Annotated in this window: 48 protein-coding genes (1 of these 48 running past the window's edge); 6 read left to right on the top strand and 42 right to left on the bottom strand. The window is 42.4% G+C overall.

Annotated elements, in window-relative coordinates:
* The 39 genes from spoIID to spoIIR form a co-directional block, all read right to left on the bottom strand.
* A protein-coding gene (gene spoIID, locus F7731_RS09150) for a stage II sporulation protein D (protein ID WP_151534485.1) crosses the window boundary here: on the bottom strand, positions 1 to 1,001 show its 5' portion. Its footprint begins 31 nt before the window's first position; 1,001 of the gene's 1,032 nt are visible here — the first part of the coding sequence; the start codon lies at positions 999 to 1,001; the stop codon falls past the left edge of the window.
* A 1,547-nt stretch (positions 1,002 to 2,548) separates the two neighbouring features.
* Positions 2,549 to 3,859: a UDP-N-acetylglucosamine 1-carboxyvinyltransferase gene (murA, locus tag F7731_RS09145; RefSeq protein ID WP_151534484.1), complete on the bottom strand. Its 1,311-nt coding sequence runs from the start codon at positions 3,857 to 3,859 to the stop codon at positions 2,549 to 2,551.
* Positions 3,860 to 3,892: 33 nt separating this feature from the next.
* On the bottom strand, positions 3,893 to 4,636 hold the full coding sequence (locus F7731_RS09140) for a YwmB family TATA-box binding protein (RefSeq protein ID WP_151534483.1): 744 nt from the start codon (positions 4,634 to 4,636) through the stop codon (positions 3,893 to 3,895).
* Between the two features lie 429 nt (positions 4,637 to 5,065).
* The gene (locus F7731_RS09135; protein WP_151534482.1) at positions 5,066 to 5,311 is read right to left on the bottom strand and encodes a DUF1146 family protein; all 246 of its coding nucleotides are present in this window, start codon (positions 5,309 to 5,311) and stop codon (positions 5,066 to 5,068) included.
* A gap of 281 nt (positions 5,312 to 5,592) precedes the next feature.
* Positions 5,593 to 7,110 (bottom strand): NADH-quinone oxidoreductase subunit NuoN, encoded by a 1,518-nt coding sequence (nuoN, locus tag F7731_RS09130; protein ID WP_151534481.1) that lies wholly within the window; start codon positions 7,108 to 7,110, stop codon positions 5,593 to 5,595.
* Between the two features lie 6 nt (positions 7,111 to 7,116).
* Positions 7,117 to 8,628: a complex I subunit 4 family protein gene (locus F7731_RS09125; RefSeq protein WP_151534480.1), complete on the bottom strand. Its 1,512-nt coding sequence runs from the start codon at positions 8,626 to 8,628 to the stop codon at positions 7,117 to 7,119.
* Positions 8,625 to 10,487 carry an NADH-quinone oxidoreductase subunit L gene (nuoL, locus tag F7731_RS09120; protein ID WP_151534479.1) on the bottom strand — a complete coding sequence of 621 codons (1,863 nt, stop codon included), beginning with the start codon at positions 10,485 to 10,487 and terminating at the stop codon, positions 8,625 to 8,627. Before nuoL ends, F7731_RS09125 begins: the two co-directional genes overlap by 4 nt.
* A gap of 161 nt (positions 10,488 to 10,648) precedes the next feature.
* On the bottom strand, positions 10,649 to 10,963 hold the full coding sequence (gene nuoK / locus F7731_RS09115; RefSeq protein WP_151534478.1) for an NADH-quinone oxidoreductase subunit NuoK: 315 nt from the start codon (positions 10,961 to 10,963) through the stop codon (positions 10,649 to 10,651).
* The gene (locus F7731_RS09110) at positions 10,960 to 11,481 is read right to left on the bottom strand and encodes an NADH-quinone oxidoreductase subunit J (protein WP_151534477.1); all 522 of its coding nucleotides are present in this window, start codon (positions 11,479 to 11,481) and stop codon (positions 10,960 to 10,962) included. The genes nuoK and F7731_RS09110 overlap by 4 nt, the downstream gene beginning before the upstream one ends.
* Positions 11,478 to 11,897 carry an NADH-quinone oxidoreductase subunit NuoI gene (gene nuoI, locus F7731_RS09105; protein ID WP_151534476.1) on the bottom strand — a complete coding sequence of 140 codons (420 nt, stop codon included), beginning with the start codon at positions 11,895 to 11,897 and terminating at the stop codon, positions 11,478 to 11,480. Before nuoI ends, F7731_RS09110 begins: the two co-directional genes overlap by 4 nt.
* 139 nt (positions 11,898 to 12,036) lie before the next feature.
* Positions 12,037 to 13,044 (bottom strand): NADH-quinone oxidoreductase subunit NuoH, encoded by a 1,008-nt coding sequence (nuoH, locus tag F7731_RS09100; protein WP_151534475.1) that lies wholly within the window; start codon positions 13,042 to 13,044, stop codon positions 12,037 to 12,039.
* On the bottom strand, positions 13,044 to 14,144 hold the full coding sequence (locus F7731_RS09095) for an NADH-quinone oxidoreductase subunit D (RefSeq protein ID WP_151534474.1): 1,101 nt from the start codon (positions 14,142 to 14,144) through the stop codon (positions 13,044 to 13,046). Before F7731_RS09095 ends, nuoH begins: the two co-directional genes overlap by 1 nt.
* A 3-nt stretch (positions 14,145 to 14,147) precedes the next feature.
* Positions 14,148 to 15,458 carry an NADH-quinone oxidoreductase subunit C gene (locus F7731_RS09090; protein ID WP_151534473.1) on the bottom strand — a complete coding sequence of 437 codons (1,311 nt, stop codon included), beginning with the start codon at positions 15,456 to 15,458 and terminating at the stop codon, positions 14,148 to 14,150.
* 3 nt (positions 15,459 to 15,461) lie between these two features.
* Positions 15,462 to 15,974, bottom strand: coding sequence for a NuoB/complex I 20 kDa subunit family protein (locus F7731_RS09085; protein WP_066296822.1), 513 nt, complete (start codon positions 15,972 to 15,974; stop codon positions 15,462 to 15,464).
* Entirely contained in the window at positions 15,965 to 16,339 is a 375-nt protein-coding gene (locus F7731_RS09080) for an NADH-quinone oxidoreductase subunit A (RefSeq protein WP_151534472.1), read from the bottom strand. The genes F7731_RS09085 and F7731_RS09080 overlap by 10 nt, the downstream gene beginning before the upstream one ends.
* Before the next feature lie 1,521 nt (positions 16,340 to 17,860).
* Positions 17,861 to 18,736: a nuclease-related domain-containing protein gene (locus F7731_RS09075; RefSeq protein WP_281352270.1), complete on the bottom strand. Its 876-nt coding sequence runs from the start codon at positions 18,734 to 18,736 to the stop codon at positions 17,861 to 17,863.
* A gap of 401 nt (positions 18,737 to 19,137) precedes the next feature.
* Entirely contained in the window at positions 19,138 to 19,845 is a 708-nt protein-coding gene (locus tag F7731_RS09070) for a DNA alkylation repair protein (RefSeq protein ID WP_151534470.1), read from the bottom strand.
* Between the two features lie 763 nt (positions 19,846 to 20,608).
* Positions 20,609 to 21,016 carry a F0F1 ATP synthase subunit epsilon gene (locus F7731_RS09065; protein WP_151534469.1) on the bottom strand — a complete coding sequence of 136 codons (408 nt, stop codon included), beginning with the start codon at positions 21,014 to 21,016 and terminating at the stop codon, positions 20,609 to 20,611.
* A gap of 21 nt (positions 21,017 to 21,037) precedes the next feature.
* A complete protein-coding gene (gene atpD, locus F7731_RS09060) occupies positions 21,038 to 22,459 on the bottom strand; it encodes a F0F1 ATP synthase subunit beta (protein ID WP_151534468.1) in 1,422 nt (473 codons plus the stop codon).
* Positions 22,460 to 22,689: 230 nt separating this feature from the next.
* Positions 22,690 to 23,547: a F0F1 ATP synthase subunit gamma gene (locus tag F7731_RS09055; RefSeq protein ID WP_151534467.1), complete on the bottom strand. Its 858-nt coding sequence runs from the start codon at positions 23,545 to 23,547 to the stop codon at positions 22,690 to 22,692.
* A gap of 138 nt (positions 23,548 to 23,685) precedes the next feature.
* Positions 23,686 to 25,194 (bottom strand): F0F1 ATP synthase subunit alpha, encoded by a 1,509-nt coding sequence (atpA, locus tag F7731_RS09050; RefSeq protein WP_151534466.1) that lies wholly within the window; start codon positions 25,192 to 25,194, stop codon positions 23,686 to 23,688.
* Positions 25,195 to 25,218: 24 nt separating this feature from the next.
* Positions 25,219 to 25,755: a F0F1 ATP synthase subunit delta gene (locus F7731_RS09045; protein WP_151534465.1), complete on the bottom strand. Its 537-nt coding sequence runs from the start codon at positions 25,753 to 25,755 to the stop codon at positions 25,219 to 25,221.
* The gene (gene atpF, locus F7731_RS09040; protein WP_151534464.1) at positions 25,752 to 26,264 is read right to left on the bottom strand and encodes a F0F1 ATP synthase subunit B; all 513 of its coding nucleotides are present in this window, start codon (positions 26,262 to 26,264) and stop codon (positions 25,752 to 25,754) included. The genes F7731_RS09045 and atpF overlap by 4 nt, the downstream gene beginning before the upstream one ends.
* Before the next feature lie 214 nt (positions 26,265 to 26,478).
* Positions 26,479 to 26,691, bottom strand: a complete 213-nt coding sequence (atpE, locus tag F7731_RS09035) for a F0F1 ATP synthase subunit C (protein ID WP_023613579.1) — start codon at positions 26,689 to 26,691, stop codon at positions 26,479 to 26,481.
* A 76-nt stretch (positions 26,692 to 26,767) separates the two neighbouring features.
* The gene (gene atpB, locus F7731_RS09030) at positions 26,768 to 27,478 is read right to left on the bottom strand and encodes a F0F1 ATP synthase subunit A (protein ID WP_151534463.1); all 711 of its coding nucleotides are present in this window, start codon (positions 27,476 to 27,478) and stop codon (positions 26,768 to 26,770) included.
* Positions 27,479 to 27,499: 21 nt separating this feature from the next.
* Positions 27,500 to 27,874, bottom strand: a complete 375-nt coding sequence (locus F7731_RS09025; protein WP_151534462.1) for an ATP synthase subunit I — start codon at positions 27,872 to 27,874, stop codon at positions 27,500 to 27,502.
* Between the two features lie 4 nt (positions 27,875 to 27,878).
* Positions 27,879 to 28,100 (bottom strand): AtpZ/AtpI family protein, encoded by a 222-nt coding sequence (locus tag F7731_RS09020; protein ID WP_151534461.1) that lies wholly within the window; start codon positions 28,098 to 28,100, stop codon positions 27,879 to 27,881.
* Between the two features lie 270 nt (positions 28,101 to 28,370).
* Positions 28,371 to 30,605, bottom strand: a complete 2,235-nt coding sequence (locus F7731_RS09015; RefSeq protein WP_151534460.1) for a S8 family serine peptidase — start codon at positions 30,603 to 30,605, stop codon at positions 28,371 to 28,373.
* A 461-nt stretch (positions 30,606 to 31,066) separates the two neighbouring features.
* The gene (gene wecB, locus F7731_RS09010; RefSeq protein ID WP_151534459.1) at positions 31,067 to 32,215 is read right to left on the bottom strand and encodes a non-hydrolyzing UDP-N-acetylglucosamine 2-epimerase; all 1,149 of its coding nucleotides are present in this window, start codon (positions 32,213 to 32,215) and stop codon (positions 31,067 to 31,069) included.
* Between the two features lie 292 nt (positions 32,216 to 32,507).
* Positions 32,508 to 33,137: a uracil phosphoribosyltransferase gene (gene upp / locus F7731_RS09005; protein WP_151534458.1), complete on the bottom strand. Its 630-nt coding sequence runs from the start codon at positions 33,135 to 33,137 to the stop codon at positions 32,508 to 32,510.
* A gap of 370 nt (positions 33,138 to 33,507) precedes the next feature.
* Positions 33,508 to 34,749 (bottom strand): serine hydroxymethyltransferase, encoded by a 1,242-nt coding sequence (locus F7731_RS09000; protein WP_151534457.1) that lies wholly within the window; start codon positions 34,747 to 34,749, stop codon positions 33,508 to 33,510.
* Between the two features lie 336 nt (positions 34,750 to 35,085).
* Positions 35,086 to 35,658 (bottom strand): TIGR01440 family protein, encoded by a 573-nt coding sequence (locus tag F7731_RS08995; RefSeq protein ID WP_151534456.1) that lies wholly within the window; start codon positions 35,656 to 35,658, stop codon positions 35,086 to 35,088.
* A 66-nt stretch (positions 35,659 to 35,724) separates the two neighbouring features.
* Positions 35,725 to 36,165: a ribose 5-phosphate isomerase B gene (gene rpiB / locus F7731_RS08990; protein WP_151534455.1), complete on the bottom strand. Its 441-nt coding sequence runs from the start codon at positions 36,163 to 36,165 to the stop codon at positions 35,725 to 35,727.
* Between the two features lie 285 nt (positions 36,166 to 36,450).
* Positions 36,451 to 37,746 (bottom strand): methyl-accepting chemotaxis protein, encoded by a 1,296-nt coding sequence (locus tag F7731_RS08985; protein WP_151534454.1) that lies wholly within the window; start codon positions 37,744 to 37,746, stop codon positions 36,451 to 36,453.
* 49 nt (positions 37,747 to 37,795) lie between these two features.
* Entirely contained in the window at positions 37,796 to 38,230 is a 435-nt protein-coding gene (locus tag F7731_RS08980) for a low molecular weight protein arginine phosphatase (RefSeq protein ID WP_170289665.1), read from the bottom strand.
* A gap of 135 nt (positions 38,231 to 38,365) precedes the next feature.
* Positions 38,366 to 38,917, bottom strand: a complete 552-nt coding sequence (locus F7731_RS08975) for a manganese efflux pump MntP (protein WP_151534453.1) — start codon at positions 38,915 to 38,917, stop codon at positions 38,366 to 38,368.
* 657 nt (positions 38,918 to 39,574) lie between these two features.
* A complete protein-coding gene (locus F7731_RS08970) occupies positions 39,575 to 40,618 on the bottom strand; it encodes an L-threonylcarbamoyladenylate synthase (RefSeq protein WP_151534452.1) in 1,044 nt (347 codons plus the stop codon).
* A 167-nt stretch (positions 40,619 to 40,785) separates the two neighbouring features.
* Entirely contained in the window at positions 40,786 to 41,229 is a 444-nt protein-coding gene (locus tag F7731_RS08965; protein ID WP_151534451.1) for a GNAT family N-acetyltransferase, read from the bottom strand.
* Between the two features lie 74 nt (positions 41,230 to 41,303).
* Positions 41,304 to 41,963 carry a stage II sporulation protein R gene (gene spoIIR, locus F7731_RS08960; protein WP_151534450.1) on the bottom strand — a complete coding sequence of 220 codons (660 nt, stop codon included), beginning with the start codon at positions 41,961 to 41,963 and terminating at the stop codon, positions 41,304 to 41,306.
* Between the two features lie 375 nt (positions 41,964 to 42,338).
* Here spoIIR and F7731_RS08955 point away from each other — a divergent pair, with 375 nt between their 5' ends.
* From F7731_RS08955 to F7731_RS08930, 6 genes are read left to right on the top strand one after another with little or no spacing between them, the layout of a single operon-like run.
* Positions 42,339 to 43,958 carry a diguanylate cyclase domain-containing protein gene (locus F7731_RS08955; protein WP_151534449.1) on the top strand — a complete coding sequence of 540 codons (1,620 nt, stop codon included), beginning with the start codon at positions 42,339 to 42,341 and terminating at the stop codon, positions 43,956 to 43,958.
* A gap of 1 nt (position 43,959) precedes the next feature.
* Entirely contained in the window at positions 43,960 to 44,988 is a 1,029-nt protein-coding gene (locus F7731_RS08950) for a HEAT repeat domain-containing protein (RefSeq protein WP_151534448.1), read from the top strand.
* Between the two features lie 21 nt (positions 44,989 to 45,009).
* The gene (locus F7731_RS08945) at positions 45,010 to 46,410 is read left to right on the top strand and encodes a glycosyltransferase family 2 protein (protein ID WP_151534447.1); all 1,401 of its coding nucleotides are present in this window, start codon (positions 45,010 to 45,012) and stop codon (positions 46,408 to 46,410) included.
* Positions 46,407 to 49,484 (top strand): hypothetical protein, encoded by a 3,078-nt coding sequence (locus F7731_RS08940; RefSeq protein ID WP_151534446.1) that lies wholly within the window; start codon positions 46,407 to 46,409, stop codon positions 49,482 to 49,484. The genes F7731_RS08945 and F7731_RS08940 overlap by 4 nt, the downstream gene beginning before the upstream one ends.
* A gap of 30 nt (positions 49,485 to 49,514) precedes the next feature.
* On the top strand, positions 49,515 to 49,883 hold the full coding sequence (locus F7731_RS08935) for a response regulator transcription factor (protein ID WP_151534445.1): 369 nt from the start codon (positions 49,515 to 49,517) through the stop codon (positions 49,881 to 49,883).
* Entirely contained in the window at positions 49,873 to 52,740 is a 2,868-nt protein-coding gene (locus tag F7731_RS08930) for an ATP-binding protein (RefSeq protein ID WP_151534444.1), read from the top strand. Before F7731_RS08935 ends, F7731_RS08930 begins: the two co-directional genes overlap by 11 nt.
* A gap of 539 nt (positions 52,741 to 53,279) precedes the next feature.
* Here F7731_RS08930 and prmC read toward each other — a convergent pair.
* The 3 genes from prmC to F7731_RS08915 form a co-directional block, all read right to left on the bottom strand.
* Positions 53,280 to 54,137, bottom strand: a complete 858-nt coding sequence (gene prmC, locus F7731_RS08925; protein WP_151534443.1) for a peptide chain release factor N(5)-glutamine methyltransferase — start codon at positions 54,135 to 54,137, stop codon at positions 53,280 to 53,282.
* Positions 54,138 to 54,144: 7 nt separating this feature from the next.
* On the bottom strand, positions 54,145 to 55,218 hold the full coding sequence (prfA, locus tag F7731_RS08920) for a peptide chain release factor 1 (protein WP_151534442.1): 1,074 nt from the start codon (positions 55,216 to 55,218) through the stop codon (positions 54,145 to 54,147).
* A 444-nt stretch (positions 55,219 to 55,662) separates the two neighbouring features.
* Positions 55,663 to 57,006: a serine hydroxymethyltransferase gene (locus F7731_RS08915; RefSeq protein ID WP_151534441.1), complete on the bottom strand. Its 1,344-nt coding sequence runs from the start codon at positions 57,004 to 57,006 to the stop codon at positions 55,663 to 55,665.
* Positions 57,007 to 57,671: the final 665 nt, after the last annotated feature.

Genomic DNA, 57,671 nt, shown 5'->3' with positions numbered 1-57,671 from the left:
TTTTGGGAGTCGGCGATTTCGACGCCTTTGTAGTAGTAGGAAATGATGTCTTTATAGTTTTTTCCTTCTGCTGCCATACCATTGGCTCCATATTGGCTCATGCCAATTCCGTGGCCGTATCCTCTTGTATTAATAATGATATTTTCACCCTTGCGCTCCCATGTGAAATCTGTAGATTTTAGCCCCAGAAGCTCTCTAATGTCTTTTCCTTCAATCGATTTGCCGTTAATTTCTACCTTGCCTACGCGCTTTCCTGCTGTCCTTTCGGTAATGGTGCCAATTGTATTATTATTCGAGAGCTTTACTCCTAGCTTTTTCTCAAATTCTGAAATCGTAAAAACCTTTTGATCGCTAAACTTAGGGGACTTTAGATCCCATGGGCTTTCAACGCTTTTTAAATAAGGAAGTGCACTTAACCATATAGACTCTGAGTTTTCTGTATATCCATTACTTGTCGAAAAGAAACTTGCTGTTATAGGAGATCCATCGTACACAATAATTTGGCCTGCTGTTTCATTAACAGCTTCGGTAATTTTTTTGATACCCCACTCATAGTCCGAACCATAGGATTTCTTGATTTCATTTATATCTTTATAAACCTGATGATGTATGGTATCCGTGACAAGCGCTCCTCCTGGAAGCTCAGAATGCTTTCCATTTATCATTTCATTCACAATATATGTTCTTGCAGCTAAGCTTTGCGCCTTTAAAGCTTCTTTTTCAAAATCCCTTGGCATTTCCGATGCAACAACACCGACAACATATTCTTCGAGGGGAAGCTTCTCCACCTGCTTTTTTCCCATTCGGAATACAGCCACCTCGACTGAAGGTCCAGTTGACGTTTCTGCTGTATGGATTGGAGCTCCTTCCTTTTTCAAATGCTCTCCAAGCCTTCCAGTGACCTTTTCTTCTTTAAAAGGGAGAACGAGCAAGGAAGGGATCAAAAGCGTAATGAAAAATAGCAGTGCGGCTAGTGCGATGAAAGGTTTGAATTTTGTCATGAATATGCCTCCATAAAAATGTAATCTAATTTGTCTAGCTTCGGCGCCTAGCCCCGACATACAGGACGTACTAGTGTCGACAATGCAACAGGACAAGGAAAGCTTCGTCAGCGAAACATCGCACGACCAAAAGTGTAGCTTTTGGGAGGACGTCGCGTTTCTGTCGACCTCTTAGGTCTAAGTCAGTCAGGTTAAAGTACAACCTTCCCGCCGGACTGTCTTATGCTTGTCGGGGCTGACCACTAAGGAAAACTCCTTAGAATAATCATTTGCAGGAACAATCCGTTCTTTGATTGTTTCGAAGACGCTTCCGCATTTCTGTGACTAGATGAGCCCTGTCTCTTTTCATTCTTATGGTATTGGACAGGCTATTATGACAAGAAATTACCTGTAGTTTTAGTGAAGGCTTTAGTGATAACAAGTACTATAAAGTTGTCATGGATTGCGTTTTGATGAGGATCCAGTGAAAACGTGCACTATGAACCGGACATGGATCACGTTTTGATGAGGTTCTAGTGAAAACGAGCACTATAAACCGGTCATGACTCGCGTTTTGATGAGCATCCAGCAAAAACGTACACTATGAGCCGGTCATGGATTGCGTTTTGGTGAGAATCCAGTGAAAACGTGCACTATGAGCCGGTCATGACTCGCGTTTGGATGAGGATCTACTTAAAACGTGCACTATGAAGCGTTCATGGATCCCGTTTTGATGAGCATCCAGCAAAAACGTACACTATGAGCCGGTCATGGATTGCGTTTTGGTGAGAATCCAGTGAAAACGTGCACTATGAACCGCTCATGACTCGCGTTTTGATGAGGATCCAGCGAAAACGTGCACTATGAGCCGGTCATGACTCGCGTTTTGATGAGACTCCTGTGAAAACGTGCACTATGAGCCGCTCATGACTCGCGTTTTGATGAGGATCTACTTAAAACGTGCACTATGAAGCGGTCATGGATCCCGTTTTGATGAGACTCCAGTGAAAACGTGCACTATGAGCCGGTCATGACTCGCGTTTTGATGAGGATCTACTTAAAACGTGCACTATGAAGCGTTCATGGATCCCGTTTTGATGAGGATCCAGCGAAAACGTGCACTATGAGCCGGTCATGACTCGCGTTTTGGTGAGGATCCAGTGAAAACGTGCACTATGAACCGCTCATGACTCGCGTTTTGATAAGGATCTAACGAAAACGTGCACTATGAACCGGTCATGATTCGCATTTTGATGGGGATTTACCAAAAACAAGCACTATAAACCGCTCATGACTCGCGTTTTGGTGAGACTTCAGCAAAAACGAGCACTATAAACGGGTCATGACTCGCGTTTGGATGAGGACCTACTTAAAACGAGCACTATGAACCATTCATGACTCGCGTTTTGGTGAGGCCCCATCGAAAACAAGCATTATGAAGTAATCATCGCTTGCGTTTTTTAAAAGCTCTCTTTCAAAACAATCGCTTTGAGCAAAAAAACTATAAAAAAACACAAAATCCACCTGTCAGATATCTGACAGGTGGATCCCACGCTTTTCGCAAAAAATTATGCATTCATATCTTTAATGTATGTTTCTATTAAAGTTGTTTCATCAACTTCACTTATTCGTTCAATATCTGCACCTAGAGCGGCTAGCTTCTCGTGGAAGTTCACATATCCGCGATCTAAATGCTTTAATTCCGTTACTCTTGTGACTCCATCTGCAACCAAACCAGATAAAATGAGAGCTGCAGCAGCTCGCAGATCAGTTGCGGCTACTTCGGCGCCTTGTAGATTGGATGGACCATTCATAATAACAGAACGACCTTCAATCTTAAGGTCTGCGTTCATTCGGCGGAATTCCTCAGCATGCATGAAACGATTTTCGAAAACTGTCTCTGTGATCACACTTGTACCGTTCGCATGAAGTAATAAAGCCATCATTTGGGATTGCATATCTGTTGGGAAGCCAGGATGAGGCATCGTTTTAATGTCAACAGCCTTCAACTGCTCAGGACCAATGACGCGAATTCCATCGGCTTCTTCCATAAAAGTAACGCCCATTTCTTCCATTTTTGCAATTAACGATGTAGAATGCTCAGGCACAGCACCTTTTACAAGTACGTTTCCACCCGTAATGGCGGCAGCAACCATAAATGTGCCCGCTTCAATTCGGTCTGGAATTATTTGATGCTCCGTTCCAAATAATTGATCGACGCCTTCAATTTTAATCGTACCTGTACCGGCACCTCTAACCTTTGCACCCATTTTATTTAGGAAATTCGCTAAGTCCACAATTTCTGGTTCTTTAGCAACGTTTTCTAGTATCGTTGTTCCTTTAGCAAGGGTTGCAGCCATCATAATGTTCTCTGTTGCTCCCACGCTTGGGAAATCGAGATAGATTTTGGCGCCATGTAAACGGCCGTTTGCTGCTTCTGCTTCTACAAACCCATTGCCTACCTTCACAGTTGCACCCATCGCTTCAAAGCCCTTTAAATGCTGGTCAATCGGGCGTGAGCCAATCGCACAGCCGCCAGGTAAAGCTACGCGCGCACGACCATTTCGTGCAAGAAGTGATCCCATTACTAAAGAAGAAGCACGCATTTTACGAACATATTCAAAAGGTGCCTCATCCCTTAACTCTCGTGATGCATGCACAGTGACCTCATTATTATTAAACTCCACTTCGGCGTTTAAATAGCGTAATACTTCATTGATGGTGTATACATCGGAGAGTGTCGGTACATCACGAATTACGCTTTTGCCATCACTTGCTAATAGTGTTGCGGCGATAACCGGTAAAACAGCGTTTTTTGCTCCTTCTACTTTGACAATACCGCTTAACCTATTTCCGCCGCGGACGATGATTTTTTCCAAAGTGTATTCCCCTCCGCGTCCAATTTCTCTATATTAATATTCAATCGTGATGATGGGTGTGCCAACTACAAGGGTAGTCTTTTCGCCCAATCCTTGATTTCTAATACCGATTTGCAAATTCATATCCTTTCCATTCGTTTCGACAGGATTGTCGAACATTGTCGAATAGGCTGATGTAGATATAAAATTTTGCTCTTTTAAACCTTCCACTTCTTTTGCATGAAAAACAGCTAATAAATGGCTTATTTCTTCAGACAAAGACTCTTCAATCTTATCATTGAATTCACCCTTCAAACAAGAGAAAATTGTGGAATTTTTGTGGAATATGTCGGAAGTTCTGCTTACCAAAAGATGATTAAGGTCTTTTTCTAATTCGCTTTTCCAACCATTCCCTTTCACTTCATAAATGACATACGTTTGGACTTGCTGTTTTGTGGGGGTCGAAAGGATTTTTATTGTCTCTTTTTGTGCATTTCTTTTTAAAACCGCCACTGTTTCCTGATGTTGTTCTGAGGAAGTACTCGTCCAGTACCAATTTGGGTATTGTTTCTTGAGGACTTCGATGTATGTGTTAACATCTTCGAGGGTTCGAAGATTTTCCATATTTTCTCTTGCATATAAAGACCATTCTGTGATAAAAATATTTTCGTCTTGTAAAATTGAGGCTATCTTCGTTAAGTCGAGTTCTGAATTGGCTACAGTCGTTTTATTCCCAAGGTTTAAAACAATAAAACTAAAAATCCCAATAATTGCTAAAATAGATTGTATATATTTCATGTCTGCTTCCTCTCCCTTACTACCATTGTTACCAAGGAGAAGAAGAGCATACTTGGGAAATCTCGTCACTTTTTGACATGATAGAAAAGCCGAAGGCGCCTGCTTAAATGAACGCAGACTAAAACCGCCACGTCCTGTGGCAACGTCTGCATGACCCACATCCTGTGGGCCGCAAGCATAAGACAAGGCGTCAGGAAGGTTGTTCTTTAACCTTCTTGGCGGCTTGACTTATGACCTCGAGCCGATGGCGCCTGTAGCTAGACATTAGAAAAGCGGAGATTTTGCCCAATTTTTACTATCCTATTCAAGTTTACAAAATTCGGGATTCAAATTTATAAAAATTAGTGCACAACAAATAGAATTGTACTTAAAAGCGCTGAAAATGAAAACATGTACGAAGACCCATTTAACCTATTTTAAACCAATTTTTTAAAAAGCCATTTGTATAATTTGTGGCAGTTGTCTCGACCATGAAAGATAATCAAGAAAAAAGTTACTTACTGATGACCCAATCGCAATCGATAACAGTATGTATAGTACTCTTGCTTGCAGAACATGATTGGGGCGCAAAATTTGATCAATGCGGATGGCCTGAAGTGCCCACCAAGCGACCGCGATAAAAACTAAATGCGAGACAATGCTAAGCAAGGCCTGTGGCCCAAATCCTGGAATCATAATTCAACTCCCTTCTCAATTGCCAGCTAGAAGAATGAGACCTTGCTGTGGCGAAGGCTCGATTTCGCTGTTTTTAGTATTTATGGATATTAAGCGGTTCATTTGTTCGATGTTGTGAAAAAACACACAATCCGCCTATAATCATAGCATCTTTTCCTATTATATAATAGGAAATTGCCCCTTTATTTTGAAAGTACCCCTAGATGCTCAAAAAAAAGAAAGGGGACAGAATCCCCCTTCCATTTTAAACCTTTATTTAACCCCAAATAATTCGGTAATCCTTATTGAAAAAAGTCATTAAACTGATTAAAGCTTCCGTGCAAGAAGTCAAAGGCAATACCCGGTGCGACTCCGAACAACACTGTTGCAAAGACGCAGACGCCGATGACGATTCCGAGGGCAGCTGGCAGCTTGATTTTCCCTTCTTCTGCTGCTGGGCGGAAGAACATTTGTACAAGAACACCAAAGTAATAAAAGTAAGATACGACTGTAGTCGCAATCATAATGGAAACTAATACATAACGGGCTGGCTCAATGGCGAGCGCCCCCATAAAGATGTTTAGTTTTCCGATAAAGCCCGCGGTTCCAGGAATTCCGGCTAAGCTTAAAATAAAGATAGCCATCGCTACTGCTAAAATTGGTGCTTTGCGGTATAATCCGGCAAATTCGGAGACATCCTCTGATCCCGTTTTTTGCGTGATTAGCTGAATAATCGCGAATGCACCTAAGTTCATGAACAGGTAAGCCCCTAGATAAAACCACAGTGTGTCAAAAATAAAGACTGATAAGGAGGCTATTACGACAAGGAGATAGCCCGCCTGAGCAATACTTGAGTAAGCGAAAAGTCGCTTGATGTTTTTTTGTCTTAATGCGACGACGTTTCCGACAATCATGGTGACTGCCGCCAGAACAGCGATGTAATCCTGTACCTTTATTAACAGCGGCATCGAATTTGGCATGTATGAAGACGGAGTGCTTAAGAACACAACCATCATAATTCGCACAAGAATGATGAACCCAGCTGTTTTGGAAACGACGCTCAAGAAAGCCGTAACTGGTGTTGGTGCCCCTTGGTACACGTCAGGCGCCCACATATGGAATGGAGCGGTCGCCAATTTAAAGGACAAGCCGACAAAAACCATGAATAAAGCGAGACCCATTAAATAAATATGCTGAGGTTCGGTAAGGGAAACTAACCCGCGAGCCATCTCAAGCAAATTCGTTGTTCCCGTCAAGCCGTACACATAGCTCATCCCGAAGAGCGTAATCGCAGTTGAAATTCCGCCGTTAATCACGTATTTCATCGCAGATTCATTCGATTGAATATTTTGCTTGCGGATGCCTGCTAAAATATACGACGAAATTGACAGTAATTCCAGACCGACAAATAGCGTAATTAAGTCTCCACTCGAAGACATCATCATCGCGCCGAGCAAGGCAGCAAGGAAAAGATAGAAAAACTCGCCTCTATACTCCTGCAGGCCGTCCTTTGACTCATAGCTCGTTGCAAGAAGCATCACGAGCGCCGCTCCCATCAACAATAATAGCTTGAAAGCTTTTGCAAATGCATCGAACCTAAATGTATCGTAAAGAATTGATTCTGCCCCTTGGCCTAGCAAACTGATTAATGAAGCTAATGCCGCCAGCACCCCGGCAAACCCGAGCCAGCCTAGAAGCTTTCGGTTTACCGTCTTCGGCATAAATAAATCTAATAATGATAGTAACGTAGCTACACCTAGGATGATGAACTCAGGTGTCATGATGCTCCATTTATACGATAATAGTTCTGCAAGATCCATCCTTCATCACCCTCCTATCTTAAAGCTGATCATTTCAAGTGTGGATGTTAGCGGTTCGCTTAGTACACTTGGGTACACACCAATTAACACAATAATTCCTAGTAAAACTAACGCCGGAACCCACTCAATTTTCCGCAGATCGAGCACGCCGTCAAATTCACGATGGGCTTTTCCATACGTAATGCCAAGAACAGCGCGCAGCAGGTAAACAGCAGTTAAAATGATGCCAAGTGCCCCGACCGCTGCTAAAACTGGCATTTCTTTAAATAATCCAAGGAACGCCATAAATTCACTGACGAATCCGGACATACCCGGCATACCGAGTGAAGCCATTGCGCCTGCTAAAAGGAAGCCTGCGGTAATCGGCATTCCTTTGGCCAATCCGCCAAGATTGCGAATATTGGATGTGTCCAGTCGCTCGTAAAATACGCCGACAAGGAAGAATAGCAGCGCAGCGATCAGACCGTGTGATACGACTTGGAAAATCGCTCCTTGAATTCCCGCCTCATTCATTGCGCCCAATCCGATTAGGACAATTCCCATATGGGAAATCGATGAATAAGCAAGTACCATTTTGAAATCGGTTTGAATCAGCGCCAAGAAAGCTCCGTAAAGCAAATTCACGACGCCAAGAACGGCAATTAATCCAGCTAAGCTACCGAATTGCTCTGGGAAAAGGCCCATTCCGAAACGAATGATCCCGTATGCCCCAATTTTTAGGAGGATCCCTGCGTGCAACATGACAACAGACGGAGACGCCTGCACGTGAACGCGAACCATCCAGCTATGCAATGGGAAAATCGGCAGCTTGACGCCAAACGCAATTAATAATGCAATGAGCAGGCCCATTTTCGTCCCTGCCGAGAAGGCTATATTATTTGTGTCTGCCGCTAAAATCGCCGTTAGTGCAGCAATATTAGACGTTCCTGTGCGGGCAAACAGCACCATAATTACAATCAGCAGGACAGCCGATCCTAATCCGTTATAAATTAAGAAGCTAAATGCAGCCTTCTCTTTTTCAAAATACCCCCATTTTCCGATGAGGAAGAACGTTGGAATTAAGGTAATTTCGAAAAAGACGAAGAATAAAATTAAGTTTTCTGCCGCAAACACGCCGAGCATGCCAACTTCTAATAGAAGGAACAGCATGAAATAGCCTTTCCATTCTTTTTTAATATACATCGAAGCAATAGCAGCAAGCGTCGATAGAATCGCGGTCAACACAATCATGATCAAGGAGAATCCATTGACACCGAGCTCATAATCAATCGAAAACATATCTCCTAATCTATTAGGGTCGCCGAAATGAACCCAGCGAACATTTTCACTTAATTGCGCAAGCGAAGCTCCAGCCCGGTACTGAAAAAAGGCTACGAGAGACAAAATCAGCGCCGGTAATGTTGCTAAGAAACCGACTAGCTTAATAACCGATTCCTTCGTATTTGGAATGAAGGATAAAACTAACACACCAACAAGAGGGGAGAAAACTAAGATTGATAAGAAATAAGCTAAGTTCATTTCAAATACCCCCCTGTCACTGCAAATACGACTACTAAAATAGCTAAACCGACAAAGGCAACCGTTCCGTATCTTTGTACCTGTCCGTCCTGGAACTTCGAGCCTAATTTTCCGAGGGCGACTACCGTTCCAGATACGCCTTTAACTACTCCTTCAACAAGGAAGGTTTCGATGTAACGAAGGAAGATGCTGAAGAAGCTTGTTACTTTTAATACGGTCAGCTCGTAAAATTCATCAACATAATATTTGTTATATAAAATCGAGTGCACCGTTTCTGCTCCAAGCCAGTCGCGTGATAGCGAACGCTTGCTGTAAATCATCCACGCAAGGAAAATTCCGAGCAAGGAAACAGCTGTTGCCACTATCATAATCCAAGCTGGACCAGCAATATGCCCATCTCCAAGCGCGGCATTGCCCTCTGTCAGCCAATCCCCGAGGAATGTTCCAAACCATGGCGTATTGACATATCCAGCGACAACTGCAAGGACACCGAGAACCATCATTGGCACAGTCATCACGCTTGGCGACTCCTTCACGTGACTCATATTGCTGCGGGATTCGCCCGAGAACACCATGAAGAATAGGCGGAACATATAGAAGGCGGTAAAGAATGCTGCCACAACAGCAAGCCAGAACAATACCGTATTTCCATTTGCCCAAGCGGCTATCAGAATTTCATCCTTACTGAAAAATCCTGAGAACAACGGCACTCCGCTGATTGCTAATGTGCCAATTAAGAACAATGGACCTGTCACACGGAGCTTTTTCCATAGTCCGCCCATTTTTTCAATGTCTTGCGTATGAACGGCGTGGATGACACTTCCTGCCGCTAGGAAAAGCAAAGCTTTAAAGAAAGCATGTGTCATCAAATGGAATACACCAGCGACATAGCCAGCCGACCCAAGCGCAAGCATCATATAACCGAGTTGGCTAACCGTTGAGTAAGCTAGTACTCTCTTAATATCTGTTTGCACAAGCCCGATACTCGCGGCAAAAATCGCAGTAATTGCGCCAATGACAGCAACTGTCAGCAATGCGGTTTCGGAGCTTGAGAAAAGCGGGAATAAAGCCGCTACTAAATAAACCCCTGCTGCTACCATTGTTGCGGCGTGGATTAAGGCCGATACAGGCGTTGGACCTTCCATCGCATCTGGAAGCCATGTATGAAGCGGGAATTGCCCTGATTTTCCCATCGCCCCGACAAAGATTAAAATCGCTGTTAATGTAATCATCGTTGGTGAAATCGATCCAGCTGCTACCGCTGCAAAGATTTCATCATATTCGAAGCTGCCAACTTGCCAGAATAAGAGAATCATTCCGATTAGAAGGCCGACATCCCCAATTCGCGTCATCACAAACGCTTTTTTCGCAGCCCTTTTTGCTTCGTCCTTATAAAAATAGAAGCCGATTAATAGGAATGAGCCTAAGCCGACAAGCTCCCAGAAAATATATGTTTGCAGTAAATTTGGCGAAAGAACGAGCCCCAGCATTGCAAAAGTAAATAAGCCTAAATAAGCATAGTAAACATGAAGTCTCTTATCGCCATGCATATATCCTTTTGAATACGTATGAACAAGGAAACTGACGAGTGAGACGATTACTAGCATTAATGCATTTAATTGATTGACTTCAAAACCCGCTGTTAACTGAACATCCCCAATCGCGAGCCAAGCAGCTTCTGCCTTAAATGTTGGCGATGTAAATCTTTCGAACAACACCAACAAGGAGTAGACAAATGATGCAAGCGAAAGCAGAATTCCTATGTACGCACTTGCACCCTTAAGCCGTTTGCCGAAAAAGACGAGGAATAAGAACGATACTAGCGGGAAAAGCGGTATGATCCATGCATTCTCCATCAATATCACAATCCCCTTTTTTGAACACGCTGTTACGTTTGATCTTTCTGTAATGTGAGCGTGTTAGTTTGTAGAGGTGGAGGTGAAAGGTGAAAAAATTCGGTGAGAACCCATTTTTTCTCCTAAAATAACATCCATCCTCTTGCGGTATTCATGCTGAACCTTTAATGCTTCATTGTATTTATTTCATCAATATGAACCGTTTTGCGATTACGGTAAAGAGCAATCAAGATCGCTACTCCAACAGCAACTTCTGCTGCGGCAACTGTCATGACAAATAGGGCAAAGACTTGACCGGTAATTGAAGGCACTATACCAAATTTACTGAAGGCAACAAGGTTAATATTCACGGCATTCAGCATTAATTCAATCGAAATTAAGACAATGACTGTGTTTCGCTTCGTTAAAGCCCCATATAGACCGATGCAAAATAAGATTAAAGCAAGCGCCAAATAGGCTGAAATGGGAACCGAACTCATTCCTTCTCCGCCCCCTTCTCATCATCTTTCCTTGCTAAAACAATGGCACCAATAAGTGCAGCTAATAATAAGACGGAAGTGAGCTCAAATGGAATGATATATTTCGAATAAAGCGCTACTCCGATTTGTTCTGTATTCCTTTCATGCAAAGCATTCGGCAATTGGCCGAAATCAAGATTGTAAATGCCAATATAGACTGCAAATGCAAATCCTAGCACACCCAAAAACAGAAGGACTTTGCGCAAGCGTCCTGTTTTCGGCTCACTTTCATCATCATGACGGGTCAACATAATTCCAAATAACATAATGATCGTAACGGCTCCGGAATAAAGCAGCACTTGGGCCGCAGCAAGAAACTCGGCTGATAGTAAAACAAAAATCCCCGCAATGCTGATAAAGGTAAAAACAAGCGCCACAACCATATGCATAACTTTGGTAAGGTTTAATAACAGCACGCCGCCCATGACTGCAACTACCGCAAGTGACATAAACGCAAGAAATTCTCCTGATAACGTCATGCTTTATTCACCTTCCGTATATTCTCATCATTTTCATCTAACCATTCGAGGTTTTTAAATAACTCATCCCTGCTGTGCTCGGCCAGTTCAAAGTTATTCGTCATAATGATCGCCTCTGTTGGACACACTTCTGTACATAAATCACATAAAATACAGATTTCAAAATTAATATCATACGTATCAATGATTTTCCCTTTTTTCGCCGGGTCCGGATGCTTTTTGCCTGTTAGCTGAATGCATTCAGTCGGACAAATATTCGCGCATTGATTACAGACGATACATTTTTCCGGGTAAAATTTCTGAATGCCGCGGAACCGGTCTGGAAGCGGAAGCGGCTCATTCGGATAATCATATGTGACCTTTTTGCGGGTCAAGTTTTTTAGGGTATATGATAAACCTTTCGCTAATCCAAGCATGTTTGTTCACCCCTTGATTTTTAGAAATGGTTTTTCCACTTTATGAATATATAACTGGTCAGAGCAGAAGATAGCTTGATAGTGGCTGAACATTTTAGAGAAAAGCAGCAACCAGGTCGCTTTCCTCGGCAAATTTTCTTTAAAATATGTTCAGCAGTTCTTTTAATAATGCCGTTAGGAAAATATTCGCTAACGCAACTGGCAGGAGTACCTTCCAGCCAAATTCCATCAATTGGTCTGCACGTACACGCGGGAATGTCGAACGGAACCACGCCAACACGAAGACAACTAATGTGAACTTAAGGGCAAACCAGACAGCGCCTGGAATAAATCCTAAGAACGGCAGCGGTAGCCATCCACCTAGGAAAAGCACCGTTGTTAACGCCGCCATCGCAAAGAAATACACATATTCTGCCAGCATGAAGAATGCCCAGCGGAAACCAGAGTATTCAACATGGAATCCGGCAATCAACTCAGATTCTGCTTCCGGCAAGTCGAATGGAACACGATTCAATTCGGCTACGGATGCAATAAAGAAAACGATAAAGGCTATTGGCTGCCAAAGGATGAACCAGCCATTTTTTTGCGCCTCAACAATATCATTTAAGTTTAAGCTTCCTGTCAGGAGAATGATTCCTACAACAGACATAACGAGAGGAATTTCATAAGAAATCATTTGCGCTGCGGCACGCATTCCCCCAAGGAGAGCATATTTATTGTTAGATGCCCATGCGCCTGTTACAATACCTACTGTCGTTATGCCGGATACAGCGATATAGTAAAGCAGGCCCACCCCGATATCTGCAAACTGAAACTTATCGGTAAAAGGAATGGTCGCTAATACCATGAACGCCGGTGCGAACGCTATCACAGGTGCGAGAATAAATAACGGCCGATCCGCAAGCTTAGGGATCGTGTCTTCTTTTAAAAGAAGCTTTAGAACGTCGGCAACCGTTTGTAATAATCCCCAGCGTCCACCGACTTGGTTCGGTCCATGCCGCATTTGCATAAATCCCATGACTTTACGCTCTGCTAAAATGGCATATGTGACGAAGCCTAAAACAACTAATAGTAAAACGACGGCTAGTAAGAAGAAAATTCCGAAATTCAGCAATCCGGGACTAGAATGTAAAAGTTCTTCTACCATTAACCGTCCACCTCCCCGAGGACAATGTCAATTCCTCCTAAAATAGCAATCATGTTCGCCATGTTTTCTCCTTCAAGCAGCTTCGGGAGAATTTGTAAATTATAGAAAGAAGGCCTTCTGAACTTTAAGCGATACGGTTCTTTTTTGCCATCACTGTATATATAGCAGCCAATTTCTCCACGAGGAGATTCGATTCTGACATACGCTTCCCCTTTTGGAGCTTTAATGATCTTCGGAACTTTGGCCATGATCTCTCCCTCAGCCGGGAATTGTTCACATGCCTGTTCAAGTATTTTCAGCGATTCTTCGATTTCTTCTAAGCGGACATGGTAGCGCGCCCATGCGTCTCCTTCTTCACGGGTAACGACCTTGAAATCAAAGCGGTCATAGATGGAATATGCCTCATCTTTACGCAAATCCCATTTGACACCCGTACAACGAAGCATCGGTCCGCTTAGTGAATAGTTTAGGGCGTCTTCCTTCGTATAGGCCCCTACACCTTTTACACGGTTAATAAAAATTTCATTTCCCGTTACTAGCTGGTGATAGCCGACGAGTTGCTCACGCATATAAGGAATAAATTCTTTTACTTTTTCAATCCAGCCTTCTGGTGCATCCCATTTTACCCCGCCAACACGCATATAGTTAAAGGTTAAACGTGCCCCCGAAAGCTCATTTAGCATATTAATAATCATTTCCCGTTCACGGAATGCATAAAGGAATGGGCTTGTTGCGCCAAGATCCAACAAAAATGTCCCCCACGACACGAGGTGGCTGGCAACTCGCCCAAGCTCCATCGCCATGACGCGCAAATACTCGGCACGCTCAGGAACTTGAATGCCCATCATCGTTTCAACCGCATGACAGATCACGTAGTTATTCGTCATCGCTGACAAATAGTCCATCCTGTCTGTATATGGGATGATTTGTGTATATTGCAGATCTTCAGCCAATTTTTCCGTTCCACGATGCAAATAACCGATGACTGGCTTCGCTTCTGTAATAATTTCTCCGTCAATTTTGACAACGAGGCGAAATACACCATGTGTACTTGGATGCTGAGGTCCCACGTTTAAGAGCATTTCTTCTGTACGGATCATTGGTTACACCTCCACATCATACGGTTCATAATCTTTTCTTAACGGATGGCCAATCCAGTCTTCACCAAGCATAATACGATGCAAGTTCGGATGCCCTGTAAAACGAATGCCTAATAAATCATATGCTTCACATTCAGGCCAATTCGCTCCAGCCCATAACGGCACAAGCGATTCAATCGTTGGATGATCCCGGTCAATTTTCACTTTTAATGCAACCGATTGGCGATTTTTATATGAGTATAGATGTGCATACACTTCCATATGCGTCTCAAAGTCGGTTCCATGAATCTCAGATAAATAATCAAATCCGAGTTGTTCATTATATTTGAGGAATTGTGCCAACTTATAATAGGAATCCTTCTTCGCCACCAATGTTGGCACATCTTTCGATAAACTATTAATATACGAATCTTCTAGCACTTCTTGTCCAAGATGCTCTCCAATTACCTTCACATACTTATCAAGATACGGCTGATTTGGCGATGGCTGCTTTTCTTCAGCAGGTGCAGCAGCAGTTTTCCCTCCTGCTGCCTTTGCCTTCGCGGCTACAGCGGCTGCGGCTTTGGCTTTGGCTTTGGCGGCAGCGATGGCTTTCGCCTTCTCATCATCACCCGCTCCACCACCAGCTTTTGCGGCTGCGGCAACTTTGGCCTTGGCGGCTGCTGCGGCCTTTGCTTTTGCGGCGGCAATGGCTTTCGCCTTTTCGTCGTCCCCTGCTCCACCTTCCGATTTCGCTAGTGCAGCGGCTTTTGCTTTTGCGGCAGCGGCAGCCGCTGCTTTTGCTTTAGCCGCAGCGGCGGCTTTTTGCTTCGCTAAATCCAAGTCTTCGGCTGGAGCTGAGGCTTCTTCTTGCGATTCCCCCTGCTCCTTCGCCTTCATTTTCGCTAATGCAGCGGCCTTCGCTTTCGCCGCGGCGGCGGCTTTTTGCTTCGCTATGTCTATATCCTCTGTCGGAGCTGGAGCCTCCTCTTTCGTTTCCCCTTGCTCCTTCGCCTTCATTTTGGCTAATGCGGCAGCCTTTGCTTTCGCTGCGGCGGCGGCTTTTTGCTTCGCTATGTCTATATCTTCTGTTGGAGCCGGAGCCTCTTCTTTCGTTTCCCCCTGCTCCTTCGCCTTCATTTTCGCTAATGCGGCGGCTTTCGCTTTTGCGGCGGCGGCGGCTTTTTGCTTCGCTATGTCTATATCTTCTGTTGGCGCCGGAGCCTCTTCTTTCGTTTCCCCCTGCTCCTTCGCCTTCATTTTCGCTAATGCGGCGGCTTTCGCTTTTGCGGCGGCCTCCTTTTTTAACTGTTCAAGATCTTTTTCCCCGCTCATCGGTTAGATCACCTTCTTCCCAGTTTTAGCCTCATAGCGGATCTTTTCCTTCAATTTATTAATTCCATATATTAATGCAGCCGGATTTGGCGGACACCCCGGTATGTAAACATCGACAGGCACAATTTGGTCGACACCTTTCACGACCGAATAGGACTTCACGTAAGGACCTCCCGCAGTCGCACATGAACCCATTGCAATGACCCATTTCGGCTCGGGCATTTGATCATAAAGTCTTCGTACAATTGGCGCCATTTTTTTCGTAACCGTGCCGGAAACGATCATGACATCAGATTGACGAGGGGATGTCCGGAAAAACGATCCAAAGCGGTCTAAATCATAGTGCGCTCCGCCGACCCCCATCATTTCAATGGCACAACAAGCAAGCCCGAAGGTCATTGGCCATAATGAATTACTCCGTGCCCAAGCTTTTATTTGTTCCAAAGTTGCCATAAATACATTTCGCTGCAGTTCTTCCATTTCTTCAGGTGAGATATTTTCCAATTTTAAGTCCATTTTAGCACCTTCTTCTTCCATGCATAAATAAGGCCAATGACAAGCATGAACACAAAAATTAACATTTCGATTAATGCAAAGATTCCGAGTTTTTCATACGCAACTGCCCACGGATACAAGAAAACGGTCTCTACATCAAAAATGACGAACATAAGCGCAAAAATATAATAGCGGACATTAAACTGCACCCTCGAATCATGGAACGGCTCAATCCCACTCTCGTACGTGGTATACTTCGTCTCATACGGCTTATACGGCCGCAGCAGTTTCCCCAAAAACAAAGCTACCACAGGTAATAAAATTCCTAGACATAGGAACACAAACACAATCAAATAGTTATTTTGATATAAATTTAGCATCTCCATGTCCATCCCCTCCAATTTTATTGAATTTTCTCTACCTATTTGTAACCGTAATCATTATAGCATTCTTACCAAATTGTGTCGATATTCCTGGAAATTCTCTCGACCACAGAACAAAGCTTTTGCAGCGTTAAGAGCGTGCTCTCAAAAGCGGAAAGGCTTTGTTCTGTGGGGGCGGAAGCGATAGCTGATACCAGAGCTGTGAGAGAACATCGCAGAGAGAGAATTTCCAGAATGCCAAACCCCTTTATCGACACAATCCCCTCCCCCTGAGCATTGCATCATCCCCTGAATAATCTTCCCCGAGTCTTCATCAAGGATGACGCAAATGCGAACTCTCCCCCGTATTAAATCAATCAATCTTTGAAAATAAGAACTTTTTCTCCGGATCAGCTCTAAAGCGTGCAAGCTCCGCCCAATTTCCAAATTGCCTTTATAAAACACCCCTACCCCCAATCCAAACACACCCTAGATTATTTCCCAATATCCATTAAACATGAAAATAACTTGATTTTCAGTGAGAAAAATCATTCAATTCAACTCGTATTGATTTTCAAAACCTAATTTCCCTTACTACTACTCTTATTAAGCAATAGTAAAAAAAATAACCGAGCATTTATTTTTATAAAAGCGACCCTTGATTAAGAAATACTCTGACGTGCTAGATGAACCTTTCATAGTGCGCGTTTTCCATAGGTACTCTACTAAACGCAGTCCATGAACCTTTCATAGTACGCGTTTTCCATGGGAACTCTCCTAAACGCAGTCCATGAACCTTTCATAGTACGCGTTTTCAAGGAGTACTCTACTAAACGCGGTCCATGAACCTTTCATAGTGCCACGGGAACTCTACTAAACGCGGCCCATGAACCTTTCATAGTGCGCGTTTTCCATGAGTGCTCTCCCTAACGCGGTCCATGAACCTTTCATAGTACGCGTTTTCCATCGGAACTCTCCTAAACGCAGTCCATGAACCTTTCATAGTACGCGTTTTCAAGGAGTACTCTACTAAACGCGGTCCATGAACCTTTCATAGTGCGCGTTTTCCACGGGAACTCTACTAAACGCGGCCCATGAACCTTTCATAGTGCGCGTTTTCCATGAGTGCTCTCCCTAACGCGGTCCATGAACCTTTCATAGTGCGCGTTTTCCATTGGAGCTCTCCTAAACACGGCCCATGAACCTTTCATAGTGCGCATTTTCCATAAAAACTCTACTAAACGCAGTCCATGAACCTTTCATAGTGCGCGTTTTCCATGAGTGCACTCCCTAACGCGGCCCATGAACCTTTCATAGTGTGCGTTTTCAAGGAGTACTCTACTAAACGCGGTCCATGAACCTTTCATAGTGCGCGTTTTCAAGGAGTACTCTACTAAACGCGGCCCATGAACCTTTCATAGTGCGCGTTTTCCATGAGTGCTCTCCCTAACGCGGTCCATGAACCTTTCATAGTACGCGTTTTCCATAGGTACTCTACTAAACCCGCTCCATAAACCCAATAGCGACCGCGTGATATAAAAAGCTTTATAGTTTCACATAATGCGAATACTTCCCGTGTCCAATTTGTTTAAAGTTTTGCTGAAGCAACCTTCTCATGGTATTCCTAGACTCAATAATTTTAAACCATTCTAGCATCTCATTTGTGGCGACTCTTCTATCTGGAAATAGAAATGTAAATTCCTCCACACCACGTAATACTGTAGAGGTAATCCCCTCCCTATATCCACACTCCTTACAAACCAATACATTGCTTTTAAGCTCAACATTAAACGAATGACAACTGACACAGTTTATACCTTTTTCCAGTTGGTCATATCTATAGTCTGGTAAACGTAAATAAGGTGACTTCTCAACATGCATAGATACTAATTGTTCAGCAAGCTTTAAATGCTTATCTTTAAATCTTGCCTTGTTTTTGCTTAGATGCGTTATAAAGCGATTAAGCTGGGGTGGAAAAATAATAGGATGGTTCAATGGTGCCTGATATAAATAAAATTCGGGGTTTACGAAAATGAGACAAGTTTCGATGGGGAAGGTAATTCCAAGCTCCTGAAGCAGCCTCCGGAGAAGTGATTCACATCGTTCTAACTGATGAAACGGATTTCTTATTTCTGTTTTTGATAATGTATACCACTTATCAGCTTCGACAAAATCATCACCCTCATAATTTTTTATTTCTAACATAAATATTTTCTCGGAAGAAATGAGTAATGTATCTATTTGAAAAACGGTATGATTAAATTCGAGCATCAAGTCATTAATAATTAGCCAATTTGCTGAGAGGGGCTCTGATAAAGCATCAAACATTAACTCCCCTTGGTATCCCTTTTCAAGACTTAAATAATAATTCTGCTCCTTTTCTGATAAGTTCGATCGTAGATTTAAATATCTATGAAGCATTAATTCTACTGATTCCTTGCGAATTTTAAGTAACAACTTCTCACACTCCATTCCTTATTATCTTTTAAAATGGATTCTAAAATAGATAACAGTTAGGACATTCGACATCATGAATATTAGATGCCGCACACATCCACTCGTTTAAGATCTTATAAATTAAGAAGTTTTGGAAAAATAATTTACATAGGTTGGATGTTTAGCTATAGTTTTTTTGGGGGTAGGTTTGGGGTTAACTTGCCTTTATTCTAAAACGAATTATAAAATTGTCAAGCAAAAATAGTAACTAAAATCAATCACTCTGAATCTTATTGAAAGCCTTCATATTTCTTTGTGATTTTGAAATTTAATCTACCTTCCAATTAACCAAAAAAGCCCTGCTCCAAATAGCAAGGCCGAAATTTTTAACAAATGCAAGTCTTTCTTTTCATTCCTACACGGTCTTTATCTTCAATTTTTTTAATATATTCAGTAGCCAACGGAACTTTACACGCCGTATTTCCTACATCTACATGTACTTTACCGATGTGTGCTGCAACTTTTTTGGCCGCTTTCGATAAGGCTTGGACATAAGTTCCCACGGAAATAACAAAACCATTCATCACGTAACGCACCCGGTTTCTTTCTTCATGAATGGTTGTCTCTACTTGGTTTAGTAAGTTACTAATTTCATTCAAATCTATATTTTCATCCGGAGTAATGGATAAAAAGTTAGAATAGGTATTCCATCCACAAACCGCAATCATTTCGTTGTCAGATTTTATCCATTCCCTCGCCAATTCCAAAGCATAGTCGCTCTCCGCAGCCACTCCGGCAACAGTGTACTCCGCAGGCCCATACCAAGAAGCTTTCTTCGCCCACTCCTGTAAAGTTTCCTTTGTCATCAATTTGGGATTCACCGAAAGGCCCGCTAAATACATAGCATCATAGTTCCCAGAGTCATATAGAGCCAACGCTAAATCCTGATCCTTTTTCACATATTTAACAAGTTTTTTCATATCCCCAACCTTAACACCAAATAAAGGTTCCTTCGCCCCGTGACGCATAAGTGTTTTTTTCGTTGACTCCGTAGCAAGTTCTTCAAGCCTTTTCATTATTTCGTCAAAAGTCATTTTTGCATTCTCCTTCCTTTTAAAACATAGCTATTTCTTATTATCATTGCATACTTTGTACTTTAATAGACTATATTGTTACTTTATTCTTTAGTTTTTTAAGAAATCCTGCAAAACGGTTAATATGATAAATTATTACTTTTTATAATTGCTACTGAGAGGATCTTTAAAACTTCATGACGAGTGTTTTAATGGACTTTATCAAAAATGAGCTCTATGAACCCTCCATGGTTATCGTTTTTCAGATGCTTTAACATAAACATGGTCCATGAACCTTTCATGGTTACCGTTTTTCACTTGCTTTAACAAAAACGCGGCCCATGAACCTCTCATAGTTAACATTTTTCACGTGCTTTAACAAAAACACGCTCCATGAACCTTTCATGGTTACCATTTTTCACGTACATTAACAAAAACGCGGCCCATGAGCCTCTCATAGCTACCATTTCCCACGTACTTTAACAAAAACACGCTCCATGAACCTTTCATAGTTACCATTTTTCATTTGCTTTAACAAAAACGCGGCCCATGATCCTCTCATAGTTAACATTTTCCATCAACTATAACAAAAACGTAGCCCATGAACCTCTCATAGTTACCATTTTCCATCAACTATAACAAAAACACGTTCCATGAACCTCTCATATTACCGTTCTCCATCGCCTCTCACCAAAACGAGCTCTTGGCCCCTCCTCCCCGTGCTACTGTTCACTCCAAAACCTAAAAAAACACCCCCCAGCATTCCACTGAGGGGTGTTTGTGATTAAAAATGTTTTTCCGAAACTTTAATACGATTGATGGCACGCTGAAGAGATAGTTCGGCGCGTTTGAAGTCGACGTTGTCGCGCTTTTGGTCGTTTAGGCGCTGTTCGGCGCGTTCCTTGGCGCGGACGGCACGATCGATATCGATGGCGTCTGCTTGTTCAGCTGATTGTGCTAAAATCGTGACTTTGTCAGGGCGAACTTCAAGAAAGCCGCCGCTCACTGCTACGAAATCTGTTTTTCCGCCGTTTTTTAAACGGACGGCTCCAATTTGTAACGGTGCAACCATTGGAATATGGCCGGGTAAAATACCGAGCTCACCGCTTCCCGCTTTCGTGCTTACCATTTCCACATCTGATTCATACACCGGGCCATCGGGAGTAACAACACTGACTTTAATCGTCTTCATTTTTTACCCTCCTGACCGAAATTAGACCTCTACGCCCATTTTCTTGGCATTCTCGATAACTTCTTCGATTCGTCCAACAAGACGGAACGCATCTTCTGGAAGGTGGTCATATTTTCCTTCAAGAATTTCTTTGAAACCGCTAACTGTTTCTTTAACCGGTACGTATGAACCTGGTTGACCAGTAAACTGTTCAGCAACGTGGAAGTTTTGTGATAAGAAGAACTGGATACGACGCGCACGGTGAACCGTTTGCTTATCATCATCAGAAAGCTCATCCATACCTAGGATTGCGATAATATCTTGTAATTCTTTATAACGCTGTAATGTTTGCTGTACTTGAGTAGCCACATGATAGTGCTCTTCTCCAACAATTTCAGGTGACAATGCACGAGAAGTTGAAGCAAGCGGATCCACAGCTGGGTAGATACCCATCTCAGAAAGCTTACGCTCAAGGTTAGTTGTTGCATCTAAGTGAGCGAAAGTTGTTGCCGGAGCCGGATCCGTATAGTCATCGGCTGGAACGTAAATCGCTTGGATCGATGTAACAGAACCAACGTTTGTTGAAGTAATACGCTCTTGTAGTCTACCCATTTCAGTAGCAAGAGTTGGCTGGTAACCTACCGCAGAAGGCATACGGCCTAGTAGGGCAGAAACTTCAGAACCTGCTTGTGTGAAACGGAAAATGTTATCCATGAAGAAAAGAACGTCTTGTCCTTGGTCATCACGGAAGTATTCTGCCATTGTCAAACCTGTTAGAGCAACACGCATACGTGCGCCAGGCGGCTCGTTCATCTGACCGAATACCATTGCTGTTTTCTTAATAACGCCTGAATCTGTCATTTCATGATAAAGGTCGTTACCTTCACGTGTACGCTCTCCAACACCAGCGAATACGGAAATACCGCCGTGCTCTTGAGCGATGTTATTGATTAATTCCTGGATTAAAACGGTTTTACCAACACCGGCACCACCGAATAGACCGATTTTTCCACCTTTAATATATGGAGCAAGAAGGTCTACTACTTTAATTCCAGTTTCAAGAATTTCAACTTCTGTTGAAAGCTGCTCAAATTTCGGCGCTTCTCTGTGGATAGAATCACGACGAGCATCTGTTGGGATTGGCGCATCTAGGTCAATATTTTCACCTAATACGTTAAATACACGACCAAGTGTAACGTCCCCAACTGGAACAGAGATAGGACCACCAGTGTCGATTACTTCACTTCCGCGCGTTAAGCCGTCAGTAGAAGCCATCGCGATAGTACGAACGGTATCATCACCTAAATGAAGGGCAACTTCAAGGGTTAAGTTGATTTCAACTTCAGATTCGTTACGCGCTTGATTATGGATTGTCAATGCATTATAGATCTCAGGTAGTTGTCCGCTTTCGAACTTTACGTCAACAACTGGACCCATGACTTGAAGAACGCGTCCTTTGTTCATCTTATTCCCTCCTAATAAAGAAATGCTAGGCGCCTTCGGAACAATCAAAAGACTATTGTTCCTGCGATGTCTTTTCGGAGAAGCTTTCCTTTGAGCTCCAACGTTGGGCATAGCACAAGACAAACCTCTCGGAAAGCTGGACTTTGTCTTTCAGGGAGGATTGATCAATTATGCCGGCGCCTATGCTAGACATTTGTCTCATTTCAAGGTTATATATTTAAGCTTTAAAACTATTCTAACGCAGCTGCTCCACCAACGATTTCAGTAATTTCTTGCGTAATCGCTGCCTGACGGGCACGGTTGTAGACAAGGCTTAGTGAGTTAATAAGCTCATTCGCATTATCCGTGGCATTTTTCATTGCCGTCATCCGCGAAGCATGCTCAGATGCTTTACTGTCTAAAAGGGCTCCATAAATTAAGCTTTCCGCATATTGAGGGAGCAATACTTCTAGAATTTCTTCAGCTGATGGTTCAAATTCATAAGATGTAAGCTTGCCAGAAGTCGAGATATCCGTAAGCGGCAGGAGCTTCTTCTCTGTTACATCTTGTTGAATTGCGCTGACATAGTGGTTATAGTACATATATAATTCATCAAATGTTTCGTCTGTAAACATGCCGACTGTTTTGCTCGTGATGTCTTTAATCTCCGCAAATTCAGGCTGATCAGGGACAGCAACAATGTCAAGAATGACATTCATGCCGCGCTTTCTGAAAAAGTCGCGTCCGTTGCGGCCGATGGCAATGATTGCATATTCATCATTTGATTTATGACGACTTTTAATCGTTTGGTATACATGCCTTAAAACGTTACTGTTAAAAGCACCAGCCAATCCGCGATCAGACGTGATGACTAAGTATCCAGTCTTTTTCACCGGGCGGCTTGTTAGCATCGGATGGCCTGCATCCTTGCTTCCAAGTGCGATAGAGGCAGTAACTTCTTGAATTTTTTCCATGTAGGGAACGAATGATTTTGCATTCATTTCTGCACGGCTCATTTTCGCAGCAGATACCATTTGCATTGCTTTCGTAATTTGACTCGTTTTCTTCGTTGAAGTAATACGAGATTTTATATCGCGTAATGATGCCACAGGTTCTCACCACCCTTTTTCAAAGAATGTCAAGCAGGCAGCACCTAGAACTTTCTAGGCACTGCTGCTTTCCTATTGTCAGACCTTATTATAGAGACGCCTTCGTTTTAAAAAAATCGAGGACTAAATTAAACTCTATTATTCAGATACTGCGAATGTTTTCTTAAATTCGTGAATCGCAGCAGCCATATCGTCATCAGCAGGAAGATCCTTAGTTGTAACGATCTGGTCTAACAGCTCTTTGCGGTTATGGTCTAACCAAGAATGGAACTCAGATTCGAAACGACGAATATCGTGAACAGGAATATCATCTAGGAAGCCGCGAGTAAGAGCGTAAAGAATGGCTACTTGTTTCTCAACTTTTAACGGCTTGTTTAGATCCTGCTTTAGAACCTCTACTGTACGGGCACCACGGTTTAATTTCGCTTGTGTTGCTTTATCTAGGTCAGAACCGAATTGGGCAAATGATTCTAGCTCACGGTAAGAAGCAAGGTCAAGACGCAGTGTACCTGCAACCTTTTTCATCGCTTTAATTTGTGCGGATCCACCTACACGTGATACAGAAAGACCTGCGTTGATCGCTGGACGAACACCAGAGAAGAATAGGTCAGACTGTAAGAAGATTTGTCCATCAGTAATGGAAATTACGTTTGTTGGAATATAAGCAGAAACGTCCCCTGCTTGTGTTTCGATAAATGGTAATGCTGTGATTGAACCAGCACCTTTTGCATCACTTAATTTCGCTGCACGCTCTAGTAAACGGCTGTGCAGGTAGAATACATCCCCCGGATAAGCTTCACGGCCTGGAGGACGGCGTAATAATAGTGAAAGCTCACGGTATGCAGACGCTTGCTTTGTTAAGTCATCATATACTACAAGCACGTGCTTGCCGTTGTACATGAACTCTTCACCCATTGTTACCCCAGCATATGGAGCAAGGAATAATAATGGAGCTGGCTGAGATGCAGAAGCAGTCACAACGATTGTGTACTCTAATGCACCATTTCTACGTAGCATTTCTACTGCATTACGAACAGTAGATTCTTTCTGTCCGATTGCTACGTAAATACAAACCATGTCTTGATCTTTTTGGTTAAGGATTGTATCGATCGCTACAGATGTTTTACCTGTTTGACGGTCACCGATGATTAACTCACGTTGTCCGCGTCCGATTGGCACTAATGCGTCAATCGCTTTAATTCCTGTTTGAAGCGGCTCGTGTACAGATTTACGATCCATTACACCAGGAGCGTTTGCTTCAATAGGACGTGTTTTTGTTGTGTTAATTGGACCCATGCCATCAACTGGCTGTCCAAGAGGGTTCACCACGCGTCCGATTAGTTCTTCCCCAACCGGAACCTCCATGATGCGTCCTGTACGGCGTACTTCATCGCCTTCACGGATATCTGTGAAAGGCCCTAAAATAATGATACCGACGTTACTTTCTTCAAGGTTTTGCGCCATACCCATAACGCCGTTTGAAAATTCAACAAGTTCTCCAGCCATGACATTGTCGAGGCCATGAGCACGAGCGATACCGTCACCAACAGAGATAACTGTACCTACATCACTCACTTGAATTTCCGACTGATAGTTTTCGATTTGCTTTTTTATCAGCGCACTGATTTCTTCAGCTTTGATGCTCATGAGTTTCACCCCTATCTACGAATCTTAGCCTAATAATTGACGTTCTAGACGATCTAGCTTCCCGCGCAGGCTGCCGTCGAAAATTCGGTTTCCGATTCGAAGCTTAATGCCGCCGAGTAAATTAGAATCAATAATATTTTCAATACGAAGTGTTTGCTTGCCCACTTTAGCTGCAAATACTGCAGATAAAGCTTCTTTTTCCACCCCAGATAACGGGCGGATGGAATAAACAGTCGCCTCTGCAATGCCTCTTTCATCATTTGCAAGGCTTATAAAATGATCGACTACATCGGAAATATAATCTTCTCGATGGCGTTCTACTAAAATCATTAGTGTGTTCAACACATATGTGTTCAGAGATGCAAAAGCATCCTTGATCATCTCTTTCTTCTTCTCTAATGGAAGCTTAGGAGACTTTAACACTGCTTTTAACTCGGAGTTATAGTTTACTACTTCTCTAACTACACGAAGCTCTTCTTCTATTTGATCAAGAAGCTGGTGTTCATTTGCAAGCTGGAAAAGAGCCAACGCGTAGCGTTTTGCTACTGTGGAGCCTGTCATCGCACTTCTCCTGCCTCTTGAATGTATTCGTTAATAAGCTTATCTTGGTCTTCTGTGCTTAATTCTTTCTCGATTACTTTAGATGCAATTAACACAGATAGAGAAGCCACCTGTTCGCGAATGGCTGTAACCGCTTTTTCTTTCTGCTGTTCAATTTCAAGCTTCGCAGATTCCTTTATACGATCAGACTCAAGTCTTGCTGTTGCAATAATTTCCTCACGTTGCAGATCGCCTTGCTTCTTCGCGCTTTCAATTAAGCCTTGTGCCTCAGCACGTGCTTCTTTTAATAGATTTCTTTGTTCATCTAATAGCTTTTTCGCATCTTGACGGCTTTGTTCAGCTGCTTCGATCTCACCTGCTACATGCTCTTCACGCTGTCTCATGATGCCCATTAATGGACCCCAAGCAAATATCTTAAGCAAGACAAGCAATACAGCAAACATAACAAGCTGGAATATAATATCGCCGCCGTTAAATTTCACACCTAATACTAAGCTGCTAGTTAACACGATCGATTCACTCCCTTCATTCTAGAGGCCAGAGGTGGAAGTGAGACTCGCAAAAATTGGCGGGTTAGCCGAATTCTGCATTGTACCTTCTCTGCCCCTTTTTAACTGTCATATAAATATTTAACTTTTATTAAGGAATATTAGACATAAAGGAAAGGCGAAGGTTCTTATTGAATGATCTTCGCCATTTTTGGAACATTTTTTTTACCAGTTATTAACCGCCAATTACCATGAACGCGATAACAACTGCGATGATAGGAATCGCCTCTACTAACGCAACCCCGATGAACATTGTAGTTTGAAGCATACCGCGAGCTTCTGGTTGACGTGCGATACCTTCTACTGTTCTTGATACGATAAGACCGTTACCGATACCAGCTCCAAGTGCTGCTAGACCGATTGCGATTGCTGCTGCTAAAAGACCCATTATTGTGTTCCTCCTTAAAATTGTATAAATAATTAATTGTTTAATCGTGTTTGTTCATATAATGAACAGGTATATATTAATGGTCTTGACTCACTTTGTGCGCCAAGTAAACCATTGTTAACATGGTGAAGATAAATGCTTGGATGGCACCGACGAAAACTGAGAATCCTTGCCATGCAAGTGTTGGAATAATTGCGGCAATGGTTCCGCCTACCCCAGTTGCTAGACTTCCAGCAAGAAGACCGAGGAGAATTTCCCCTGCAAAAATGTTCCCGTAAAGACGTAAGCCAAGTGTTAAGGTATTGGCAAATTCCTCAATAATTTTTAAAGGAAATAAGAACGGCATTGGTCTTAAATAGTCACGGCCGTATTCTTTAATACCTTTCAGCTTAATTCCATAAAAATGTGAAAGCGCAACAACCATCGTTGCTAATGTTAGGGTAATGACCGGGTCAGCTGTAGGTGATTTCCACCATAATTTATCATCAATGACAACTGAGAACGGAAGCCCCAAAAAGTTGGAAATAGCAATATACATCAATAATGTGATTCCTAGAATATGGAATCTGCCGCCTGTTTTCCAATCCATCGTACTATTCACAATATTTTTCACAAAGTCCATTATCCATTCGAAGAAGTTTTGCATTCCCGTTGGTTTCATGGACAGTCGACGAGTGGAAAGTACGGCGATAATGAAAACAATAGCACTTGCAATTGTGATCATCAAAATATTTGCTAAGTTAAAGGTTAAGCCCATAAAATCTACTAAAGGAGCTTCATGATGCAATAGTATTCACCTCTCTTCCCGCTATTTATGTAAATGAATGGAGTGAAGAAAATAATCTATCATAATGACAATATAGGATGTCATTAATCCTATAACCACACTAATAAGGTGAACTTTCTCCGGGTATTTCATTGCGATCATGACTGCAAGCACTGCTGTAGCCATTCGCGAAATCATCCCAAGTGAATGCACCTTTTCCCCTTTTGCTACCGCTTCTCCAAACCGGTCTACTTTTCTGGCCATCAGCCATAAATTGAACAAGCTCAAAGCTGTTCCTAAAATAAGGCCGAGAAAAATAGATTGATAAGAAGTAAATCCCCAGCCGAGAACATAGACGGATAGCAGCAAAAACATGTATTTCCGTTGCCTGATATACATCAATTTTAATTCTGGCATGGTGTTATTCTCCTGAAAAAAAATGTTGGATTAATTTCAGCATAGCAATGATTCCCACAGTCAAACCGAGCATTAATCCGACAATGAGAAATAGCGGCTCAGTACCCATCTTGCTGTCTAGCCATCTTCCAGAAAAAACACCAATTAAAATCGATCCTACTAATTGGGAAAGAATAGCAGACATTAAGCCCATTGTCACGAATGGACTGTGGTTTTTTTGACGCATGAAAACACATCCTCTCCATCAAAAAGAGAACAAAATAGGGCTGTTTTATCATGCTATATAACAGATAAAATAACTGGGAAACTGTGTTGAAAACCCTATCATTATATCCTTTGTAAGCATACAATAGGGGCATGTCAATGTCAACGTGTTTATAGTGAAAATAGTCACTAACAAAAAGAGGGAAATGTGGTATGTTCACACTTTTTTCACAATTAAAAAGTGGCAAATCTATTGAAAAAAGAGCATAGATTTGCTATGCTCTAATTTTATTTATTTACTTTGAACAGTGATTTGTCCACTTTGCTCAATGAACAAATACGATTCAATAGAATCCTCTTTTCCTGCTTTTTTGGCAAATACTTTTACAATATATATGCCAGGTTCTGGAAGCTGGTCATTATTTATTTCCTCCAGCAGCTGTCCTTTGCCGATATTTCTTTTCCAATCTATAAATCCGATAAATCGAAGGCTGTCTACTTCAAACATCGCGATCCCAAACTCTTCTGCTCCTCCAGGCAAATACACTTCATATCGATAGGAATCCTTCTTATCACCTTTTCCGAGACCAAATCCCATCACCCGCGGGTAATTCGGCTCCTCTAAAACATATAGATAAGGCAAGGAGATTGTTTGTGATCCTGCCTGTAATGTTATGCTGCCATCATAGATTTTCTTCTTTAACTGCTTTGGATCGACGGAAAGCTTGATTTCTACTCTTTTTTGCTCCCCTGGTTGTAAATAAAACGATAAGGGGAATCTCCATCTGAGCCCGTTTTCCGCGTACGGCAAAGAAAATGAGTAGGTTTGGCCTTGAGAGCTAATGTTTCTAATCGTTACAAAGCCGCTATGCTCATGCATACGGTCTGCGAGTTGGAACTTGCCAAATTGAAGAGAAGCAGGCATGGCGAGTGTATTGGTTCTTAATGCTTTTTCAATTTGAATTCTTCCCGAACCTTGCTCGAATGATCGATAGCGCTCACCTTTCCGATTCACAATCGGCTTGGCTGTATTCATAAGGGCAGCCTTTATTTCTTCAGGACCCCACTCTGGATGAGCTTGCTTAATGAGTGCACATGCTCCCGCCACATGTGGGGCAGCCATGCTTGTTCCCTGCAAGGGCAAATAGCCGCCGGGCACCGTGCTATTAATGGCAACACCAGGGGCGACGACATCCGGCTTAATTTCCCAAGTTGCGGTTACCGGGCCGCGTGAGCTAAAGTCTGCCAACACATCCATTTCTTCCATTAATAGTGTTCTTGCAAATAGTCTGCTATTTGCCAGTTCTTTCTTTATCTTTTCCCCGTTCGCTTTAGATAAGGCGGTTACGGGAATCGACACATCCGTCTCTAAATTGCCGAAAAAAGTCCCTTTCGTATTATTGTAAATTAATACCGCCTCCGCTCCGGCTTTGTGAGCATTCAGTGCTTTTTCAGTAAAGGTAAGCTCCCCTCTTTCAAGCAGCACCATTTTCCCCTTCACATTCTTTAATTCTTCTTTTTTTCCTAACCCCGCAAAGACGATTTCATACGGCTTTGTAAAATCCCATTCCACAGATCCCTGCAGCGGTTCCAGCCTTAACCTTTGCCCTGCCACATCGACATAAGGAATATTCATTAATGGAGTGGAGGCGCCGACTGATATCGCCTTTGAGGCAGTGCCCGGGGAACCGACCGTCCAGCTATTCGGACCGGAATTTCCCGAGGATGTGACAGCCGTAATTCCTTGTTCTACCGCTTTATTCAAAGCCATACTAATAGGAAGATCGGGACCATTCACATTATTGCCGAGCGATAAGTTTAAAATATCAACCTTGTCCTTAATCGCCTGATCAATCGCGGCAATCACTTGCTCTGTCGTCCCGCTCCCGCCAGGACCGAGAGCCCGGTACGCAATGATGGTCGCCTCGGGAGCGACGCCTTGAATTTTTCCGTTCGCTGCAATAATGCCCGCCACATGTGTTCCATGGAGAGTGCTATCCCCTTGAGAAGGAACGGTTTCCATTGGATCATCGTCCTGATCAACTAAATCATAGCCGCCGCCATAATTCACTCTTAAATCGGGATGGGTATAATCGATTCCTGTGTCAATTACGCCAACCCTCACCCCTTTTCCCGTCAAGCGCTGATTTTTCGCATCAAATAAACCTCTCGCCTCCATCCCACCGATCATTTTGACACTTTCCTCGGCATGTACCTTATAAGTGTTGACCGGGGAAGCAATCGAGGCACCGACCATTTTGGACAGCCGATCAATATCCGTCTGCTTCCCCTTAACGGAAAACCCGTGAAAAGCATATTTGTAAATATGCCTTAATTGCAGGTTTGGATTCTTACTTACGAGACGTTTTATCTCTTGCTCGCTTTTTGCTTTTTCTAAAACAATAATCGATACTTTTTCCGTATTTGAAGATTCCTTTGGAATGGGAGGGTGATTGAGTGTTTCAGCATAGGTGGTTGATTGAAAAAATAAGAGGATCAGCGTTATGATGATGGTTCTTTTTCTCATGGAAATCACCCTTTTTTTCATAGGGTTTTCTTTTTAGAGGAAAAATATGCGAGATATAGAAAAGCGAAAGTGCCTTCGGAACAATCAAAGATCGGATTGTTCCTGCGTTGATTATTCTAAGGAGCTTTCCTTAGTGTTCACCCCCGACAAGCACAAGACAATCTACACGGAAAGGTGTACTTTACCTTTCTGGGTGGATTGGCTTGTGACCTCGAGGTCGACAAAAACGCGACGTCCTGTCGCATTGTCGACACTAGTACGTCCTGTACGTCGGGGGTAGGCGCTGTAGCTAGACAAGTAAAAAGCTGATCCTTTATTAGGATCAGCTTTCTCACTTTTATCGCAGATTAACGGTCTGTAAGACCCCCACTTCTAGTGTGGGATCTAACAGACCGTAAAGGCCCGATTGGTTCAACTAACATTCAGTTGGGAAAAAGCCCCCCACTGAATGAAGTTTCACTTTATTGTGGTTTGTATTCTTCTGGACGTTCTTTTATTTGGCCGAAATTGAAGCGGATCGCTTCACAAATTCTTCTAGAAGCATCTCCATCTCCGTATGGATTCACGGCTTTGGCCATTTTTTCGTACTCGGCTGAGTCGGTTAAAAGCTGAGTCGCCATCTCATAAATAGGTTCTTCCTCGACGCCAGCAAGCTTTAATGTCCCCGCTTCGATTCCTTCAGGTCTTTCCGTCGTATCACGCAAGACGAGAACTGGAACTCCAAGGCTTGGTGCTTCCTCTTGAATACCGCCTGAATCCGTTAAAATTAAATGGGCTCTAGCAGCAAAATTATGGAAGTCAATGACATCTAGCGGTTCTATTAAATGGATACGGTTATCATTCCCAAGGATTTCGTGTGCAATTTCACGAACAGATGGGTTAAGATGCATTGGGTAAACGATTTGAATGTCCTTTTGCTCATCAACTAAACGCTTGATCGCATTAAACATATTTCTCATCGGTTCGCCTAAATTTTCACGGCGATGAGCAGTGAGAAGCACTAATCGGTCTGTGCCAATCTTCTCAAGAACCTCATGATGATATTCATCTTTAACCGTTGTTTTCAGCGCATCAATCGCCGTGTTTCCAGTAATAAATATATGTTCACTTGGTTTATTTTCATTTAATAAATTCTCAGCCGAATTCGTTGTCGGTGAGAAGTGTAAATCGGCGATTACACCAGTCAGCTGACGGTTCATTTCTTCAGGGAATGGAGAATATTTATTCCATGTCCTAAGTCCCGCCTCAACATGGCCAACAACAATTTGGTTGTAAAAAGCCGCTAGACTTGCAATGAAGGTTGTTGTTGTATCCCCATGGACCAGCACGATGTCAGGCTTCGTTTCCTTCATTACACGATCAAGACCTTCAAGACCACGAGTCGTAACATCAACTAATGTTTGACGGTCCTTCATAATGTTCAGATCGTGATCTGGCGTAATGCCGAAAATTTGCAGAACCTGATCTAGCATTTCCCGATGCTGGGCCGTTACTGTAACGATTGACTCAAAATGTTCAGGGTGCTTTTGCAATTCAAGTACAAGAGGAGCCATTTTGATTGCCTCTGGCCTTGTACCGAAAATTGTCATCACCTTAATTGGGCGATTCATTTCTACACCATCCTCCCCCTCATTTTGCTTGTTGGCTAAAATTGGGTGATTATTTTTCTGATAAAAGTTTTGCTGTCGTACAGCCTGCGATATGGGTACTTGTTTTCTACATTTTTTTTTGGAATAAAACCCGTTTATATGTACGCATATGGCTAAAGTTGGTTAATGAAGGCCGACTAAAAACGCCACGTCCTGATATCTTCGTCGGCACTAGCACGTCCTGTGCGTCGAAAATTAGGTTATATACTAACAGCAACTACTAGCATAGCTAATTTATTTAAAACAAACAACCTTACTTCGTACCAAATAAACGGTCGCCAGCATCTCCTAGTCCTGGAACGATGTAGCCATGGTCATTTAACTTTTCATCTAATGCAGCGATGTAAATATCAACATCTGGGTGAGCATCTTGAAGTGCTTTAACCCCTTCTGGAGCAGCAACAAGGCACATGAATTTAATATGTGTGGCGCCGCGCTTTTTCAAGGAATTAATAGCTTCAATAGCTGAGCCGCCTGTTGCTAGCATTGGATCGATGACGATAAAATCTCTTTCCTCCACATCGCTTGGCAGCTTCACATAATATTCAATCGGCTGCAAAGTTTTTGGATCGCGGTATAATCCAACATGACCAACCTTAGCTGCAGGGATTAGCTTCAGGATGCCATCAACCATGCCGATTCCCGCACGAAGAATCGGGATAATTCCGATCTTTTTCCCTGATAAAACTTTTGATTTCATTAAGCCGATCGGTGTCTCGATTTCAACTTCTTCTAACGACATATCGCGCGTAATTTCGAATGCCATTAAAGTGGCTACTTCATCAACAAGCTCGCGGAAATCCTTTGTCCCTGTTTCTTTATCACGAATGTATGTAAGTTTGTGCTGGATCAGCGGGTGATCAAATACGTATACCTTTGCCATGTAAAAATCTCTCCTTTTATTCTTTCAAAATGTATGACTAGCCTCATCATATTAATTAAAGTCGCCCCTGGCTATTTGTGCCTGGATTTTTTCGAAATCACTTAGTAATCCCTTAAAAAATCTGCTCATTTCCTCCATAGGATTAGCCTCCATAAAGAAGCTATTCTACTTTTCGACCATTTTCTTCAGCTTGCACTTCGTCTAATTTTACAGAAAAACTTTTCACAGAGCAACTTAGTTTGTAAATTGTTAAGGAATATTCAAAAAGAAATTTAATTGGGGGAATCATGGAGACGGCATGGAAAGGATTTTCGTTAAAAAACTAAAAAGCCAGCCCCCGTCAAAACGGGAACTGACCTTAACAAAATTATTATTTTTCTGGATATAAAACGAATTGGCTTGTTAAAGCTTCTACTCTATTTCTTGCTTCTTCCAGCTTGCCTTCGTCTTCATGATTTTTTAATGTAAGCGCGATGACTGCTGCAATTTCTTCCATATCCTTTTCGCCGAATCCGCGTGATGTCACAGCTGCCGTACCAATACGGACTCCACTTGTTACAAATGGGCTTTCAGGATCGAATGGAATTGTGTTTTTGTTAACAGTAATGCCGACTTCGTCTAGCACTTTTTCAGCTACTTTTCCAGTTAGGCCAAGAGAACGCAAATCTACTAATAGTAAATGGTTATCTGTGCCGCTAGAAACTAGATTGATACCTTCTTTTTGAAGAGATTCAGCCAGATGCTTAGCATTTGAAATGATATCGCTAGCATATGTTTTGAATTCTTCTTGAAGAGCTTCTCCAAATGAAACAGCCTTCGCAGCAATGACATGCATTAAAGGACCGCCTTGAATGCCAGGGAAGATCGATTTATCAATTTTCTTCGCGAATTCTTCTTTACAAATAATCATACCGCCACGTGGGCCGCGAAGGGTTTTATGTGTTGTTGTCGTAACAAAATCTGCATAAGGAACTGGGTTTTGATGTAAGCCAGCTGCAACAAGACCAGCAATATGAGCCATATCGACCATTAAATAGGCTCCGACTTCATCAGCAATTTCACGGAAACGTTTAAAGTCAATAGCACGTGGATATGCACTTGCTCCAGCTACGATTAGCTTTGGCTTATGCTCGCGGGCTTTTTCAAGGACAACATCGTAATCAATCAAATGAGTTTCTTCATCTACACCGTACTCAACAAAGTTATATAAAACACCACTGAAGTTTACAGGGCTGCCATGTGTTAAGTGACCGCCATGAGATAAGTTCATGCCGAGAACTGTATCGCCTGGCTCCAAAATGGTGAAATATACAGCCATGTTCGCTTGTGCACCAGAGTGTGGCTGTACATTGACATGCTCTCCGCCGAAAATTTCCTTCGCACGGTCACGAGCTAAGTTTTCCACAACATCCACATGCTCACAGCCGCCGTAATAACGTCTGCCAGGATATCCTTCTGCATATTTATTTGTAAGGACAGATCCTTGTGCTTCCATAACCGCTTCACTAACAAAGTTCTCAGAAGCTATTAATTCAATTTTTGATCTTTGACGCCCAAGCTCATCTTGAATAGACTTAAAAACGAGCTCATCTTGTTTTGCTAAATGCTTCATCCTATTTGCCTCCCTTTTTCCTACAGCTATTTTCAAAAAAATGTAATTAGTCCAATTTTGAAAATTCTTTTATATCTTATCACGTTTTGCTAGTGAAAAGAAGAAAATATTCATCACTGATTTAAAAGAGGAAAGCCCTACATTAAGCAGGGCTTTCCTCCTATCCTATGTCTAGCTTACAGCGCCTAGCCCCGACGTACAGGATGTACTAGTGTCGACAATGCGACAGGACAAGGAAAGCTTCGTCAGCGACACATCGCACGACCAAAAGTATAGCTTTTGGGAGGACGTGGTGGCTATTAGTCGATGTTCTCCCAGCAAGGCGCTTCCGCTTTTCTAGCAAGATTCATTTTCTATCTTTCTCTCATAGACCGCTCTTGCCCCGCCGATTAGCTTTGGTCTTGTTTTAGCAAGAGTCACGTGCGCCTCTCCGACCATTTTCTGCGTTGTTCTAATTGGGACGGCTACATGTTTTAAATGCATTCCGATTAACGTATCACCAATGTCGATTCCCGCATCAGCCTTTATATGTTCAACGACTACCGGATCCTGGAAGTGTCCAAAGGCATAAGTCGCCATCGCACCGCCGGCTGTACGAACGGGAACTACGCTAACTTCATCGAGATTTTTTGCCTCAGCTGTTGCTCTCTCGATTACTAAAGCTCTGTTCAAATGTTCACAGCATTGGAAAGCGAGAGCAACGCCTGTTTTTTCACTAAAACGTTTTAGGCTTGTATAAATCATCTCTGCTACTTGCTCGGTACCTGCTGTGCCAATTTTCTTCCCTGCAACCTCACTTGTACTGCAGCCAACTAAAAGAATTTGCCGCTCGTTTAATGGCACCTGCTCGCCAAATTCTTGAATAATCTTGTTTAGCTGCTCTTGCCATTCTTGAATATTTTCTGACATAAAAGCTCACCCTTTCGGAAGCTTCGGATGTTTGGCTGCAGCCGAAATAATAGCAACACCCGATCATTATTGATTTTCGTATTCTTTAATTTTGCCCACACGATTTTCGTGGCGTCCGCCCTCGTATTCAGTTGTGAGCCATACTTTTGCGATTTCACGAGCAAGCCCCGGGCCAATGACACGTTCTCCCATCGCCAGCATATTGCTATCATTATGTTCGCGCGTTGCTTTTGCACTGAACATATCATGGACGAGCGCACAACGAATGCCCTTTACTTTATTTGCCGCGATGCTCATGCCAATGCCCGTGCCACAAATAAGGATTCCTTTATCAAATTCACCATTCGCTACTTTTTCAGCGACAGGTAATGCATAATCCGGATAATCGACAGATGTTCCGCATTCACAGCCGAAGTCTTCAAACTCGATGCCCATTTCTGTCATAAGCCCTTTAATTTCTTCACGAATATTCACGCCACCATGATCCGAAGCGATTGCAACCTTCATTGTTAATCCTCCTATTTGATAAACAATACTTATTTTTGAATATGCCTTTATTTTGGCATAAAGAATGAGAAGTGTGCAAGCAGACGATAATATTGTTGTGAGCAAAAGCATGACCTTTGTAAGATTTTTTAAAAATGCGATTAAAGGTTAAAATCATAGTGAGCGTTTTACGAGGCATCGATCGGAAACATGCTCCATGAACATTCCATAGTATTCGTCCCAAAAGCCTTCCATCCAAATCAAAAAGAGAGCCCCTCTCAATAGAGACTCCCTCCATAAATCCTATTAAATCTGAAATCGTGTTATCGTATTTTTCAACTTTTCCGCTTGCTCTTTCAAGTCGTTGGCGAGCGTTTCGACGTTGGACATGACTTCGTTTTGATGGTCGGTGGCAGTTGCGACTTCTTGGGCGCCGGCCGATGTTTCTTCCGCAATGGCTGCTACTTCCTGAGATTGGGTGGATGTATGCTGGATACTTTCCATTTGGCGGTCGACTAAGTCTGTAATGGCGGAAACGAATGAGGCCATTTCATTGACTGTTTTCGTCATTTCTTCGATGACTTGATTCGTTTCTGTGCCTTTTTTCGCTTCGCTATTGGCCGTTTCTACTTGCTCTGAGATTTGCTTGACGACATTTTGTACCTCATCTTGGATGTTCGCAATTAATTCAGAGATGCCTTGAACGGCTTTGGCGCTTTCGTCAGCGAGTTTTCTTACTTCATTCGCGACGACAGCAAAGCCTTTGCCATGCTCTCCTGCGCGCGCGGCTTCAATGGAGGCATTTAACGCAAGCAAGTTCGTTTGAGCAGCAATATCACCGACAAGCTGAATAATTTGTTCTACTTTTCTTGCATTTTCTTCTAAACGAATAACCGTTTGCAGTGATTTTTGATTTTCAGTTGCTAGTCTTTCAATGCCGGAAACGAGGGAATGGATAATTTTCTTCGAGTCGTGAAGATCCTGGACCATTTCACTCGAAACACGTTCTGATGCCTTCGCTTTCGTTTGTACATCTTCAGCCATGCAAATCACATCTTCAACCAATTCCGCTGTTGATTGAATCGCGATGGCAGAGTTGTCAGCCCCGATGGAGATTTCGTTGATCGTTCTTGCAATTGAATTGGCTTGCTCAGCGGCAAAGGAGGATTCCTTTGAGATAGCAATGACCTTTTCATTCGTTTCTCGGAAGTTCTCATCTATCTGATGCACCATTTCTCTTAAATTTCCGAGCATTTCATTAAACGCAACACCAAGAGAGCGAATTTCATCATCCGATTTTGCTAATTCTACATCCTCTTGAATATCCCCTTGCGCAGCTTTCAAAGCCATTTTCTCCAGCTTTTGCAGCGGCTTCGAAATGAAACCCGCAGCGAAGAAGGCTAGGATGGAAGACCAAATGATCCCCAAACTTAATGTTATGGTTGTAAATAGACCTTCATTTATATGTAAGGAATCTTTAATATATGGATATAAAAAGTAAATAACTAACGCACTTGTTGAATAGGTAATAACGGCTAAAATCGTAATAAATAAAACGAGCTTCCTTCGCAAACCGAATTTGTACTTATGCTTCTCTCCCATTGTTATCCCCCTGAACAGATATTGCTTAAATCACAATAAAAACCCCATTTTATATTCTATTGATTATATCGGCTATTGCCGCCTTCATTTCAATGAAAGTTTTTCGATAAACCTCGAGCGGTCCTCCGAATGGGTCTGAGATGTCCTGATCCCCTGTTGTGCCAGCTAGTTCTTTCAGTGTAAATATTTTTCCTGTTGCCTGTGGAAACATGTGAATAACTGCAGCTTTATGGCTTTCAGTCATTGTTAAAATACAGCTTGTCCAATTGATTAAGCTTTCGTTTAACATCGATGATTGATGATCGATGTTAATTCCTTCTTCCGTAAGAACCTTTCGTGTATTTTCCGACGCGTCGCCTCCATCTTGAGCGTAGACGCCTGCAGACTTCACCTCAACTCCAGGAATCCCCATGCTTTTTAATATGGCCTCAGCCATCGGGCTCCTGCACGTATTCCCCGTACAAACAAATAAGATTCGAGTCAAGTTAACGCCTCCTTTCTTCCCATTATAAGACAAACCTCCTAGATTCAATAGTAGTCAATGTGAAAAATTATTAAAATTAATCAAACTTTCCCAAAACAACCAAAAGGGATAGGAGGACAGATTCCTTGTCCATTCCTATCCCAGTAAAAGCTTCAGTCCAAAGGCAAAGAGAATGCAGCCGCCGAGGGCTTCGCTATATGAGCCTAGCCAGCCTTGGACTTTTCTGCCAATGAGGAGCCCTAGCCATGTGAGAATCGTTGCGGTGATCCCGAAGCAAGTAAGAACTAAAGCAGTTTTAGCACCGTAAATTCCAAGGGTTAAACTAACTGAAAAGCTGTCTAAGCTTACGCTAAAGCCAAATATCATTAATCCCCATCCGGCAGGCGTAATGATGCTGTTTTTTTCCTTACTGAAGCCTGACATGCACATATGTATACCTAATATGAGAAGCAGCCCTCCGCCCACGTACGTTGCGATGGCACCGAATTGAACAGATAATAGTTTCCCTGCAAGGATTCCAAAGAGGGGCATCCACACATGGAAAATTCCGATGGTAAGCCCGATATTAAATATTTGTCTAAGGCGGAGATTAAACATTCCCATCCCCAGTCCCACTGAAAAAGCATCCATCGCTAGGGCGAATGCCATTAAAGTGAGTGTTACAATTTCTCCGTACATTCCTGTCATTTCTTCTCCTCCTTGGACTTGCTAATTTCAACATATGCACGTCCAAGTGGATTTAGAATGGGAAAAATAGAGAAAAGGGACAACCGTTCGTGCGGCGATCATTGATTTCAATGGATAAGTTTTAGCAAACTTGCGCAAAGATTTACAGCTTGCTGGAAGGGCTTCTCCTCCTGTTACTAAGGTTCTTTTACAAATCAGAAGCCGAAAAAATAAGCCACACATAAAGTTACCCACATTATCCACAAAACACCTGTTGATAACTTGTGGAAAAAGGGAAAAGCGTAAGCGCCTTCGGAACAATCAAAGAGCGGATTGTTCCTGCGAAGATTATTCTTAGGAGCTTTCCTTAGTGGTCACCCCCGACAAGCATAAGACAAGCAGGCGGGAAGGTTGTTCTTTAACCTTCTTGACTGATTGGCTTATGACCTCGAGGTCGACAAAAACGCGACGTCCTCCCAAAAGCTACACTTTTGAGTCGTGCGATGTGCCGCTGACGAAGCTTTCCATGTCCTGTCGCATTGTCGACACTAGTACGTCCTGTACGTCGGGGGTAGGCGCTCCTCCTAAAAGCTAGCGCTTTTACTCGTGCGATGATTATGCTGCCGAAGCGTTCCTTGTGGAGCTAGACATTAAAAAACCATCTCACAAGGAGACGGCTTATCCTATAATGACACGGTGTCCTGCGGCCTTCATGAGGCGGTTCATGATAGCAGTACCAACGCCTTCATATGGGAACATTTCACTGAAAATGATATCCACATTTGTGTTATTAAATGTTCTTAAAGCATCGTATAAATGGCTCGCAACAGATTCTAAATCCGCTCTTTGTCCGCAAGCAAAGACATAATCTGCTTGGTAAAACGGTTTATTTTCTTCAGTTGTCAACACACCAACTGATAATCCTTCTTCCTTCTTTTTATCCACAAGCTTCTGGATTACTTCCTTTGACCCATCTACTAAATGAAGAGGCGCGTCTGGGGCGTAGTGTTGGTATTTCATGCCGGGGGATTTCGGTGCTTGATCCGCATCTAGCAGAGCAGCATCGATTTCCACCTTGCCGATAACCGATTCGAGCAGTTCCTTTGTCACTGCACCGGGCCTTAAAATAACAGGAACGGGCTCCGTGCAATCCAAAACTGTCGATTCTACCCCGACTCCAGTTGGGCCGCCATCTACAATTCCGGCAATTTTACCATTCAAGTCCTCGAATACATGGTCTGCCGTTGTCGGACTTGGCTTGCCTGAACGGTTGGCACTTGGAGCAGCAATTGGAAGGCCCGAGCTTTTTAAAATCGCTAACGCAACTGGATGATCAGGCATGCGAACGGCAATTGTAGATAAGCCAGCCGTTGCTTGATCGGAAAGCTTCCCTTCTTTCTTTTTAAAAATAAGGGTAAGCGGGCCTGGCCAGAATTCCTTCATTAACTGCTTCGCTTGATCGGGGATTTCCTCCACAAACGCATGAAGCTGGCGTTCTTCCCCAATGTGGATAATAAGTGGATTATCACTCGGCCGGCCTTTCGCCGCGAATATTTTCGCTACCGCTTCATCATTTTCCGCATTTCCGCCTAGCCCGTAAACTGTTTCCGTCGGAAAGGCAACAACTTCATTATTTATTAAAAGATTAGCGGCCTGTGCAATTTGTGGATAACTATGAAGATCATCCACAAATTTATCCACTGTCCACCTTTTTGTATTCATAAGGTTCCACCTTCTTTTACTACCTTGAATTTTATTGATTAATCCTTGATTTCTATGCTAATTACTTTTGAAAGTATAAAAGAAGATGGAGGATAACTCAAGTACTATCCACAATTTGTGGATAGATAATCCACTTTTGTGCATAACTTTACTGATATATCCACATTTCAGATGGATAATTTCAAAAAGAATGAGTTATCCACAGTTAAGATGTGTTTTACGTGATCCGATACGTACAGTTCCTCAGGAAGACTCTTTTTGTCCACCTCTTCAAATCCAAGCATTTGAAAAAACGCGATCGATGCTCTTTTGTTTGAGGATAAATAAAGAGATTGCAACTGCTTTTCCCTTGCCAATCGTAAAATTTGCTCAAATAGAATAAAGAGATCGTTTTCGGACATTTCTTTTGTCATGACGAGAGAGCGGAGCAGCCCAACTTTTCCTAGTGGCTCAATCCCTAGTGTCGCCCTGACCTCTCTCTCCTCATTTTCCATTATTAAAAAGTAATCAATTGAATGCTCTAAGCCGTCTGTGTTTAATTTTGCCTGATCCAAAAAGATAGTTAATCTCTCTCTATCATCTGCTCCTGCATAACGTATGAAATCTGCCATTACTCCACCTCTTTTTTCATATCTATTAAGTGATTTACTATATTCATATGAAAAAATAGAGAGAGTAGAACCGTCTATCCGAAAATTTTCTCCCAAAGTTCAACTAGGAAGAATTTCACTTTAACAGGCTGCTCATCTTCCGCTGTATAAATTGGCGGCGCCGGCTCCTCCTTTTCTTTCGCTGCAACTACTTCATCTTTCTTCCCATCTTCCTCAAATCCATCGCTGACTGCTACCCCATTAGAAAAATCTAAAAAGCATAAAGGCGGGAACAATACACACCACCAGTTAGCTCCTTGACCCTCGCCTAAAGTGATTAAGATCGCTTCATATTCACCGGCTGGATAAAGAAATTGTCCGTATAGCTTCGTTGGGAAGTCGACTTTGCCAAAATTAGCCTTCGCCTTCTGGTCAGAGTCGCTTTTCGCTAAAACGTGCTCAGCGATTTGCTGAATTTCTGGAAGCTTCGAACGTAATAAGTGTCGTGCTTCTTCAATAGAGGTTAAATTCCCGACCCACTTTGTAATTTCCGCGTTGACCGCATCTCTTACTTCCCTTTTCAGCGCCTGATCAGCTTCTCGGTCACTATTCGCTAGTATTCTTAAACGGATGGCTTCATTCGGAATGACAAGCTCGTCATTAGCAAGCGTTTCATTTTGTGGAATATATAAACTCAAAATCGTTCCTAGACATAATATAATTATATATAATTTTACCGCAGTTTTTGTTTTCATTTTTCTCCCCCGCCCTTTCACTAACATTGTTAACAAAGGGACGGATTCTTAAACTATTAAAATTAAAAAAATTTGCAGCTTCGCGGTCTGAGCTTTTGTCATTAGCTAGGTTTGTGACATTCGGCTGACAAATTACCTTTTCCAAGAGAATAATGATTGACGGATGTCCACTATGGTACTATATTTTGGTTGATAGATTCATTGAAAAATAGGAGTCTATTGCCCTATGATGAGAGACGAATGGTTAGTCATGCAATCACATACTTATAGGATACACAATGATTGCTGGTCTCTACATTAGCTAATAACTAACAGAACCGGCCCGGAATGACACAGGCTGGCTTTTTTTAGTTTTACATAATGAGGTGAAACGATATGAATTTAAAAAAATATAAAGATTTGCTTTTTCAAAAAATAAAAAACCAGCTTACGGAATGGTTTGAACAAGATAAGCAAGAAGCCATTTTAAATAGTGAAGTGCACCGCTTCCTTCATTCGTTGAAAGGAACGGCCGGCACCCTTCAGCTTGGCGGACTGCAGCAGATTGCCTCTTCCCTTCTTATAAAGGTGGAAAATAAACAAGGTGAGCATTGGCCAATGAATGAGCTTCGGGATTTCTTGTATGATCTCATTGAGTTCAGCTATGAATATGAGCATTTTCATGAGGTGGAGGAGAAGATCGCGGACACGAGAAAGGAACATGTTCCGGTTATTCAATTAATTGACGATGATATTTCCATGCTGATTCTCTTAAAAGATGCGATGGAGAGCAAGGGCTGGATGGTGCTGGCGAATTCGGACCCGATTAAGGCGGCGGAGCAGTATTTCGATATGCGGCCAGATTGCTTAATTATCGATCTTCACTTGCCGCATAAAAATGGATTCCAATTATTAGAGGAAATCCAACAACATGCAAACAAAAAATTTATTCCTAAAATTATGATTAGCATTCAAAATGATCGCGATACAAGGATCCAAGCGTTTAAAATGGGCGCAGATGATTTCATTGAAAAGCCGATTGATTTAGAGGAATTTCTTGTTCGTATGGAAAGACATTTAGATCGAAAGAAAATTTTCGACCAATCCGTCCTTATTGATGAGCTAACTCAAGTGTATAATCGGAAGTTCCTACAAGACTCGATGCAAAAAAGCTTAGATGAAATGAAGCGGAATGGAAAATCCTTTACGGTTGCCGTTATGGACATCGACTTTTTCAAAAAGGTGAATGATACATATGGGCATCTTGCTGGGGACCGTGTCCTTATTGGGTTCGCTCAGTTTTTGAAGGATCACATCCGCAGTACAGACACTCTATTTCGCTTTGGCGGGGAAGAATTTATTATCCTCTTCCCGGCAACAACCGATATAGAAGCAAAAGAAATTTTGAAAAGATTGCTGCAGGAATTTTCTAAGATCGTGTTTTCCGAAAATGACGCCCAGTTTTCAGTCACTTTTTCCGCGGGAGTTTATATGATTATAGATTCGGAAATTGCGATTCCTGATGCGATAAAAATCGCAGACTCTGCCCTCTATGAGGCGAAGAAAAATGGCCGCGCAAGAGTGGAGAGTGCAAATAAAATTCAAGTAGCACAAATGAAGAAGACGCTGCATGTTTCGGTTATTGATGATGATGCCGTTATCCGCACGATGCTAATGAGAATCTTGCAAAATATGAAATTTGATCAATTTGAGTTAAATGTTCAAGTGTACGAAGATGGCTTGAAATTCATCCAGTCAAAAAGAGTGGACGAAAAAGGCGGGCATTTCCTCATTCTTGATGGCATGATGCCTGTGATGGATGGCTTAGAAGTTTTGCAAAAAGTGAAGCAGGCAAAGAATGCGAAGGATATTACCGTATTAATGCTTACAGGCAGAAAAAGCGAATTCGATATTGCAGAAGCGTTAAAGCTTGGTGCGGATGATTATATGACAAAGCCTTTCAGCATTACAGAATTAGAAGCGAGAATTCATCGTCTCATTCAAAGGCTGAATTAATATGATAACGAATGAACTAAAGGTCCTCTCTATTGCAGCTGGCTCTATCTTTAGTCTCCTCGTCCTTTTATTAGCCTACTTAATCATTCGGAAAATCTTTGAAACAAGAGAACGGAAGAACATCAATCTTTTAAAAGAAAAGCTTAGCGTGCCGCTCCTTGATTTTATTACAGAGGAAAAAGTAGCAAGGGATCTTCGGATAGATTCGGAGCTCAAGCTGAAGGCAGCTGAAGAAGTGCTTTCCAGCTATTCAGCTATTCTCGAAGGAGAACAAGAAAAAAAGAATCTCTACACCTTTGCTGACCTGAATTTTCGGGCGTATTATTTAAAAAGCTTAAGAAGCCGAAGATGGAGTAAACGAATGAATGCCCTCTATCATATAGAAGATTTTGGCTTGCTCGGATTGCAGGAGGAAATATTAAAAATCGCTAGAAACCCTCGTTCGTCTCAGGATGAACGTGTTCATGCCTTACGCATTCTCGCTTCTTTCCAATTCAGCCAGCTTTACAGTTTATTAGAAGAGCAGCTGCCGTTATCAGACTATGAATATCGCAATATTTTAATGCGGCTTCAGCAGAAGGAGTTTGAGCCATTTATTCTTAGCTTCCACCATTGCCATGATGCCTTACAATGGGGCATTCTCGATTGTATTGCCATCTATAGGGAGACTTCCTACACCACTTTTGTTGAGAAAGTATTCGCTGTTTACGAAGGAGAAGTGCGTCTCCGGGCTGTAAAAGCATTAGCGGCAATTGGTTATGTAAAGGATGCGAAACCTTATTTGCCTTTAAGCCAATCCGAGCAATGGCAGGAACGAATGGTGGCGGCCAAGTTATTCGGTGCTTTGAAGGAGCCATCCTTGCTGCCCATATTAGTGGAGCTTTTGCATGATTCCTCCTGGTATGTTCGTTCACAAGCAGCACAGTCGATACGAATGCAGCCAAACGGAATCGAAGCTTTGCGAAACGTCCTCGAAACCTCGAATGATAGCTTTGCGAAGGATATGGCGCGGGAATGGATGAATCATTAAAAAGGAGTGGGTACACAGGAAATGTGGGCAGATATTATTGTTTTTTTCGGCTGGTTTATTGCAGTTTATATGTGTATCATCATCGCCTTTTATTCGATTATTTTATGTATTTCCCTCTTCCAAATTCGTAAAGGCTATTTGCTAGATTACGGGCAGACGTATGAGGATTATATGAATGAAATTTATACAAAGCCGGTTTCCATCATCGTGCCCGCCTATAACGAAAGTGCGGGAATCGTCCAAAGTGTAAGATCCCTGCTAAGCATTCATTATCCGCAATTTGAAATTATTGTTGTCAATGACGGGTCAAAAGATGACACTGTGAAAAAAATGATCGAACAGTATGACATGAAGCCCGTTGACAAGGTGATACGGAAACAAATTAATACAAAGACGATTAAAAATGTCTATCAATCTAGAATTCTACCGAAGTTATTTATGATTGATAAAGAAAATGGCGGCAAAGCAGATGCGCTCAATGCGGGATTAAACCTTTCCCATTACCCGTATATTTGCTCATTAGATGGCGATTCGGTTCTTGAAAGAGATGCCTTCCTAAAGGTGATGAAGCCAATTATTGATTCCAATGAGGAAGTGATCGCGTCCGGCGGAAGTATCCGCATTGCGAACGGCTGCCAAATCCGGGACGGAAATCTCATAAAGGTTGGGTTGGCGCGGGAGCCAATCGTCATTATGCAAATCATTGAATATTTGCGGGCCTTTTTAATGGGACGGATTGGATTAAGCCGGCATAATTTATTGCTGATCATCTCGGGTGCTTTCGGTGTCTTCTCGAAGCATTGGGTTTTAGAGGCTGGCGGATATAAAACCGATACAGTCGGCGAGGATATGGAGCTTGTCGTTCGGCTCCATCGGCTTATAAAGGAAAGAAAGCTTAATAAAAGAATTGTGTATGTGCCCGATCCCGTTTGCTGGACCGAGGTTCCTGAGAGCATAACCTTTTTACGAAAACAAAGGAGCAGATGGCATCGGGGATTGTTCGAAAGCCTATGGTCCCATCGGAAGCTTACCTTTAATCCAAAGTATGGGGCGATCGGCTGGGTGTCCTTCCCCTATTTTTGGATTGTAGAATTTTTCGGGCCGATTGTGGAATTAATGGGCTATCTGTTTGTCATTTTGTCTTTATTTTTAGGCGGCATATATATCGAATTTGCCATTTTAATCTTTTTGCTTTCTTGCTTATACGGCTCGATTTTTTCCATGGCCGCTGTACTTTTAGAGGAATGGAGCCTGCGAAAATACCCGCACGTTTCGGACTTAGTTAAACTATTCTTCTATTCGCTGACAGAAACACTCTGGTATCGCCCGCTTACTGTTTTATGGAGATGTGAAGGCATCTGGCAGCTGATCAAGGGAGATACAAGCTGGGGAGAAATGAAGAGAAAAGGTGTTTCCGAATGAATAAATTACTAACAAAATCTCAGCTGGCTGTATTTAGCTTTATTTTTTTCCTTTTGCTTGCGGTGACAAGTCCCTTTTGGCTTTGGCAGCTAAAAGCGAATCATCCTTTTAGCACGCTTATCTTAGGGAATGACTCGGAAAATCAAGGGCTCGCTTGGCTATTCAATCATGAAAAAGCGAAGAAGTTTTCATTTTTGCCGAATGATCAGCGTGTTTCTACAAATTATGATGTCTATTATTTAGCTGACCACGAAGGCTCCTTAAACAAAGAGCAATTGAGCGAATTGGAAAAAGCGCTTATTCATTCAAGTGGCAAGACGGTTATCTCTGAATACAGCACACTCGCGAGTGCTTCAACTGGTCCTGTAAGTGAAAAAGTAAAGAATCTGTTCAATATAAACTGGAACGGCTGGGCTGGCAAATATTTTTCCGATCTGGCAAGCGCCGAAATCCCTTCATGGGTAAAAAAAAATTACGAGGGGAAATGGACGTTTAACGGCTCGGGGATTATTTTAGTGAATCAAGATGGCTTTGTCATCGTTATCGAGCAAAAGGATTTAACCGGAGAGGGCATTTCCTTTCAATATACGAAAAAAGGAGAAAAACTTCTCGGTTCAAAGCTCGCGGCTGATTACAAAGGCTGGTTTCAACTTGTAGAGGCAAGGGATGAGGATGAAGTGGCTGCTGTCTATCAAATGCCCGTTTCAAAGGAAGCGAAAGCCCGTCTGAAAAGTCTTGGCTTACCTGCGCAATTTCCAGCTGTCGTTCTCCAGCAAACAGCAAAATATACGTCCTACTACTTCGCCGGCGATTTTTCCGTGGAAGCTGATGCCCCAGGAATCTATCAAACAAAAGGGATTTCATGGTGGAAGCAGCATATGGCCGCTGACGATTCTTTCTATTGGAAGGCGTATGTTCCGATGATGAAAGGGCTGCTGGCCAATGGACTAGATCTTCGGAAAGATCAAAAACAGGTTGAGATTATGCAAATCGATGGAGTACAGCTAAATAGCCGAACAAACGAGAACTCCATTCAAATTCAAAAAAACGGCCAATGGGAAAACATCCTTGTGAAGGGCGTCAATATGGGGATCGCCAAGCCTGGCACATTTCCAGGTGAAACTGGCATTACGAAGGATGAATATTTCCGCTGGTTCAAGGCGATCGGCGCGATGAATGCCAATGCCATTCGCGTCTACACGATCCATCCCCCTGCCTTTTACGAAGCGTTTTATGAATATAATCTGATTGCGGAAAAGCCGCTTTATTTATTTCACGGAGCGTGGGTAAATGAGGAAAATCTCGTTCATTATCAAGATGCCTTTCATCCGGAAGTCACTGACGATTTTAAACAAGAAATCAAGCACATCATTGATATTGTCCACGGACAGGCCAAACTTCCGGAAAGACCCGGTCATGCTTCCGGCGAATACAAGTATAATATTTCGCCTTATGTCCTTGGTTTTATTATCGGCATCGAGTGGGACCCTCAGGCTGTTGTGAGCACGAACGAGAAACATAAAGGGATGAAGGCATTTGCAGGGGAATTTTTCCGGACTCATGATGCGTCGCCATTTGAAATATGGCTTACTCAATTAATGGAATTTACAACGGCCTATGGAATGAAAACATATCAATGGCAGCATTCGATGAGCTTCACAAATTGGGTGACGACCGACCTGCTCACCCACCCTGCCGAACCTAGTGAAAATGAAGACATGGTTACTGTCGACCCAAATCATATTATCAGAACAACTAATTTTCATGCGGGCTTATTCGCGTCCTATCATGTGTACCCCTATTACCCGGATTTCTTGAACTATGAAAAGAAATATACTGAGTACATCGATTCCGAAGGCAAAAAGAATAATTATGCTGGATATTTACACGATCTTCTTTCCGCCCATGAAATGCCCGTTCTCATCGCTGAATTTGGTGTGCCAGAATCAAGGGGACTGACACATGTAAACGTAGATGGAATGGACCAAGGCTTTCATTCGGAAAAGGAACAGGGCGAAATCAATAAGCGGCTTTTTGAGTCCATTGTCTCTGAAGGCGCTGCGGGCGGGCTCGTCTTTTCTTGGCAAGATGAATGGTTTAAACGAACATGGAATACGATGGATTATGATAATCCCGACCGCCGCCCATTCTGGTCAAACAGACAAACGAATGAACAGCATTTTGGCCTGCTTAGCTTTGAGCCGGGAGCGTTTGAAGCGAAAATTTATGTCGACGGCGACACAGCCGATTGGGAGAAAATGCGGGCTAAACCCGTCTATGAGGATCCTTCCAATGCGATGTATATTACTTCAGATGAGGAAGATTTATTTATTCGCCTAGATTCTCAAAAGCCGATCGATCCTAATCAGATCAATACGGATTTTCTCATTGATACTATTCACGATCAAGGGCAAACTAGCCTTTCTCTCCAAAATGGTAAAGAGATCAGAACTAATTTTGGAGTAGATTTTCATATCAGCCTGTCTGATCGAACACAATCACGTATTCTCATAGACAGCTATTATGATAGCTTTTATTATCATTACGGAAATCTGCTAAAGATGATTCCTAAGGTTGACTATGCGTCTCAAAAAAACAACGGGATCTTCCACCCAATCCGGTTAGCCTTAAATAAGGAGCTGACGATTCCATCCACCGGGGAAAAGCAGCCTTTCCTTTCGTATGAAACAGGAAAATTAATGTTTGGGAATGGCAATCCCCTGCATCAAGATTTCGATTCATTAACCGATATTAGTATCAGCAAAGATCGAAAAACAATTGAGCTTCGCCTCCCTTGGGCGATTTTAAATATGAAGGATCCGAGCCAAAAGGAAGTAATCGGAAATCTATGGGAAAAAGGCTTAACTAGCAGTGAAAAAATAAAAGGAATCAGATTAGCTGTTGTGATGACAGACCAAGATGGAAAAATGACTAGTTTTCCTAAAATGACAAACGGAATGCTGCTGGCAGAAGATACTGCGACCTATACATGGGATAACTGGGATCAGCCTGCCTATCATGAAAGATTAAAAGATTCCTATTGGATTATGAAGGAAGTTTTTCAAAACCATTAAATATAAGGCATTCTCAAATGGAGGACTCTAATGAAAAGAATATTATTAGCAGAAGATGAAGAAATTCTGCGCATGCTTATTTTCGATACGCTCGAGGATGAAGATTATGAAATTGACGAAGCGGCTGATGGCCAAGAAGCTTTGGAATTATTTTCTCAACATCATTATGACTTAGTCATTATCGATTATATGATGCCCGTTCAAACAGGCTTGGAGGTAATCGAGAAGATTCGTGCCGGTGCAAATAATCAGGATGTGAAAATTCTTATGCTTTCCGCCAAAAGTCAGCAATTTGAGCAGGATCGTGTATTAACAGCTGGAGCCGATTATTTCATGGCAAAGCCATTCAGCCCTCTCCAACTTTTAAATAAAGTTGAGGAGATTCTCGATGAAGCTTAATCAATATATAAGAAAAAGCTTAACAAGGCAATTTATTGCACTGATTGGATTGTTTGCCCTTTTCTTAATCATAGGTGCCTTTAGCTTTTTTATTGCCCAGAAGAATGTAAATGAAACGTATTACGAGGAGCGAAAAGCGCTCGTTGAAAAACAAGTGCTTTTACAAGAAATTGATGATTCTTTTAATAGCCTCCTCCTTAATATCCGCAGTTACATCGCTTTTGAAGATATAGAATTCAAGGAAGCGGCTATGAATCAGCAGCCCGTTCTGAATAAGCTTTACAATGAATTTGAAAAAACGTCTGTGACAGAAGAGGATCAGGCGTTTGCGAAAGAGCTGCATGAAATCATTGATTATTTTATAATCGATCGATTGCCAGAAATAAATGCCTACCTTGAGGATGGCAGGAAAGATGAATTGATTCAAAATGTGAGGTCGATCGGATTTGATCGGGTGACTCATTTTCAGGACTTCTCAAAAAGTTATTTAAAAGGAATTCAAAATGAATTAAATAATAAAGCGGCTGGCTTGGCAGAGAAGCAAGTATTTATTGAAGGGGTATTTGTTGTTTTCTTAATCCTCCTCATGCTCGTTCTTTTTCTCATGATCAGAGTAGTTTTGAGACAGATTGGTCAGCCATTAACCCAATTCGCCCATGCGGCCAATGAGATTGCTATGGGAAAAGACGCGGTTATTAAAGTCGATGCCGATCGTGAAGATGAGCTTGGCGCCTTATCCGTTGCTTTTCGAAAAATGATTACGAGCATACAAGACAAGGAACAGGACCTACTCGCACAAAATGAAGAGCTCATAGCGCAGCAGGATGAGCTTCAAGCCCAGCAAAATGAACTAGAGTCGATGCTTGGAGCTGTTCAGGCAAATGAAAGAAAGCTTGAGCGAAGGAATACATTGACACATGGAATTTCGAATTCCCTCGAAAAACAGGAAGTGTTAGAAAGCATTGTCACAAATATGTGTGAAGTGCTAGAAGCAGATCGCGGCATTATTGCCATGCTGAATGAGGAGGCGTCCGCGTCCTTCGCTATTTCAGAAGCGGGCATCAAGCAATTTAAACAGTATATCGATAACGGCCTGCATAATCGCCTTAAGAAAACGAAAAATGTTTTTACGATTAGACGAGAACTTCAAGCGGAGGAAAAAGGCTTTCACACGGTTGAATCCTACGGCTATGATTTATATATGCCTGTCCTTTCCTCTCTAAATGAGGTTGAGGCCATCATGGTCTTTTGCCGGTTTGGCTCCCCTTTTCCACAGAATCAAATGGAGGAATATGAGGCATTAGCCAAGCAAATTGGGATTTCTCTTGAAAAAATTAGCCTATACGAGTCATCTGAGGAAAATCGCAAATTAAATCAGCATATTATGGATACGGTAAAAGAAGGTATTCAGCTCATTGATTCAGATGGAAAAATTATTCAAATTAATAATCAATTAAATGATCTTTTCCATCGAGAAGTAGGCTTGGACAGCTTGATTGGCCTTCCATGGGAAGAATGGACGAATGAGATGAAGGAGTTTGTCGAGGACGGGGATGAATTTGTCCAGTTTTTAACATCTGCCCTTGGCACGACAAACGCATCTGACTCGGCGGAGCTGCATATTTACACGTATAAAATGAAACACTCTCAACAAGTGATTAAAATGTACTACGAAGCGCTGAGTTTAGAAGAAGAACGCTTTGGTACGGTGCTCGTTCATCGCGACATTACGAAGGAATTCGAAGTGGACCAAATGAAATCTGAGTTCGTCAGCACGGTCAGCCATGAATTACGAACACCATTAGCAAGTATTCTAGGCTTTACAGAATTACTGCTAAATCGAGAGCTAAAGCCAGAAAAGAAAACGAAATATTTAACGACTATTTACAATGAAGCAAAGCGGCTGACCGCCCTAATTAATGACTTTTTAGACGTTCAGCGAATGGAATCCGGCAGACAAACGTACGAAAAGAAATTTATTAAGCTTGTTCCAATTATTGAAAAGGTCATCGAAAACCAGCAATTTCAAACCGATCTTCATCAGATTGAGCTCCACCCTTCGATCGATCACGATTTAATAATGGGAGACCGCTCGAAAGTAGAACAGGTTTTCACCAATCTTCTCAGCAATGCCATTAAATATTCACCAAATGGCGGGAAAATTGACGTTCGCGTTTATCGTGATGGCTCGATTTTAAAAGTTGATGTTACGGATCATGGGCTTGGCATTCCAGAGGAAGCATTAGATCAATTATTTACGAAGTTTTTCCGGGTAGATAACACCGACCGGCGCACGATCGGCGGTACAGGCCTAGGTCTAGCGATTGTACAGGAAATCGTGAAGGCGCATGACGGAGAGGTTCATGTACAGTCGAAGTATGGAGAAGGCAGCACCTTCAGCCTTTCCTTCCCTTCTGTCAAAATCGCTCAGCCGATTAGCGGTCCATCAACCTTGCTTCGCGCGGATTTCAATGTAATGGTTGTTGAGGACGACCAACACCTTGCCGAGCTCATTCATAATGAATTAACCGAAAGCGGCTTTCACGTTACTAGCTTCACAAAAGGGGAAGAAGCGCTAAAGCATATTCAAGCCGAAGCCCCCGATGCGCTCGTGCTCGACATCTTGCTCGAGGAAAATATGGACGGATGGGCCATCATGAAGGAGATGAAAGAAAGCGACAAGCTAAAGAATATTCCGATCATCATCTCCACCGCCCTAGACGAAAAAGAAAAAGGCATATCTCTAGGTGCTGAAGGCTATTTAATTAAGCCTTACAAACCAAGCGAACTTTCCAAATCCATCCACCAAACCCTGTCGAAAACAGGGAAAGTGGGGCAAATATTAATACCGGAGTGATGAGGGGCGCGTTGAACGGTTGATTTACTTTTATGGGGAGCGTTTTTGACGGAGATCTTGAAAAATGCGTGCTATGAAGTGGTCATGGCGATCGTTTTGACTTGGGATCTTGTAAAACGCGTTCCATGAAGCGCTCATGGCGACCGTTTTGACTTGGGATCTTGTAAAACGCGTTCCATGAAGCGCTCATGGCGACCGTTTTGACCCGGGACACTGGAAAACGCGTTCCATGAAGCGCTCATGACGGCCGTTTTGACTAGGGACATCGGAAAACGCGTTCCATGAAACGCTCATGGTGACCGTTTTGACTAGAGACCTTGGAAAACGCGTTCCATGAAACGCTCATGATGACCGTTTTGACCCAGGACACTGGAAAACGTGTTCCATGAAGCGCTCATAACAACTGTTTTGACAGAGGGCCATGGAAAACGCGTTCCATGAGCCAGTCACGGCCGTTAAATATATGCAAAAAAGCCCGTCATGCCCCTCATGACGGACTTTTTTTCAAGAAGCTACTATTAAAGCAGCTCCCTCTTTACTTAAAAACCAACTTCAGCAAATACCATTCGGTCTTTTCCGTTAATATCAAAAACAACATCCACTTTCGCTTGTGGAAAGGCTTGTCTAAGCAACTCGGCAACAGCTGCGCTTTGGCCAGCACCGACTTCAAAGCCGATGAGTGCGCGTTCGGAAACAACGGACAGAAGCTCCTCCGCCAATCTTTTATAAATCGTCAATCCGTCAACGCCTGCAAAAAGCGCCCGATGCGGCTCATGCTCCGTTACAACCTCGGACATCCATTCCTTATCCCCTTCAGGAATATACGGTGGATTGGAAATAATGATATCAAACGTTTCTCCACTCTCCATAAAAGGCTGCAACAAGTCCCCTTGCAAAAAGCGAATATCAGCGCCAAGATTCCGAGCATTTTCCCCTGCCAAAAGCAGCGTCGGCTCATAAATATCTGTCGCCGTCACATCTAAACTTTCATTCTCTAGCTTTAGCGTAATCGCAATGGCCCCGCTCCCAGTGCCGACATCCGCTAATTTCAAACTACCCTTTTCCGTAAAAAGCTGCTCAATCCGCTGTAAAGCATGATAAACCAATTCCTCAGTCTCTGGTCGAGGAATAAGCACATCCTCATTCACTTTAAAGCGACGCCCATAAAAAGACTCAAGTCCAATCAAATATTGCACAGGCTTTCCTTCACAATGATGAAGGACCGCTTTTTGAAAAGCAGCCAGGACAAAAGGCTCAACCTCATCACGCAGGCTGGCCAAAAAGGCTGCCCGCTCCATTCCCATAAAATGCTGCAGCAATAACTCTCCCGCATTGTCATCACGATTCTTTTCCTTTAAAAAAGAAGAAGCCCATTGGAGGGCTTCATATACTTTCATCGTTGGTTTACTCATTTGATGCACTTTCAAGCTTCGCCGATTGTTCTTCAAGGATTAATGCATCGATCACTTCATCTAGCTTCCCTGAGAGAATTTGATCCAGCTTTTGAATAGTAAGACCAATGCGGTGGTCTGTTATGCGGTTTTGCGGGAAGTTGTACGTACGAATTCGCTCCGAGCGGTCTCCAGTACCGACAGCCGATTTACGTGCTTGATCATATTCCGCTTGTGCTTCTTGCTGGAATTTATCATAAACGCGGGCACGTAAAACCTTCATCGCTTTTTCTTTATTCTTAATTTGTGATTTCTCATCTTGGCAGGACACGACTGTTCCAGTTGGAATATGTGTTAAACGAACAGCTGACATCGTCGTGTTAACGCTCTGTCCGCCTGGTCCGCTTGATGCAAATGTATCAACACGAATATCTTTATCATGAATTTCAATCTCTACTTCTTCCGCTTCAGGCAATACGGCAACAGTTGCAGTAGACGTATGAATCCGGCCGCCAGACTCTGTTTCCGGTACACGCTGTACACGGTGAGCGCCATTTTCAAACTTTAATTTTGAAAAAGCGCCGTTTCCGTTAATCATAAAAATAATTTCCTTGTAGCCGCCCACTCCAGTTGAATGAGTTTCAATCACATCTGTTTTCCAGCCCTGTGATTCTGCAAAGCGACTGTACATGCGATATAAATCTCCAGCAAATAAGGCCGCTTCATCTCCGCCTGCTGCTCCGCGGATTTCCATAATAACGTTTTTATCATCGTTCGGATCTTTCGGGATTAAAAGAATCTTTAATCGAGCTTCTAATTCTTCGACCTTGTCTTCCAGCTCATCAAGCTCTTCCTTTACCATTTCACGCATTTCCGCATCTAGCTTTTCATCAAGCATTGCTTTCGCATCTTGATACTGCTCACGAACATCCTTATATTCACGATAAGCTTCAACAGTCTTCTGAATATCTGACTGTTCCTTCGAATATTCACGTAATTTTTTTGGATCATTAACAATTTCCGGATCACTCAAAAGCTCATTTAATCTTTCATAGCGATCTTCTACAGATTGAAGACGATCAAACACAGCATTTCACCTCTAATTTCTATAACATTTCGGATCATTTTTTCCGAGCCATCTATTTTTAAAAAATTGAACGTTCATTATATAGTAAAACTTCATTTAGTGGGGGGCTATTTCCCCACTGAATGTTAGTTGAACTTATCGGGCCTTTACGGGCAGTTGATCTATCACATAGACTTCACAAATTCATCTAAACTTTTAAGATCTTACTGCCCGTTAATCTGCGATAAGTCCATAACATTATAATTATAGTATAGGTGGCAAGAGCAGTCAAAAAATAATTTGGGTTACTAAAAACGTACAATCCCTACTTCCAAAAATAAAAAAGGCCACCGTTTTATTAACGATAACCTTTTCCAATTATTTTATACTATTTATAGGTGTTTAAAGCTATTTTATAAATTTATAACGTACAAACCGCATGAACCTATATGGCCATACCTTTCATTAATCAAAACAATAATGAATTTTTTGATAACCTGAGCGCATGTCAATGACTTGTTTTCGGATATTTTCTACTGACTCTCTGTCCTCTAATACACTCACAATATAGTCGGCAATAATTTCCATCTCAGCTTCCTTCATGCCCAGACGGGTGATCTCGATTGTGCCAATTCTTAGGCCGCTCGGGTAATCCCAATCTTCTGGTCTGTCACTTGGAATGAGATTTTTATTCGTGATAATATTTGCTCTCGCCAATTTATGAGCTACATCCAGCCCGCCGCCAAATTGTTTCACATCCAGGATAACTTGGTGCGTTTCTGTAAATCCTTTATGTGCGCCAAGTACAGTGATGCCACGGTCGTGCAATGCCTTTGCTAACGCCTTCGCATTTGCGACAATTTGTGCCATATACTCCTTCCCGAACGCTAGGAATTCAGCCGCTGATGCAGCAAGGGCAGCCACACGGTTTACTTGGTGAGTCGCAGCAAGGGCTGGGAAAATGGTATCACAAATTGGCTTCGTCAGCTCAGGATCATTCCAGACGATAATTCCACTTTGCGGCCCGCTGAATGTTTTACCCGCTGATCCTGTTATAACGCAGGCTCCCTCATTTAAAGGATCTTGGAATTGCCCGCCCCCAATCAAGCCAAGCTGATGGGCGCCGTCAAAGAAGATTTTCCCTCCCCATTCGCTCACAATTTCAGACATTTCCTTCAGTGGGAATGGGAATAACGTCATCGAGGCTCCGAGCGTAACGAGCTTTGGCTTAACCTCTCGCGCTACTTTTGCGAACTCATCAATATTCACGACTAAATCAACGGGATCCATCGGAACATCATAAATATTCAGACCGCGAATCCCTGCTGGACCGTCATAGCGATTGCTCGAGTGTCCGCCAAATGGCTGAGCAATCGTTAAGATGTTATCCCCAGGCTTCGTCAACGCAGCATAGACCGCCATATTTCCAATCATACTCGCTACAAGACGATGATCCGCATAATTACTGTTAAACACCTTCTTTAACAATTCAACACATAAAGATTCAATTTCATCTATATATTTTGTTCCAGAAAACCATCTTTGTGTAGGCCCGATATGCCCTTCCGCCGCTCTCGTACCTACTTCAGATGCTAATAATTGCCTAACTGTCGGGCTTGTCGGCGCCTCAGGAGCCAATAAATTGAGACACTCTTGCCCTCGCCAAATCGCATTGCGATCAACCGCATCAATAATTTCTTTTTGGATTAATCTTGCAGATGAGCTTTTTTCAATAATTTCCTTTGCCCAGTCTAATACCTTCGAGTCATGAACATCATAATTTTCAGTCGTTGTGGTAATTGAAGTCATTTAAATTCCTCCTAAATTTGTAATCTTGTTTACTACGGTTACAAAAGCACAACATTCCGATGATTTGGTGCATGTTCCTATTTTCCATTCATGTTACTCAGAGCTGTTCCGGCAAAGTTACGCCCAAAACCAATATATCGCATATCGTTTAGTCGGTCAATAACTTTATCTGATTATTTCGTTTATTCTTAACTTTAATTTCTTTAAGCTTTTAATCAACTACCTAACTGGAATTAAAGGACACTGTTTTAGGGAATACAACAATCTTTGTCCTTTTACAAAGCTTTATAGGACATCCATTAGGAGAATACGACAATCTTTGTCCTTTAACCAAGGTTTATAGGACATCATTTAGGAGAATACGACAATCTTTGTCCTTTAACGAAGGTTTATAGGACATCCATTAGGAGAATACAACAATCTTTGTCCTTTAACGAAGCTTTATAGGACATCCATTAGGAGAATACAATAATCTTTGTCCTTTAACGAAGCTTTATAGGACATCCATTAGGAGAATACGACAATCTTTGTCCTTTAACCAAGGTTATAGGACATCCATTAGGAGAATACGACAATCTTTGTCCTTTAACGTAGGTTTATAGGACATCCATTAGGAGAATACAATAATCTTTGTCCTTTAACGAAGCTTTATAGGACATCCATTA

Source organism: Cytobacillus depressus (genome assembly GCF_008923245.1).
Classification (GTDB): domain Bacteria; phylum Bacillota; class Bacilli; order Bacillales; family Cytobacillaceae; genus Cytobacillus; species Cytobacillus depressus.
This window is presented reverse-complemented; position numbering and strand designations above follow the sequence as displayed.

Excerpts from the sequence above, each read along its gene's own strand:
- F7731_RS09045 (WP_151534465.1), bottom strand. The coding sequence starts at position 25,755 with ATGACAGGCTCCACAGTAGCAAAACGCTACGCGTTGGCTCTTTTCCAG.
- F7731_RS08930 (WP_151534444.1), top strand. The coding sequence starts at position 49,873 with ATGAAGCTTAATCAATATATAAGAAAAAGCTTAACAAGGCAATTTATT.
- F7731_RS09110 (WP_151534477.1), bottom strand. The coding sequence starts at position 11,481 with ATGACGTTATCAGGAGAATTTCTTGCGTTTATGTCACTTGCGGTAGTT.
- F7731_RS09065 (WP_151534469.1), bottom strand. The coding sequence starts at position 21,016 with ATGAAGACGATTAAAGTCAGTGTTGTTACTCCCGATGGCCCGGTGTAT.
- rpiB (WP_151534455.1), bottom strand. The coding sequence starts at position 36,165 with ATGAAGGTTGCAATCGCTTCGGATCATGGTGGCGTGAATATTCGTGAA.
- F7731_RS08970 (WP_151534452.1), bottom strand. The coding sequence starts at position 40,618 with ATGAATACAAAAAGGTGGACAGTGGATAAATTTGTGGATGATCTTCAT.
- F7731_RS09140 (WP_151534483.1), bottom strand. The coding sequence starts at position 4,636 with ATGAAATATATACAATCTATTTTAGCAATTATTGGGATTTTTAGTTTT.
- F7731_RS09015 (WP_151534460.1), bottom strand. The coding sequence starts at position 30,605 with ATGAGAAAAAGAACCATCATCATAACGCTGATCCTCTTATTTTTTCAA.
- spoIIR (WP_151534450.1), bottom strand. The coding sequence starts at position 41,963 with ATGAAAACAAAAACTGCGGTAAAATTATATATAATTATATTATGTCTA.
- F7731_RS09075 (WP_281352270.1), bottom strand. The coding sequence starts at position 18,736 with ATGCTTCATAGATATTTAAATCTACGATCGAACTTATCAGAAAAGGAG.
- atpD (WP_151534468.1), bottom strand. The coding sequence starts at position 22,459 with ATGAACAAAGGACGCGTTCTTCAAGTCATGGGTCCAGTTGTTGACGTA.
- F7731_RS09090 (WP_151534473.1), bottom strand. The coding sequence starts at position 15,458 with ATGAGCGGGGAAAAAGATCTTGAACAGTTAAAAAAGGAGGCCGCCGCA.
- F7731_RS09085 (WP_066296822.1), bottom strand. The coding sequence starts at position 15,974 with ATGGACTTAAAATTGGAAAATATCTCACCTGAAGAAATGGAAGAACTG.
- wecB (WP_151534459.1), bottom strand. The coding sequence starts at position 32,215 with ATGAATCGCCCAATTAAGGTGATGACAATTTTCGGTACAAGGCCAGAG.
- F7731_RS09135 (WP_151534482.1), bottom strand. The coding sequence starts at position 5,311 with ATGATTCCAGGATTTGGGCCACAGGCCTTGCTTAGCATTGTCTCGCAT.
- F7731_RS08995 (WP_151534456.1), bottom strand. The coding sequence starts at position 35,658 with ATGTCAGAAAATATTCAAGAATGGCAAGAGCAGCTAAACAAGATTATT.
- F7731_RS08950 (WP_151534448.1), top strand. The coding sequence starts at position 43,960 with ATGATAACGAATGAACTAAAGGTCCTCTCTATTGCAGCTGGCTCTATC.
- F7731_RS08965 (WP_151534451.1), bottom strand. The coding sequence starts at position 41,229 with ATGGCAGATTTCATACGTTATGCAGGAGCAGATGATAGAGAGAGATTA.
- F7731_RS09025 (WP_151534462.1), bottom strand. The coding sequence starts at position 27,874 with ATGCCAGAATTAAAATTGATGTATATCAGGCAACGGAAATACATGTTT.
- nuoK (WP_151534478.1), bottom strand. The coding sequence starts at position 10,963 with ATGAGTTCGGTTCCCATTTCAGCCTATTTGGCGCTTGCTTTAATCTTA.
- atpA (WP_151534466.1), bottom strand. The coding sequence starts at position 25,194 with ATGAGCATCAAAGCTGAAGAAATCAGTGCGCTGATAAAAAAGCAAATC.
- F7731_RS08940 (WP_151534446.1), top strand. The coding sequence starts at position 46,407 with ATGAATAAATTACTAACAAAATCTCAGCTGGCTGTATTTAGCTTTATT.
- F7731_RS08915 (WP_151534441.1), bottom strand. The coding sequence starts at position 57,006 with ATGACTTCAATTACCACAACGACTGAAAATTATGATGTTCATGACTCG.
- upp (WP_151534458.1), bottom strand. The coding sequence starts at position 33,137 with ATGGCAAAGGTATACGTATTTGATCACCCGCTGATCCAGCACAAACTT.
- F7731_RS08955 (WP_151534449.1), top strand. The coding sequence starts at position 42,339 with ATGAATTTAAAAAAATATAAAGATTTGCTTTTTCAAAAAATAAAAAAC.
- F7731_RS08935 (WP_151534445.1), top strand. The coding sequence starts at position 49,515 with ATGAAAAGAATATTATTAGCAGAAGATGAAGAAATTCTGCGCATGCTT.
- nuoI (WP_151534476.1), bottom strand. The coding sequence starts at position 11,897 with ATGCTTGGATTAGCGAAAGGTTTATCATATACCCTAAAAAACTTGACC.
- nuoN (WP_151534481.1), bottom strand. The coding sequence starts at position 7,110 with ATGGATCTTGCAGAACTATTATCGTATAAATGGAGCATCATGACACCT.
- F7731_RS08945 (WP_151534447.1), top strand. The coding sequence starts at position 45,010 with ATGTGGGCAGATATTATTGTTTTTTTCGGCTGGTTTATTGCAGTTTAT.
- prmC (WP_151534443.1), bottom strand. The coding sequence starts at position 54,137 with ATGAAAGTATATGAAGCCCTCCAATGGGCTTCTTCTTTTTTAAAGGAA.
- F7731_RS09070 (WP_151534470.1), bottom strand. The coding sequence starts at position 19,845 with ATGACTTTTGACGAAATAATGAAAAGGCTTGAAGAACTTGCTACGGAG.
- F7731_RS09020 (WP_151534461.1), bottom strand. The coding sequence starts at position 28,100 with ATGCGTCAAAAAAACCACAGTCCATTCGTGACAATGGGCTTAATGTCT.
- F7731_RS08975 (WP_151534453.1), bottom strand. The coding sequence starts at position 38,917 with ATGACAGGAATGTACGGAGAAATTGTAACACTCACTTTAATGGCATTC.
- F7731_RS09125 (WP_151534480.1), bottom strand. The coding sequence starts at position 8,628 with ATGAACTTAGCTTATTTCTTATCAATCTTAGTTTTCTCCCCTCTTGTT.
- F7731_RS09095 (WP_151534474.1), bottom strand. The coding sequence starts at position 14,144 with ATGATCCGTACAGAAGAAATGCTCTTAAACGTGGGACCTCAGCATCCA.
- F7731_RS08985 (WP_151534454.1), bottom strand. The coding sequence starts at position 37,746 with ATGGGAGAGAAGCATAAGTACAAATTCGGTTTGCGAAGGAAGCTCGTT.
- F7731_RS09000 (WP_151534457.1), bottom strand. The coding sequence starts at position 34,749 with ATGAAGCATTTAGCAAAACAAGATGAGCTCGTTTTTAAGTCTATTCAA.
- F7731_RS09080 (WP_151534472.1), bottom strand. The coding sequence starts at position 16,339 with ATGGAGATGCTAAATTTATATCAAAATAACTATTTGATTGTGTTTGTG.
- atpE (WP_023613579.1), bottom strand. The coding sequence starts at position 26,691 with ATGGGTCTTTTAGCAGCAGCAATCGCAATCGGTCTAGCAGCACTTGGA.
- nuoH (WP_151534475.1), bottom strand. The coding sequence starts at position 13,044 with ATGGTAGAAGAACTTTTACATTCTAGTCCCGGATTGCTGAATTTCGGA.